This window comes from Mycolicibacterium xanthum, assembly GCF_019710635.1.
Taxonomy (GTDB): Bacteria; Actinomycetota; Actinomycetes; order Mycobacteriales; family Mycobacteriaceae; genus Mycobacterium; species Mycobacterium xanthum.
Genome location: NZ_JAIFZS010000035.1, coordinates 1 through 57,026, shown reverse-complemented (window position 1 = coordinate 57,026; position 57,026 = coordinate 1). Strand labels below are relative to the sequence as shown.

The window sequence follows — 57,026 nt, the reverse complement described above, 5'->3', positions numbered from 1 at the left end:
TTTGCGGTAGGCGGTGGTGGCCCGTAACGCCGCTGCGGGCAACCACACGGAGCGCAGGACGTCGCCCGGCTCGAGCACGTTGGTCGCCGCGCCGGTGACGAACTCGGTCACCGGGATGCGGTAGTCGCCACCGGCGGCCCGCCACACCGTGAGCTCGGCGTCCAGGCCGGCGGCCAGCGAGATCATCGCCCCCGCAGGGAAGGACAGGCAGATGTTGCCGCCGACGGTGGCCGTCGCCCAGATCTTGAACGACGCCAGCAGCGCGGTGCAGCACCGGTGCAGCAGCGGGGCGGCCGCCCAGTCCGGCCGCTCGTCACGCAGCCGTGCCGAAAGCCGGGACACGCCGGCCACCGTGCACGTCGCCGCCAGCTCGATCCCGTCGTCTGTCACCGTGACCGGTGGCCAGCCCAGCCCGGTGATGTCGACGAGCCTGCGGACGTGCGGCTGGGGCTCGGAGAACAGCCAGGTGCCGCCGGCCAGGATCGAGTCGCCCGGCCCCAACGGCCACAGGTCGTCGCGGCTGGTCGGGGTTCGCGCCGTCTCGACGGTGTTGAGATCCATGGGTACGTCAGCCGACCGGTGTCACCGGTCCGCCCATGATGTTGCCGACGATGCCGCGAATGATGTTGGTGCCGTCCTCGTTGCGCAGCTCGTCGTACCACTGCGCGGTCTTCTGCGGATCCTTGGCGTGGGTGACGTCGCAGCGTTTGCGCGCACGCAGCACCAGGTCGCCCGCCCGTTCGGCGCGGGCGTGCTGATAGGCCAGCAGCGCGCCGTGCACGTCGCCGGGATGGTCGCGGAACGCCCACTGCAGCGCGACGGCGTCCTCCATCGCCGAACAGCCGCCCTGCCCGATGTCGGGTGTGGTGTTGTGCGCGGCGTCGCCCAGCACGGCCACCCGGCCCTTGACCCACGTGTAGAACGGGTCCAGGTCGAGGATCTCCACCCGGTTGGTGGTCAGCGGATCCAGCTTGGCGATCAGCGCCTGCACGCCGGGCGCCCAGTCGCCGAAGTGCCCGCTGAGCACCTCGCGGGCGTCGGCGCGCTCGTAGTTCTTCTTCTCCTCGGAGTCCTCGGGCATCACGACGTCGAAGAAGAAGTAGAACCGCCCGTCCGACACCGGCATCACCGAGACCCGCTTGCCGTCACCGACATAGGTGGTCCACTCGGTGGCCGGTCCGATCCCCTCGTCGGTCTCGACGAGGCCGTTGAAGTTGACGTAACCGGCATAGCGCCGGGTGACCGGACCGCCGAGCACATATTCGCGGGTGATCGAGCTGGCCCCGTCGGCGCCGATGATCACGTCCGCCGACACCGTCGTTCCGTCGGCGAACGTCGCGGTCGCCGCGTCGGGACCGTCGGCCACGCTGACCATCTTGCGGCCGAAGTTGATCTGGTCGATGCCGTAGGCCTCCATCAGCATCAGCTGGAGTTCGGCCCGCGCGATCGGGTAGGGGCGCTGCCCGACCTCGTCGATCAGCGGCTGCATCGAGAATCGGCACATCGTCTCGCCGGTGTGGGCGTCGACGTAGCTCATCGAGTCGACGATTCCGCCGAGCCGGGCGGTCTGCTCCTCCAGCCCGAGGTAGTTGAGGCACTTGACCCCGTTGGACCACACCGAGATCGCAGCGCCCACCGGCTTGTTCTCGGTGACCCGTTCGTACACCTCGGTCTCGATCCCGATCTGACGCAGCGCGATCGCCGCACTCATGCCACCCATTCCGGCACCGATGATGATGGCCTTCACCTGTGAGCTCCCATCTCCTGTCAACTTCCGCGGTAGGTGGAATATGCGTACGGCGACAACAACAATGGAACGTGGTAGTGGGCCGAGGTGTCGGTGACGGTGAACGCGATCACCACCTCGGGGTAGAACGCCGTGACCCCGGCGGCGGTGAAATAGCTTGCGGTGTCGAAGCTCAACCGGTAGACGCCGGGTTCGAGGTCGGCGGCGACGGCTTTGACCCGGCCGTCGTCGTCGGTGGCGGCGGTGGCCAGCACGGTGGCGTCGGCGTCGGTCAGGGTGACCGTCACGCCGGCCGCCGGGGTGCCGGTCACGGCGTCGAGGACGTGGGTGGACAAGCTCATGCGCTCTGCGCCTTGGCCAGCAGGCGCTCCAGCCGCAGCCGGTTGATCTTGGCCAGCTCCGAGCGCATCACCCGGCGCTCGGTCTCGGCATCGTTGTCCAGCCGCTCGGTCAGGATGGCCAGCAGTTCCTCGGCGGTGCGGCCGCTGGCGCACACCAGGTACACGTAGCCGAACTTCTCGTCGTAGATCCGGTTCTTCTCGGCCAGTTCGGCTTTGACGGCATCAGCGGCGTCGGCCACCCGCGCCTGCTCCTGCGCCGAGCTCGGATTGTCGGCTTTGGCGCCGATCCGGGGATGGCCGTCCAGCGCCGCGTCGATCTCGGCGTCGGGCAACTCGGCCAGCACCCGGTCGGCGCGGTCGAACAGCGCGTCGGCGTCGCGGAACGGGCCGCCGGCGAGCACCCGGCGGGCCCAGATGGTCGACGAGCACACCTCGAACAGCAGGTGCATCCGTTGCCGTTCGGACATGGCGTTGAAACCCTCGATGCCCAGGGGTTCATATGTGACCATCTAGAGCATTTCGTCGAGGCGGCTGAACCGGGCCGCCGCAATGGGATTCGCGTCGGCGACCAGGTCGGTGAAACGGTAGTTGGCGATCTTGGCGACCTCGATCAACGCGAAGGCCTTCTCCGCGCCCGGCGAGTTGTCGATGCGCGACCAGCCGTTCTTGAGCACCCGGTCGAAGTGTTCGGTCTCGCGTGCGCAGATCACCAGCGGGAAGCCGAAATGTTCCCGATAGGCGGTGGCCAACTCGACGACGTCGTTGTGGTCGGATTCGTCGAGGTTGGACAGCGCGGTGTGGTCGACGGCCAGCGCATGGCCGGTTTCGTCCTCGGCGCCCAGGTCGTGGAATGCGTTGAGCAACTCCAGCTGCTGGTCCGAGGAGCCGGTCAGAACCGCGTCCTGGAAGGCCTCGCGCAGCGCCCTGGTGTCGGTGAACGGGCGCTGCTCGTAGGCCCGTTCGACCGCCCACGGCACGTCCTGCACGACGTGGCCGAAGACCTCGGTGAACCGCTCCTTGGTCATCGAGTTCACCTCGTCGAGGGTGATGGATCCGCCGCCGGCGACCCGCGGTCCGCGCGAGCCGGTGTGGAAGAACACGATGTTGAGCAGGATCGCGCTGACCGCGCCGATGCTGATGCCGCTGCCGAAGATCAGGTCCAGGCCGGTCGGCATGCCCTGGGCGATGTCCGGGTAGGCGGTCACCCACAGCGCCAGCGCCAGGCTGGTGGTCACGATGATCAGGTTGCGGTGGTCGGTGAAGTCGACCTTGCCCAGCGTCTGAATGCCGACGACGGCCACGGTGGCGAACAGCGTCAAGGCCGCACCGCCGAGCACCGGGTTGGGGATGGAGGCCACCACCGCGGCCACCTTCGGCAGGAAGCCCAGCAGGATCATGAACACGCCGGCCGCGGCGACCACCCACCGGCTCTTGACGCCGGTCAACCGGACCAGGCCGACGTTCTCGGAGAACGCGGTGTACGGGAACGAGTTGAAGATGCCGCCGATCGTGGTGGCCACGCCGTCGGCCCGCAGCACGTTGCCGATGTCGTCGGCCTTGATCCGCTTGCCGACGATCTCGCCGGTCGCGATCGTCGACCCGGTCGACTCGACCGCGATGATCAGCATCACGATGATCATCGTCAGGCACGCGACGAAGTCGAACTTGGGCATGCCGAACAGGAACGGCGGGGTGAAGCCCAGCGCCGATGCCTCACCGACCTTGTCGAAGTTCATGTCACCGAGCAGGTAGGCCACCGCGCAGCCGATCACCAGGCCGAGCAGCACGGCGATGGTGGCCAGGAACCCGCGGAACAGCCGCTGGATCGCGACGATGATCGCGATGGTGCCCAGCGCGTAGAGGAACCAGCGCATATTCGTCGGGTCGAGCTCGTGGGTGTGCGGATTGGTGACGGCGTCCATCGCGCCGACGGGCACCAGGGCCAGACCGATGACGGTGATCAGCGTCCCGGTCACCACCGGCGGGAAGAACTTCAGCAGCTTGATGAAGATCGGCGCGATCGCGAACGTGAAGATGCCGGCGACGATCACCGCGCCGTAGACGTAGAGCATGCTGGCCGAGCCGCCGCCGTTGGCCAGCCCGATCGCGATGATCGGCGCCACCCCGGCGAACGTGACGCCCTGCAGCAGCGGCAGCCGGACACCGATCTTCCAGAATCCGACGGCCTGGATGATCGAGGCGATGCCGCAGGTAAACAGGTCGGCGGTGATGAGCTTGACGAGCTCCTCGCCGGTCAGCCCGACGGCGCCGGCGATGATGATCGGCACCAGCACCGCGCCCGCATAGAACGCGACGACGTGCTGGAAACCGTAGGTCGCGAGCTTCGGGATGGGCAGCACCTCATCGACCGGGTGCACACGCTTGGATTGGTTCGCCGTCGTGGGAGCCGCCATCGTCCAAGAATCGGCCAGATCCGGCCTCTTCGCATGTCGAGGCATTTCCGGGCATGTCGAGCGGGTTCGCACAACCCTGCGCACGCGTGCCAGAATCGAGGCGTGCGGGCGGTGCTGTGGGACATGGACGGCACCCTCGTCGATTCCGAAAAGCTGTGGGATCTTTCGCTGACCGCGCTCTACGAGTCGTTCGGCGGCGAGATGAGCCGGCAGACCAGGGCGGCCCTGGTCGGCGCATCGGCCGAGGAAACCATGGTGACCGTCTACACCGAGCTCGGCCTGGTGCACGATCCCGCGGCGATGGCCGACTCGATCCGCTGGCTGCACGACACCACGGCCGAGCTGTTCGACGGGGGCCTGCCGTGGTGCGACGGGGCCCGCGAGATGCTGGAAGCGCTTGCGGCCGAACGCACCACCATGGCCCTGGTGACCAACACCCAGCGCGAGCTCGCCGAGCGCGCCCTGAACAGCATTGGGCGGCATTATTTCTCCGTCACGGTGTGCGGGGACGAGGTGGCGACCGGAAAGCCGGCACCCGATCCGTACCTGCGCGCCGCGCAGTTGCTCGGGGTGCCGCCTTCCGAATGCCTGGCGGTGGAGGACTCGGTCACCGGGGCTGCGGCGGCCGAGAGTGCCGGCTGCGCGGTATTGGTGGTGCCCAACGACGTGCCGGTGCCGGGTGGGCACCGGCGTCGGCATGTCGACTCGCTGGCCGGTCTCGACACCGCCGCGCTGCGCCGGATCTACGCGGAGATCGAGCGCACGGCGCGCCAACGCACCGCCTGACCTCCGGCGACGGCCTCCCGCAATATTGCTTCTGTCGAGGGCGTTCTGTGCGATCGTAGATGTGATCTACGTCATATTTCACAGCCCGGAAGGGGGTCGGCGTCATGGCCGCAGGGGTCGGCGGGGTTTCAGCCGAGAACGAATTCAGCTCCGGGCGCAGCGCCGTGCGGGTGGCGTCGGTGGCCGCGCTGGGCGGTCTGCTGTTCGGCTATGACAGCGCCGTGATCAACGGAACCGTCAGCGCACTGGAGCGGGAATTCGCCATCAGCGGCCTGACCCTCGGCTTCGTGGTGGCCTCGGCGCTGCTCGGGGCCGCTGTCGGCGCGGTGACCGCCGGGCGCCTGGCCGACCGTGTGGGTCGGCTGTGGGTGATGAAGCTGGCCGCGGTGCTGTTCCTGATCAGCGCGATCGTGACCGGCATAGGCACCGACATATGGGTCATCATGGCGTTCCGCGTGATCGGCGGTATCGCCGTCGGCGTCGCCTCCGTCATCGCCCCCGCCTACATCGCCGAGACCTCGCCTCCCCGAATCCGGGGCCGACTGGGCTCGCTGCAGCAGCTGGCCATCGTCAGCGGCATCTTCGTGTCGCTGGCCGTCGACTGGATCCTGGCCGAGATTGCCGGCGGATCCTCCAACGAGCTGTGGCTGGGCCTGGAAGCCTGGCGGTGGATGTTCCTGGCCGAGGTCGTGCCGGCACTGGCCTACGGCCTGCTGGCCTTCACCATCCCCGAATCACCGCGCTACCTGGTGGCCACCCACCGGATTCCCGAGGCCCGTCGGGTGCTGACGATGCTGCTCGGGGAGAAGAACCTCGAGATCACCATCAACCGCATCCAGGACAGCCTGCGCCGCGAGAAGCCGCCGTCCTGGATGGACCTGTGCAAGCCACGCGCAGCCACGGCCGCCTCGGGGCTGGGCAACGTGGTCCGGCAGTACATGTGGTGGCTGCTGCTGATCTTCGGTGTGCTGGCCGTCGCGGCGTTCGGTATCGGGTGGTGGCCGGTGGCGATTGTTTTCGTCGCGCTCGCAGTCTGGGTGGGGATGGCCGGCGGACTCTACGGCATCGTCTGGGTCGGTCTGGGGTTGTCGGTCTTTCAGCAGTTCGTCGGCATCAACGTGATCTTCTACTACTCCAACGTGCTGTGGGAGGCCGTGGGCTTCGAGGAACGGCACGCGTTCATCATCACGGTGATCACCTCGGTGACCAACATCGCGACCACGCTGATCGCCATCGCGCTGATCGACAAGGTCGGCCGCAAGCCGCTGCTGCTGATCGGTTCGACGGGCATGGCGGTGACGCTTGGCACGATGGCGATCATCTTCGGCACCGCGCCGGCTGTCGACGGACAGCCGCAGCTCAGCGGCGCCGCGGGACCGATCGCGCTGGTCGCGGCCAACCTGTTCGTCGTCGCGTTCGGCATGTCCTGGGGACCCGTCGTGTGGGTGCTGCTCGGTGAGATGTTCCCTAACCGGATCCGGGCAGCGGCGCTCGGCCTGGCCGCCGCCGCTCAGTGGATCGCGAACTTCGTCATCTCCTGGACCTTCCCGAGCCTGCGTGACGTCCTCGGTATGGCCTACGGGTTCTATGCCATCTGCGCGGTGCTGTCCTTCGTGTTCGTCTGGCAGTTCGTCGAGGAGACGAAGGGCAAGACGCTGGAGGACATGCACGACGAAGCATGGCACCACGAGCGCGCGCCGCACTGAGCCCCTGCCGCCGACCCGCGCCGGCTGTTCGCGGCCGGTCGCGGCGACATGGAACAATCCCACCTCGTGAAGACCTTCGATGCGCTGTTCGCCGAGCTGAGTGAACGGGCCCGCACCCGCCCCGCGGGCAGCGGCACCGTCGCGGCGCTGGACGCCGGTGTGCACGGCATCGGCAAGAAGATCCTCGAAGAGGCCGGCGAGGTCTGGCTGGCGGCCGAGCACGAGGGCGACGAGGCCCTCGCCGAGGAGATCAGCCAGTTGCTCTACTGGACGCAGGTGCTGATGGTCGCGCGCGGGCTGACCCTCGACGACGTGTACGGGAAGTTGTGAGGGTGCTCAGGGTTGCCGTGCCCAACAAGGGCACCCTCAGCGAACCGGCCGCCGAGATCCTGTCCGAGGCCGGATATCGGCGCCGCACCGACGGCAAGGATCTGACCGTCGTCGACCCGGCCAACCAGGTCGAGTTCTTCTTCCTGCGACCCAAGGACATCGCCATCTACGTCGGTTCGGGTCAGCTCGACTTCGGCATCACCGGCCGCGATCTGGCCCGCGAATCGGATGCGCCGGTGCGTGAGCGGCTCGCGCTGGGCTTCGGATCGTCGACGTTCCGCTACGCGGCTCCGGCCGGCCGGACCTGGCGGGTCGAGGACCTGGCGGGCAAGCGGATCGCCACCGCATTTCCGAACCTGGTGCGAAAAGATCTGTCCGCCAGGGGAATCGAGGCCACCGTCATCAGGCTCGACGGCGCGGTGGAGATCTCGGTGCAGCTCGGTGTGGCCGACGCGATCGCCGACGTGGTCGGATCCGGGCGCACATTGGGGCTGCACGACCTGGTGGCCTTCGGCGAGCCGCTGTGCGACTCCGAGGCGGTGCTGATCGAGCGTGACGGTGACGAGAGGTCCGCTGCCCGTGACCAGCTGGCGGCCCGGGTGCAGGGCGTGGTGTTCGGTCAGCAGTATCTGATGCTCGACTACGACTGCCCGCGCAGCTTGCTCGACCGGGCCACCGAGGTGACCCCGGGGCTGGAGTCGCCGACCATCGCGCCACTGGCCGACCCGGCCTGGGTGGCGGTGCGCGCCCTGGTGCCGCGCCGGGACGTCAACGCCATCATGGACGAGCTCGCCGGGATCGGGGCCAAGGCGATTCTGGCGTCCGACATCCGGTTCTGCCGCTTCTGATCGAGGCCACTCACCGCACCGTTGGGCGTGTTAGCGTCCGGATGACCGCACACCGCACGGAGGTCCGATGACCCACGCTCTGGTACTGCTGCTGGCCCTGCTGATCGGTGTGATCGCCGGTCTGCGCGCGATGACCGCACCGGCCGTGGTGGCCTGGGGCGCGATGTTCGGCTGGATCGACCTGGACGGCAAGTGGTCGGAGTGGGTGGCGCACCCGATCACCGTCACCGTGCTGACCATCTTCCTGCTGGGGGAGCTGGTCACCGACCAGCTGCCCAAGACTCCCAGCCGTAAGGTCCCCCAGCAGTTCATCACCCGCCTCGTCACCGGCGCGTTCGCGGGCGCGGTGATCGGCAGCGCGTTCTTCCACACCTTCAGCGCCCTCGGCGCCGGGATGATCGGCGCCGTGATCGGCACCCTCGGTGGTGCGGCGGTGCGCGGCCGGCTCTACACCGCCAACAACGGCAACGACAAGCCGGGGGCGTTCGGTGAGGACATCGTCGCCGTCGGCGGGGGCTTCCTGGTCGCCTTCCTGGTCAGCCTGGTCTGAGCCGGCCCGTGACCGATTCCGAGCCAACACACTTCGACGCGATCATCGTCGGCGCCGGTCAGGCCGGGCCACCGCTGGCGGGTCGGTTGACCGCCGACGGACAGACCGTCGCGGTCATCGAGCGCAAGCTGGTCGGCGGCACCTGCGTGAACTACGGGTGCATCCCGACCAAGACGCTGGTGGCCAGTGCGCACGCCGCGCACCTGGCCCGCCGCGGCGGCGATTTCGGCGTCGGCGCCGGCGACATCACCGTCGACATGACGAAGGTGAAGGCGCGCAAGGACCGGATCAGCGGCGGCGACCGGGAGGGCGTCGAGTCCTGGATCGAGGGCATGAGGGGCGCGACGCTGATCCGCGGGCACGCCCGCTTGGAGGATCCGCACACGATCCGGGTCGGTGACCGGCTGCTGCACGCCGACCGCATCTTCCTCAATGTCGGTGGCCGCGCGGTGGTCCCGGACATGCCCGGCCTGGCCGAGGTCGACTACCTCACCAACGTCGGCATCCTCGACCTCGACGTGGTTCCCGAGCATCTGGTGATCATCGGTGGCAGCTACATCGCGCTGGAGTTCGCCCAGATGTACCGCCGCTTCGGCGCCCGCGTCACGGTGGTGGAGCGGGGTCCCCGGCTGACGTCGCGGGAGGACGAGGACGTCTCGGCGGCCATCAAAGAGATCCTCGAGGCCGAGGGCATCGACGTGGTGGTCGGTGCCGATGCGATCAGTTTCGCCAAGCGGGACAACGACTCCGGCGGTTGCACCGTCACGCCGCGCGTCGGTGCAGAGCCGATCACCGGCAGTCATCTGCTCGTCGCGGTGGGCCGGCGACCCAACACCGACGACCTCGGGCTGGCGGCCGCCGGGGTCGAGACCGACAAGCGCGGCTACATCGTCGTCGACGATCAGCTGCGCACCAACGTGCCGCACATCTGGGCGATGGGCGACTGCAACGGGCGCGGGGCGTTCACCCACACCTCCTACAACGACTTCGAGATCGTCGCGGCCAACCTGCTGCACGGCGACCCCCGCCGGGTCAGCGACCGGGTGACGACCTACGCCCTCTACATCGACCCGCCGTTGGGACGGGCCGGCATGACCGTCGACGAGGTCCGCCGTTCCGGCCGCAGAGCGCTGGTGGGCAAGCGGCCGATGACCCGGGTGGGCCGCGCGGTCGAGAAGGGCGAGACGCAGGGCTTCATGAAGATCGTCGTCGACGCCGGGACCGAGGAGATCCTGGGCGTGGCGATCCTCGGCGTCGGTGGCGACGAGGTGGTGCACTGCGTCCTCGACGTGATGACCGCGAAGCTGCCCTACACCGCGATATCCCGCACCATGCACATCCACCCCACGGTCAGCGAACTGGTGCCGACGATGCTGCAGGACCTCGAGCCGCTGACGTAGCCGCTGTGGTCACGCAGCGGGCTCGGAGTGCAGAACCGCGTCCGGGTCACCGTCGTCGAGGGTTTCGGGCCACCCCGGATACGGCGGCGGTGTGCCGCCGAACACCGGGCAGTGCACGCGATGGGCGCACCAGTCGCAGAGCCGGGACGGTTGCGGGCGGAAATCGCCCGTCGCGCCGGCGGATTGGATCGCGCGCCAGATCGCCATCAGCGTCTTCTCGAAGCGTTCCAGCTCGTCGAGCGCGGGCGTGTAGTCCAGTACCTGGCTGTCGGCGAGGTAGAGCAGCCGCAGCCGGGCGGGCAGCACCCCGCGCGACCGCAGCAGCGCGACGGCGTAGAACTTCATCTGGAACATCGCCTTGAACTCGGCCAGTGCCCGCGCCGCCGCCGGCGCCTTGCCGGTCTTGTAGTCCACCACCCGAAGCTCGCCGGTGGGTGCGACGTCGATGCGGTCGACGAACCCGCGCAGCAGCGTCCCGTCGGCCAACTCCACCTCGACGCGCTGTTCGCAGCCCTGGGGGTCGAACCGGGTCGGGTCCTCCAGCCGGTAGTAGCCCGACAGCAGTGTTCTGGCCTGGTCGAGCATCTCGGTCTGTAGGGCCGGCGGGACGTCGTCGGCCAGCGACGGTTGTTCGGTGACCATCCGTTCCCAGGCGGGAGCCACCAGCGACATCGCGGTCTGCGGGAGCCGCTGCGCGGCGGGCAGCGCGTAGAGCCGCTCGAGCGCGGCATGTACGACCGAGCCGCGCACCTGGGCCGGCGACGACGGCTCCGGCAACCGGTCGATCGCCCGGAACCGGTACAGCAGCGGGCACTGCTTGAAGTCACTGGCGCGAGACGGCGACAACGCGGGACGGCTGACCGGTCGATCGGGCCCCGTCGGCCCGGTCTGCTCGCTCATGAGCCCACCCTAGAACCGGGGTGCGACATTCAGCGGGCAACCCGGCGGTGTCCGTCGGCGCGTCGGCTGGCAGGCTGGTCAGCTGTGCGCAGAACCGGTCCGTTCGAAGTGGGTGACCGCGTGCAGCTCACCGACGCCAAGGGCAGGCGGTACACGATGCTGCTCAAGCCCGGCGGTGAGTTCCACACCCACCGCGGCATCATCGCGCTGGACGAGGTGATCGGGCTGCCCGAGGGCAGCGTCGTGCGGTCCACCAACGGAGACCAGTTCCTGGTGCTTCGGCCACTGCTGGTCGACTACGTGATGTCGATGCCGCGCGGCGCCCAGGTGGTCTACCCCAAGGACGCCGCGCAGATCGTGCACGAGGGCGACATCTTCCCCGGCGCGCGGGTCCTGGAGGCGGGCGCCGGTTCGGGCGCGCTCACCTGTTCACTGCTGCGGGCGGTCGGCCCCGGTGGCAGCGTGACGTCCTACGAGGTGCGGGAGGATCACGCCGAGCACGCGGTGCGCAACGTCACGACGTTCTTCGGTGAGCACCCCCCGAACTGGGAGCTGGTGACCGCCGATCTCGCCGACTATGCCGGGCCCGAGGTCGACCGCGTCGTGCTGGACATGCTCGCGCCCTGGGAGGTGCTGCCCACCGTCGCCGACGCGCTGGTCGCCGGTGGGGTGCTGATGATCTACGTCGCCACCGTGACCCAGCTGTCCCGGACCGTCGAGGCGCTGCGCGAACAGCAGTGCTGGACCGAGCCGCGGGCCTGGGAGAGCATGCAGCGCGGCTGGCACGTCGTGGGCCTGGCGGTGCGCCCGGAACACTCGATGCGCGGACACACCGCGTTTCTGATCAGCGCGCGCAAACTCGCTCCGGGTGCGGTGGCGCCGATCCCGCTGCGCAGGAAGCGCCCCGGGGTCTGAGCCCGGCCCCGCCGAACTCGCATTCCAGCAGGGCGTCACCCGCACTCTGGCTGCCGGAATGCCATTTCGGCGGGGAGCGGTCGGGGCTACTCGTCGGTGCTGCGGCGCAGCCCCCGGCGCGCCGACAACAACTCGATCTCCGGCCGGGCCGCGACGAGACGCTCGGCGGCGTCGAGCACGTTCACCACGTGTTGGCGGTCACCGGCGACCACGGCGACGCCGACGCCCGCGCGCCGGTGCAGGTTCTGCTCGCCGGTCTCGGCCGCGGACACCGCCAGCTTGCGCGCCAGCTCGGCGACCAGCGGCCGCAGCACCGAGCGCTTCTGCTTCAACGAGTGCACGTCGCCGAGCAGGATGTCGAACTCCAGCCAGCCGATCCACATCGGCTCAGCGGGTCGGCGTCGTCGTCGGTGCCGGGGCAGGAGCCGGTGCGGGCGCCGGGGTGGCGGTCGCCGAGGCGCCGGGATCCAGCGCGAGTAGCAGATCGGCGGTCTGACGCGTCAGCTGCCAGGAACCCGAGGCAGGGGCGAACTCCATCGGGTAGGTGAACTCGTTGCCCTCCGGGTTGGCGGTCCTGACGACGACGGTCGCCACGACATTGCCCGGATCGGACTGCGACCAGGCCAGATCGCGGGCCTCGAAGGTCAACGGGAGGGCGCCGTTGTCGCGAAGCGCGGCGGCGAACCGGTCCAGGCCGGCGGCCTCGTCGGCGGAGCCGTCCTCGATCAGGACGACCTTCTGGTCGCCGGGAACCGCGGGATCGGCGAGCCTGCCCATCACATCGGTCAGCGCCGAGGCCGGGGGCAGCGGCGGGCCACCACGGGCGGGGGCGCTGGGTGCCGGCATCCCGACCGAGGGCGCCGGTGAGGTCTCCGGCGACGGTGACGCGGCCGGATGGCTCGGCTGGCTGCACCCGGCGAGCCCCAGCGCCGCCACCACGGCGGCGGCGCCCAGAGCCACTGCGATGCCGCGCACCCGCGTCATTCTCCGGTGAGCGACCGGGAAACCCGCGATACTCAGCCCACCGACGACATCAGGGCCAGCGCGGACTGCTTGGACAGCTGCCAGCCGGTCGGGCTCGGGCCGGTGATGAAGGTCAGCGGCTGTGTCGCGACGACGCCGGAGGGTGCCGCCGCGGTCACGTTGGCGGTTGCCACCGGGCCGTTGAGGTCGATGTCGGCGATCGTGAAGCTCAGCGGGAAATACCCCTTGGCGGCGGCGCTGCTGTACCCGCTGTCGGCCATCCTGGCCTCGATGCGGCCCAGCCCACCCTGCACGTAGGTGCCCTTGGCCCCGCTGAACGAACCCGGTCCGGCCAGGGCGGTCAGCGTCGAGATCAGCGGACCCTGCAGCTCGGGCGCCGGTGCGGCGGGCAGCGGTGCCGTGAAGACGGCCGGCTGCGCGGACGCGATTCCCGCGCCGGCTGAAATCGAGGTCACACCCGCGGCCGCAGCGCCGATCACCACGGCTGCTGCCGCCCCAGCGGTCAAGCTGGTGACGAGGGATTTCGGGGTCACGGCTGTCCTTTCGTTCGGCCGACTGATCTACAGAGGCTAACAGTGTCGCCAGGTGTGTCGAATTCCTAGACCACACACAATGGCTGAATCGCCGGTAGCGTTGAAGTTGTTACCGCACCAACTTCCGGTGTGGGAAGGGAGCGCAGCATGAGTGAGTCCGAGCGTTCTGAAGCCTCTGAAGTCTTTGGGACATCCCCCGATAACCACATTTCCGGCGAGGATGCCGCAGAACTGGAAGAGCTGCGGCGCGAAGCAGCCGTCCTGCGTGAGCAGCTCGAGGACGCGGTAGGCCCCCAGAGCGGGTTGCGCAGCGCGCGTGACGTGCACCAGCTGGAGGCTCGGATCGACTCGCTGGCCGCCCGCAACGCCAAACTGATGGACACGCTCAAGGAAGCCCGCCAGCAGTTGCTGGCGCTGCGTGAAGAGGTCGACCGCCTCGGTCAGCCGCCGAGCGGCTACGGCGTGCTGCTCGGTGTGCAGGAGGACGACACCGTCGACGTGTTCACCTCCGGGCGGAAGATGCGCCTGACCTGCTCGCCGAACATCGAGACCAAGGAGCTCAAGAAGGGTCAGACCGTGCGTCTCAACGAGGCGCTGACCGTGGTCGAGGCCGGGCACTTCGAGTCCGTGGGCGAGATCAGCACGCTGCGTGAGATCCTCGCCGACGGTCACCGTGCGCTGGTCGTCGGCCACGCCGACGAGGAGCGCATCGTCTGGCTGGCCGAGCCGCTGGTGGCCGCCGAGCACCTGCCCGAGGACTACGAGGACGAGCTGGGTGACGACCGGCCCCGCAAGCTGCGGCCCGGCGATTCCCTGCTGGTCGACACCAAGGCCGGCTATGCGTTCGAGCGTATCCCGAAGGCCGAGGTCGAGGACCTGGTGCTCGAGGAGGTGCCCGACGTCAGCTACCACGACATCGGCGGCCTGACCCGGCAGATCGAGCAGATCCGCGATGCCGTGGAGCTGCCGTTCCTGCACAAGGACCTCTACCGCGAGTACGCGCTGCGCCCACCGAAGGGTGTGCTGCTCTACGGCCCGCCCGGCTGCGGCAAGACGCTGATCGCCAAGGCGGTGGCCAATTCGCTGGCCAAGAAGATGGCCGAGCTGCGCGGTGAGGACTCCAGGGAGGCGAAGTCCTACTTCCTCAACATCAAGGGTCCCGAGCTGTTGAACAAGTTCGTCGGCGAGACCGAGCGGCACATCCGGCTGATCTTCCAGCGGGCCCGGGAGAAGGCCTCCGAGGGCACCCCGGTGATCGTGTTCTTCGACGAGATGGACTCCATCTTCCGCACCCGTGGCACCGGGGTCAGCTCCGATGTCGAGACGACGGTCGTGCCGCAGCTGCTGTCCGAGATCGACGGCGTGGAAGGCCTGGAGAACGTCATCGTCATCGGCGCCTCCAACCGCGAGGACATGATCGACCCGGCGATCCTGCGGCCCGGCCGCCTGGACGTCAAGATCAAGATCGAGCGGCCGGACGCGGAGTCGGCGCAGGACATCTTCAGCAAGTACCTGACCGAGGTTCTGCCGGTGCACGCCGACGATCTCGGCGAGTTCAGCGGGGACCGTGCGGCCTGCATCAAGGCGATGATCGAGAAGGTCGTGGACCGGATGTACGCCGAGATCGACGACAACCGGTTCCTGGAGGTCACCTACGCCAACGGTGACAAGGAAGTCATGTACTTCAAGGACTTCAACTCCGGGGCGATGATCCAGAACGTGGTCGACCGCGCGAAGAAGAACGCGATCAAGTCGGTGCTCGAGACCGGCCAGCCCGGCCTGCGCATCCAGCACCTGCTCGACTCGATCGTCGACGAGTTCGCCGAGAACGAGGACCTGCCCAACACCACCAATCCCGATGACTGGGCCCGGATCTCGGGCAAGAAGGGCGAGCGGATCGTCTACATCCGCACGCTCGTCACCGGCAAGAGTTCGTCGGCTAGCCGTGCTATTGATACCGAGTCGAACCTGGGGCAGTACCTCTAGGCGCCCCTCACCGCACGGCGTTCACCGCGTCGTCGATGGTGGTGAAGTACCGGCCTTCGGACTCCACCTGCTGCCACCACGGCCACCCGCGCACCATCGTGTGCACGTGCTCGGACAGGCAGGCGTAGACGATCCGGACACCGTCGGGGGCGAGTTCGGTTTCGAAGTCGCGCAATCCGTCCAGCACGGTCGACGACATCTTCGGTAGCCGGCGCAGATCGAGGATGACGGTGCCGGGAAACCCGGCGGCCTCGACGAAGGTGTGCACGGCCGCGGTGTTCGATCGCAGGTTGGCGGTGTAGAGCGCCGTTCCGAACCTCAGCACCAGCGGGTCCGTCGGCGCCGCAGCGGTTTCGGTGGCTCCCGCGGTTTCGATGGCCTCGTGCCAGCCCGCGCCGTCCTGCCGGACCAGGCGTATGACGTTCGGGGTGTTGATTTCGCGGAGCACCAGGTAGAGGGTCAGCACCACGCCGACGGCGATCGCCCGCAGCAGTCCGGCCGTCAGCGCGAACACCGCGACCGCGACGGCCATCCCGAACTCGACGCGGTCGTAGCGGTACAGCCGTGCCAGTGCCGTGATGTCGACGAGCCCGAGCGTCGCAACGAGCACCATGGCGCCCAGGGTCGCCTGCGGCAACATGCTCAGCACATGTGCCAGGAACAGCGACACCAGCACCGCGAGGGCCGCGGTGACCAGCCCCGCCACCTGGCTCTTGGCGCCCGCGCGGGCGTTGACGCTGCTCTGGGAGAACCCGGCGGACGGCGGCAGCGCGTGGAAGAACGAGCCGACGAGCGCGCTCATGCTGCTGGCGGCCAGTTCCCGGTCGGGTTCGACGGGCGGCTCGTCGGGCCGGCGGACGCCGCGCGCGACCGCGACCGTCTCGAGGAACGCCATCAGTGCGATCGCCAGCGCCCCCGGGAGCAGCCCGCCGACATGGTCGAGGCTGGGCAGGCCGGGAAGCGGAATCCCCTGCGGCACCTCCGGAATCAACGCGACGCCGTGGCCGGGCAGGTCGACGCCCGCCGCCAGGCCGATGCCGAGGACGACGACGAGCAGGGGGCCGGGCACCGCGGGCACGAACCGCGACATCGCGAGCAGGATCGCGATACTCGCCACGGCCAGCGCCACGGTGGCGAGGTGCACATCGCCGAGGTGGCGCACCATCGACAGCACGGTGCGCAGGAAGCCGTCCGCGTCGGGGTCGCCGGGCACACCGAGCAGCTTGGGCAGCTGGGTGGCCGCGACGGTCAGCCCGACACCGGCCTTGATGCCGATCAGGGTCGCCTCGTTGATGTTCTCGACCAGCGACGCGAGCCGCAGCACCCGGGCGACCAACAGGATCACCCCGACCAGCAGGGTCAGCGTCACCAGCTCGGACGGGGCGTCCGGTGACCCGGCGGCGATACCGGCACCGAGCATCGTGGACGCGGTGAGCGTCGCGATGGTGGAGGTGGTGCTGACGCTCGCGGTGCGGGAGCCGCCGACGAAGGCGTAGACCACCAGCGGCAGCATGCACGTATAGAGGCCGAACTGCGGCGGCAGGTTCGCCACCGTCGCGTAGGCCATGGCCTGCGGGATGACCACGGCGGCGGTGGCCAGCCCGGCGAGCAGATCGGCGCGCAGCCACCCACGCTGATACGGCAGGATCGCCGGCGCGAACGCCCGGATACGCATCAGCGGCACTCTAGCTGCCCGCCGTGCTAGGGCCGGCGCAGCGCGGCCACGGCCGCCCGGTTGGTGTCGAACTCCAATGCGCCCTCGAGCAGGTCGAGCCGTTCCAGGCTGTCGCGCAGTTCGGGTCGGACGCGGGAGTAGGCGAAGGTGACGGACCGGTCGCGCAGCCAGGCCTGGGTCTTCCTGACCGCATCACCGCCGGTGATGTCGATGCCGGACACCCCCTCCAGGTCGAGGACGAAGGCGTGCACCGGATGGGGGGCCGCGTCGACCGCGTCGCAGACGGTCTGATGCAGCACCGAGCCGTTGCCGAAGAAGATCGGAGCGGCGAACCGCAGCACGATGACACCCGGAACGGTCTCCAGGTTGTGCGGGGTCAGACCGGTCAGCGACACCGACGGATCGTCGGTGCCCTCCAGTATGTCGATCGCCGGTGCGGCGGCGCGGCGCAACAGGTTTACCACGGACAACCCGAACGCGATGATGATCCCGCCCAGTGGACCCACCAGCAGAACCCCGAGGAAGCACGAGGCCCCGACCGCGAACTCGAACCGCGACTGGTGCCACAGCTCGCGGAACTCCGCCACTCCGAGCAGCTTCAGCACCGCGACCGCGACGATCGCACCGATCGCCGGGGACGGGATGTCGGCCAGCAGGGCGGTGCCGAACAGCAGCAGGAGCAGCGCGCCGGTCGCCATCACCAGCGACGGCAGCTGGGTGCGGGAGCCGGCCTGATCGACGGCGGCGGTGCGCGACGTCGAGGAGCCGACGGTGAACGACGACGACAGGCCCGCGGCCACGTTCGCCGCGCCGAATGCGGCCAGGTCGCGGTTGGCGTCGACGCTGTAGCCGTTCTTGTCCGCGTAGGAACGCGCGACCAGCAACCCCTCGGCCACGGTGATCATGGTCAGCGCGATCGCGGCGGGTGTGATCGAAATCCACTCCGTCAGGCTCAGATCCGGCCAGCGCAGGACGGGCGCACCGGCGGGGACGTCGCCCAGCACCGACACCCCTTTGTCGCGCAGCGCGAGCGCCACCGAGGCGATCGTGGCGACGACCAGCACCACGAGCGCCCACGGGGCCGCGGGCAGCACCCGGCGGCCGAGAAGCAACACGGCCAGCGCGCCCAGGCTCACCCCGACCGACCACCAGCTCAATTCGCCGAGACGGGTGATGATCTCGACGATCTTCTCGAAGAACTCCACCCGGCTTCCGACCTTGATGCCGAGCATCTTCGCGAGCTGGCTGAGCAGGATCTCCAGGGCCAGGCCCCCGACGAAGCCGATCAGGATGGGTTTGGAGAGGAAGTCGGCGAGAAAGCCGAGCTTGAAGAACGCGAAGGCGAAGAACAGCAGACCGCCGACGACCGCCTGGGCGGCCGCCATTGCGGCGTACTGCTGGCTTCCGGCCGCGGCGAGCCCGGCCACCGACGAGCCGACCAACGCCGCTGCGGCGGCGTCGGGCGCGGCAACCACCTGGCGCGACGACGCCAGCACGGCGAACACCACCGCGGGGACGACGAGCGCGTACAGCCCGGCGGTGGGTGGCAGGCCGGCGATCTGGGCGTACCCGATGTTGAGCGGCACGGCGATTGCCAGCAGCGTGATGCCGGCCATCACCTCGCGCGCCAGATTGCCGCGGGTCAGGCCGGGCAGCAGATGTTTCACGGTGACTCCTGCCCCGGCGGGATGAACGACTTCAGCATGGCAGAGCGCCGCGGCTTCGTGCGGCCAGCTTGCTCAGGACCGGCGATGTTCGAGCTCCAGATAGGCGTCCCGGCCGGCCAGGCTGACCGCCACATCGGCGATGAGCGGGTCGAAGAACCGCTGCCGGTACAACGGGTCGACGCTGGTGCTGACCGTGAAATAGAGGCCGGAGAGCACGGCGACGAACAACGAGATGTGCACCACGGTCTGTGGAATGGGGATGTGGATGCCGAACCACGTTCCCGCACAGGGTGGCTCACCGACCGGGCAGGACTGTTCGCCCGACCACAGCACCGTCACGTCATCGGGAACCGCGATGATGCCCAGCGCCAGGAAGAACACGAACAGGCCCGCGGTGAACAGCACGACCTGGATGGCCTGCGCGACGACCATCACGGCGACCACGTTGGTCTGCTCGGCCAGCGACAACGGGCTGCGGGACACCGGTGCCGCACCCGCGGAGGCCAGCGGCGTGCCGGCCAGCAGCGCGGCCGGATCCGACTGCTCCGAACGGTCCTGGCGCAGTGCGCTGACCTCGTCGCGAATGGTGGCGATCATGAACACCACCGCCACCAGGGCGAGGAATCCTATTGTCTGCCAGAGCCGTTCCCGGGTCATCCGGGCGGCCAGCTGCCACAGCTCCCCGGTGAAGTAGACCACCACGGTGAGCATCAACAGCGGCAGCGCCCGGCTCATCAGCGTGCCCAGCGCGCCCAGCTGCGCCCAGGCGAACCGGAACGCCCACAGCGCGATGGACCCGAAGCCGAGGTAGGTCAACCAGATCGTGGCCAGCGAGACCAGCAGGAACACCGGCACCTCGGCCAGCGCCTCGGCCGACCACCCCTCCGAGATCACCGGGACCAGCAGCACGAAGATCCCCATCACGGCCAGCGCGGCGGTCCGCCGGCCGGCCTCGGAGGCCGCGGTGCCGCGCCGGTGCAGCGTGTGCAGCACGGATGGGGCGGCGGCCAGCGCCACCGCGACGATCGCCAGCCGCGCGATGTACGCGGCATCGGGGTCCTCGCCGGTCCAGTCGGCCAGCAGCAGCGTGACCACGGTGAGCACCCCGACACCGGCCACCGCCGGAGCCGACCGGGCGATCAGCGCGCGCGAGCGCACCCGACGGGTCAGCACCAGCGGCAGCCCGCGACGCAGGAACCACTCGTGGATCGCCCGCGCAGCCCCGGCCGAGTCGGTCATGTGGCGGCCGTGGCCGCGCGGTACCGGTCCCGGGCCACCAGGGTCAGCAGCAGGTCATCGATGAGCGGGTCCAGGTACTGCGCGCGGTACTCCTTGTCACCGCCCGCGCGCGCCGCCAGGTACATGAAGGTCAGCGCGGTCAGGAACATCGCGACCTGGATCAGGGCCTGCGGGATCGGCAGTGTCATGCCCAGGAAATGGCCGTCGCTGGCGCCGCCGGCGGTCAGCGCGGCCAGCAACTCCGGGCTGATCAGGATCAGCCCGAAGAACAGGAACAGCAGACCCGTGACCAGCGCGACGGTCAGCACCTGCACGATCTGCGACATCGCGAGCACGAACACCACGTTGATGCGCTCCGGGCCGGACAGCGGCTTGCGGCGCGGCCGGTCGGGCATCGCGCCGAACGGCGTCCCCGCCAACAGCGCGGCGTGCTCGGGGCGCTTGGCTGCCGGATCCAGGATCGGCCGCACCCGCGCCAACGTGCCGGAGATCAGGAACGTGACGGCGACCATCAGCAGGAACAACAGGGCCAGCCACAGCCGGCCGCGGGTCACCTTGGACGCCATCGTCCACACCGGGCCGTTGAAGAACACCAGCACCGTCAACAGCATCACCGGAAGTGCGCCCACCAGCAGCCCGCCCACCGAGGCCAGGTTCTCCCACATCATCCGCACCGCCCACGCCAGCACCGCCCCGACGCCGGTCACGGTGCACAGCAGGATCGCCCCGATGATCACGGCTTCGGCGAGCAGGTCGACGACGAAGCGGGGGCTGGGACCGCCGAAGAGCGCGCCCAGCACCGCCACCCCGATCGACACCGCCACGATGACGGTGCGGGCCCGGCTCCCGTGGACGCGCGAGACCAGCCAGCCGGCCACCGCGGCGGTCGGCAGCACCAGCACGACCACCGCGAGAACGAACCATTCGGTGCGGTTGGGCGTCCCTACGATGTCGATGGTGCGTTTACCGGTCACCGCCACGACGAGGATCGAGAACGCCATCATCACCGCGAACGCGGCCAGCGCGGGCGCCGACCGTTGCCAGACGTGCCGGAGCAGCGTGCCGGGACGCAAGACTGCAGGCAGGCCGCGCCGCAGGAACCAGCGTTCGGCCGACTGGCGCTGATCGTTGGCGTTCATCGTCGCCAATCTCATCACGAGGCCCGGTCCGCCGCGGGCCTTCGCGGCGGGCAGCGCGGACGTGGCACCGCCTGCCCCTTAGGCTGGTCGCCATGCAACGGATCATCGGAACAGAGGTCGAGTACGGCATCTCCTCGCCGTCCGACCCGACCGCGAATCCGATCCTGACGTCGACCCAGGCCGTGCTGGCCTATGCGGCGGCAGCGGGGATCCAGCGCGCCAAGCGCACCCGGTGGGACTACGAGGTCGAGTCACCGCTGCGCGACGCGCGGGGCTTCGACCTGAGCCGCTCGTCGGGCCCGCCGCCGGTGGTCGACGCCGACGAGGTCGGTGCGGCGAACATGATCCTCACCAACGGCGCCCGGCTCTATGTCGACCACGCACACCCCGAGTACTCGGCGCCGGAGTGCACCGATCCGATGGATGCGGTGATCTGGGACAAGGCGGGGGAGCGCGTGATGGAGGCGGCCGCGCGCCACGTCGCGAGCGTGCCGGGCGCGGCCAGGCTGCAGCTCTACAAGAACAACATCGACAACAAGGGCGCGTCGTACGGTTCGCACGAGAACTATCTGATGAGCCGCCAGACCCCGTTCTCGGCGGTCATCGCCGGGCTGACGCCGTTTCTGGTGTCCCGCCAGGTGGTTGTCGGCTCCGGCCGGGTCGGGATCGGCCCGTCCGGTGACGAGCCCGGCTTCCAGCTCTCGCAGCGCGCCGACTACATCGAGGTCGAGGTCGGTCTGGAGACCACGCTCAAGCGTGGCATCATCAACACCCGCGACGAACCGCACGCCGACGCCGACAAGTACCGGCGCCTGCACGTCATCATCGGCGACGCGAACCTGGCAGAGACCTCGACCTACCTGAAGCTCGGAACCACCTCGCTGGTGCTGGACCTGATCGAGGAGGGCCCGTCGATCGGCGCGGATCTGTCCGATCTGGCGCTGGCGCGGCCGGTGCACGCGGTGCACGTGCTGTCGCGTGATCCGTCGTTGCGCGCCACGGTGGCGCTCGCCGACGGACGCGAGCTCACCGGCCTGGCGCTGCAGCGCATCTACCTGGACCGGGTGGCGAAGCTGGTGGACAGCAAAGACCCCGACCCACGCGCGTCGCGCGTGCTGGAAACCTGGGCACATGTCCTGGACCTGCTCGAACGCGATCCGATGGAGTGTGCGGACCTGCTGGACTGGCCGGCCAAGCTGCGGTTGCTGGACGGCTTCCGGCACCGCGAGAACCTCGGCTGGTCGGCCCCGCGGCTGCACCTGGTCGACCTGCAGTACTCCGATGTTCGGCTGGACAAGGGGCTCTACAACCGGCTGGTGGCGCGCGGTTCGATGCAGCGGCTGGTCACCGAGCAGCAGGTGCTCGACGCGGTGGACAACCCACCGACCGACACCCGCGCCTATTTCCGCGGCGAGTGCCTGCGCCGGTTCGGCGCCGACATCGCGGCGGCCAGCTGGGACTCGGTGATCTTCGATCTGGGCGGCGACTCACTGGTGCGCATCCCCACGCTGGAGCCGCTGCGCGGCAGCAAGGCGCACGTCGGGGCGCTGTTGGACTCCGTCGACAGCGCGGTCGAACTCGTCGAGCAGTTGACGAACTGACCGCGCCATCCCCAGCAGGATGGCCCGAGACCGGTAGTGTGGGGAGACCGGCGGGCTGGCGGCCGGTCGCCCGCAACGGGTGGGCATACACACGCAGGAGGCAGCGATGGCCCAGGAGCAGACCAAGCGCGGCGGTGGGGGCGGCGAGGACGACGACCTCACCGGCAGCACGGCCGCCGGGCAGGAGCGCCGCGAGAAGCTGGCCGAGGACACCGACGACCTGCTGGACGAGATCGACGACGTCCTGGAAGAGAATGCCGAGGACTTCGTGCGTGCGTACGTCCAGAAGGGTGGACAGTGACCTGGCCGCATCGCGATCAGCCGGCCCTTCCGTCCCCCCAATCCGGAGCTTTTAGCGCCCTTCCGCAGGGCTTGTCCCATGGCGGCGTGAATCTCTCGTCATTCTCCGATTTCCTCCGGCAACAGGCACCGTATCTGCTCCCCGGCGGCGCCGCGGCGACCGGCGGCGTGCCGACCGACGCCGTGCCGCACGGCACCACGATCGTCGCGCTGAAGTATCCCGGCGGGGTCGTGATGGCCGGCGACCGGCGGGCCACCCAGGGCCACATGATCGCCAGCCGGGACGTCCAGAAGGTCTACATCACCGACGACTACACGGTCACCGGCATCGCGGGCACGGCGGCGATCGCCGTCGAGTTCGCCCGGCTGTACGCGGTGGAGCTCGAGCACTACGAGAAGCTCGAGGGGGTGGCACTGACGTTCCCCGGCAAGGTGAACCGGCTGTCCACGATGGTGCGTGGCAATCTCGGGGCGGCGCTGCAGGGCTTCGTCGCGCTGCCGCTGCTCGCCGGCTACGACCTCGACGACCCCAACCCGCAGGATGCCGGACGCATCGTCTCGTTCGACGCCGCCGGTGGGTGGAACGTCGAGGACGAGGGCTATCAGTCGGTCGGCTCGGGCTCGATCTTCGCGAAATCGTCGATGAAGAAGCTCTTCGCCCAGGTCACCGATGCCGACTCGGCGCTGCGGGTGGCCGTCGAGGCGCTCTACGATGCCGCCGACGACGACTCCGCGACCGGCGGCCCCGACCTGGTGCGGGGGATCTTTCCCACCGCGGTGGTGATCGGCGTCGACGGCGCCGTCGAGGTGGCCGAGCAGCAGATCGCGTCGGTATGCCGGGAGATCATCGAGAACCGTTCGCGCACAGACAAATTCGGGCACGAGGCGCCTGTTCGGGGTGACGAGCTGTGAGTTTTCCGTATTTCATCTCGCCTGAGCAGGCGATGCGTGAGCGTTCCGAGCTCGCGCGCAAGGGCATCGCCCGTGGCCGCAGCGTGATCGCGCTGGCCTACGCCGACGGTGTGCTGTTCGTCGCGGAGAACCCGTCGCGGTCCCTGCAGAAGGTCAGCGAGCTCTACGACCGGGTCGGTTTCGCGGCCGTGGGCCGGTTCAACGAGTTCAACAACCTGCGCAGCGGCGGCATCCGGTTCGCCGACACCCAGGGATACGCGTACTCGCGGCGCGACGTCACCGGCCGGCAGCTGGCCAACGTCTACGCCCAGACACTGGGCACGATCTTCACCGAGCAGGCCAAGCCGTACGAGGTGGAGTTGTGCGTGGCGGAGGTCGCCCACTACGGCGAGACCAAGGCGCCCGAGCTCTACCGCATCACCTACGACGGGTCGATCGCCGACGAGCCGCACTTCGTCGTGATGGGTGGGACGACCGAGCCGATCATCGCGGCGCTCAACGAGTCCTACACCGAGAACGCGTCGCTGGCCGACGCGGTGTCCATCGCGGTGGCGGCGCTGACCGCGGGCGGCAACGGTACCGAGCCCCGCACGCTCGGGCCGTCCACCCTCGAGGTCGCCATCCTCGACGCCAACCGTCCGCGGCGGGCGTTCCGTCGGATCACCGGTCCCGCACTGGAAGCGCTGCTGCCGGAGGAGAACCCGGAGAAGCCGGATGGCCCGGAGAACACCGACAACCCGGAGAAACCGGCCGAATAGCCGGCATCCTCACGCCGGGCCGGATCGCACCCGGCTGAGCACCAGACCCGCGAACTGCTCCGGGGACTCCAACGGGACGAAGTGTCCCGCCCGTTCGGCCATGTGCAACCGGACGTCGGTGAAGTAGTCGTCCAGCCGGTCGGCCCACTGCGGGGGGAACAGCGGATCGTGGCCGGGCCACAGCACCTCGGTGGGGGTGTGGATCTTGATCGCCCGCTCGGGCGGCAACTCGGTCAGCGACTGGGTGATCGTCCCGGCGCCCGCGCGGAACCACGCGATCGAGGCGCAGAACGCACCGGGCAGCGCGTAGTCGGACACCAGTGCGTCGAGGGCGTCGCTGCTCAGCTCGAATCCGGGCCCCGACCAGTGGCTCCAGAAGTGCCGCAGGTATTCGCGGACCGCGTCGGCGTTGCCGTCGAGCAGCTCGGCCGACAGCGGCAGCTGGTGGAAGGCCTGATACCAGAACTCGCCCTGGGCCTGTGGTGCGAGCACCCGGTCGCCGGCACCCGGTAGCGGCGGCGACAGCACCAGCGCCCGCGCCAGGTCGGGGTGCATCCTGGCCACGCTCTGCGCCACCCGGCTGCCCACGTCGTAGCCGGCCAGCACGACCTCGGTCAGGCCCAACTCCCGGATCAGCGCCACCACGCTGGCGGCCTGCGCCGAGGCGCTGTAGAAGTGGTTCACCGACACCGCGTGCTTGTCCGAACCGCCGAAACCCCTCAGGTCGGGCACGACGACGTCGAGATCGTCGTCGGCCGCCGTCAGTATCGGCACCAGGTCCCGGTAGTCGTGTCGGGTGCCCGGCCAGCCGTGCAGCAGCACCACGGCGCCGCCCCCGGGGGTGCCGAAGCGGTCGAAGGTCAGCCGGAAACCGTCGACGGGCGCGCTGCGGAAGGCCCGTGAAGCCATGGCCTCATTGTGGCGCGCGGGCCCGCCCGCGATGTGGGGTTTGTCGATCGTGGCCGTCCCGGGCGTGGTCCGGCCACCGTCACGGCCGGGCAGCAAGTAGGCTCGGTGAGGTGCAGCGACGAATCATGGGCATCGAGACCGAGTTCGGTGTCACCTGCACGTTCCACGGCCATCGCCGGTTGAGTCCCGACGAGGTCGCCCGCTATCTGTTCCGGCGGGTGGTGTCGTGGGGCCGTAGCAGCAACGTGTTCCTCCGTAACGGCGCGCGCCTGTACCTGGACGTGGGCAGCCACCCCGAGTACGCCACCGCCGAATGCGACAGCCTGACCCAGTTGGTCACCCACGACCGGGCCGGCGAGCGGGTCCTCGAGGACCTGCTCATAGACGCCGAGCAGCGGCTGGCCGACGAGGGCATCGGCGGGGACATCTATTTGTTCAAGAACAACACCGACTCGGCGGGCAATTCCTACGGCTGCCACGAGAACTACCTGATCGTGCGCGCCGGCGAGTTCTCCCGCATCTCCGACGTGTTGCTGCCGTTCCTGGTGACCCGTCAGCTGATCTGCGGGGCGGGCAAGGTGTTGCAGACCCCGAAGGCCGCCACGTTCTGCCTGTCGCAGCGCGCCGAGCACATCTGGGAGGGCGTCTCCTCGGCGACGACCCGGTCACGCCCCATCATCAACACCCGCGACGAACCGCACGCCGACGCCGAGAAGTACCGCCGACTGCACGTCATCGTCGGCGACTCCAACATGAGCGAGTCCACCACGATGCTCAAGGTGGGATCGGCCTCGCTGGTCCTGGAGATGATCGAGGCCGGTGTCGCGTTCCGGGACTTCTCGCTGGACAACCCGATTCGGGCGATCCGCGAGGTCAGCCACGATCTGACCGGTAAGCGGCCGGTCCGGCTGGCCGGCGGCCGGCAGGCCAGTGCGCTGGACATCCAGCGCGAGTACTACGCCCGCGCGGTCGAGTACCTGCAGACCCGCGAACCGAACCCGCAGATCACCCAGGTGGTCGACCTGTGGGGGCGCCAGCTCGACGCGGTCGAGAGCCAGGACTTCGCCAAGGTCGACACCGAGATCGACTGGGTGATCAAGCGCAAGCTCTTCCAGCGTTACCAGGACCGCTACAACATGGAGCTGTCGGACCCCAAGATCAGCCAGCTCGACCTGGCCTATCACGACATCAAACGCGGCCGGGGCGTGTTCGACCTGCTGCAGCGCAAGGGTCTGGCCGCCCGGATCACCACCGACGAGGAGATCGAAGCCGCGGTCGACACCCCGCCGCAGACCACCAGGGCCAAGTTGCGCGGCGAGTTCATCAGCGCGGCCCAGGAGGCCGGCCGCGACTTCACCGTGGACTGGGTGCATCTCAAGCTCAACGACCAGGCGCAGCGCACCGTGTTGTGCAAGGACCCGTTCCGCTCGGTGGACGAGCGCGTGAAGCGGCTCATCGCCAGCATGTGACCGGGCCGGCGCCCTCACCGACGGGCGTGCACCGACACCGCGTAGTCGCCGCCGTGGAACGGCTCACGGTCCCACGTCGCCCACCGGTCCACCAGCGTCAGGCCGGCCGCTTCGGCGAGCTCGTCGTAGCGCTCCAGCGACAGTCGCCCGGGCCTGAGCTGAAAGCCCGCCACCATCGACCCGCCGGGTCGTAGCCGGTCGGCGAGTTGGGCGACCACGTTGGCCTCGGTGCCCGGGTCGAGGAAGATCATCACGTTGCCCGCCAGAGCCACCAGGTCGAAGGCCCCGTCGATGCGCGCGTCGGTGTCCACCAGGTCTGCCTCGATCCACCGCAGGTGCGGCGCCTTGGCCCGGGCTGCGTCGAGCATCGCGCGGTCGTTGTCCAGGCCGACCACCGAGAACCCGCGCGCGGCCAGCTCGATCGCGACCCGGCCGGTGCCGCAGCCGGCGTCGAGCACGTCGGTGCCGCCCGCGGACCGGAGCAGCGACTCGATCAGGTCGGCCTCGCCGTGCACGCCGGCGCCGGTGGCCGCCAGCTGCTCCCATCGCGCGTCGTAGTCCTGCCCACGCGGTGCGTCGGACTGCTGCCAGCGGGTGCCCATGGCCTGAGATCCTGTCAGACGCGCCGCCTCGGCGTCCGGCCACACCCGCGAAGCGCCTTAAGCTCTAACCGTGGGGATCTCCAAAGTCGAACGGCTGATGAACCTCGTCATCGCGTTGTTGTCCACCCGGACGTTCATCACCGCCGACCGGATCCGCGAAACCGTCTACGGGTACCCCGCCGGCGGCAGCGACGAGGCGTTCTCGCGGATGTTCGAACGGGACAAGAACGAGCTGCGCGATCTGGGCATCCCGCTGGAGACCGGCCGGGTGTCCTCGACCGACCCGGCCGAGGGCTACCGGATCAACCGGGACGCCTATGCGCTGCCCGCCGTCGACCTGACCCCCGACGAGGCGGCCGCGGTCGCGGTGGCCACCCAGTTGTGGGAGTCGCCCGAACTGATCACCGTGACACAGGGCGCGCTGCTGAAGCTGCGCGCCGCGGGCATCGACATCGAAGCCGTCGACGGTGACGTCGCGATCACCTCCACCGCCGCGCTGCCCGGATTGCGCGGCTCCGAGGAGGTGCTGGGAATCCTGTTGTCCGCCATCGATTCCGGGGTGCCGGTGCAGTTCCCGCACCGCCCGTCGCGCAGCGAGCCCTATGTCACCCGGACCGTCGAGCCGTGGGGGGTGGTGACCGACCGGGGCCGTTGGTACCTGGTCGGCCACGACCGCGACCGCGATGCGGTGCGCACCTTCCGGCTGTCCCGCATCGGCGCCGACGTCACCGTGATCGGCGAACCGGGCACGGTGCGCCGACCGGACGGGGTGGACCTGCGCGAGATCGTCGACCGGGTGGTCGGTGACCGGCCGGCCACCGGCGAGGCCAGGGTATGGGTCGCCGACGGTAGGGCGACCGCGCTGCGGCGCCGGGCCACCGTGCTGGGCCCGCGCACACTGGGCGGGCGGGCCGGCGCGGAGATCAGCGTGGAGATCGGCATGTTCGACCGGCTCGCGCGCGAGATCGCCGGCTACGGGGCCGACGCGGTCGCGCTGGAACCGGCGAGCCTGGTCGACGACGTGGTCGCCCGGCTGACCGCGCAGGCCTCGACCGGCTCGGAGGTGACCGCGTGACCGCGACGTCGGCGCGGCTGGTCCGGCTGCTGAACATGGTGCCGTATTTCCAGGCCAACCCGCGGATCACCTACACCGAGGCCGCGACCGACCTCGGGGTGAGCGTCAAGCAGTTGCGCGACGACCTGAACCAGCTCTGGATGTGCGGTCTGCCCGGCTACGGGCCGGGCGACCTGATCGACTTCGAGTTCTCCGGCGACACCATCGAGGTGACGTTCAGCGCGGGAATCGACCACCCGCTGCGGCTGACCTCCCCGGAGGCCACCGGTGTGCTGATCGCGCTGCGCGCGCTGGCCGACGTGCCGGGAATGGTGGATCCGGAGGCGGCGCGCAGCGCGATCGCCAAGATCGAGTCGGCCGCGGGCCGGGCGGGGTACGGCCCCGACAGCCAGGTCGACTGTGCCGTCGACGAGCCCGCCCCGATGGAGAGCGAGGCGGCCGCGGCGGTGCGTACCGCGGTGCGCGGCGACCGCGCGCTGGCGATCGAGTACTACTCGGCCTCGCACGACATGTTGTCCAGCCGGGTGGTCGACCCCATCCGGGTGGTGCTGGTCGCCGACCACAGCTACCTGGAGGCGTGGTGCCGGTCGGCCGAGGGGGTGCGGCTGTTCCGGTTCGACCGCATCGTCGACGCCCGCGTGCTCGACGAACCGTCGGCACCGCCGCCACCGGCCGTGCAGGCCGGACCGGACACCTCGCTGTTCGACCCCGACACCGCCGACCCGTCGCTGCCCACCGCGACACTGCTGGTCGCGCGTTCGGCGTCGTGGATGTTCGACTACTACCCACTGCGGGTTCTGCGGGAGTTCGAGAACGGTTCGTGTGAGGCTGCGATGACGTATGCGTCCGAGGTGTGGATGGCGCGGTTCGTGTTGGGCTTCGGATCCGCCGTGCGGGTGCTCGCGCCGCCGCAACTGGCCGATCGGGTGCGCGGGGCGGCATCGGCTGCGCTGGACGCCTATCGGGTCGGTATGGAACCGTCGGACGAGTAGACTCGGCGCAGACGTCTGGAGGTAACCAAATTGGGTGGTCTACAACCCTGGCACTGGATCATCGTCATCGCCGTGTTCGTGTTGCTGTTCGGCGCCAAGAAACTCCCCGATGCGGCGCGCTCACTCGGCAAGTCGATGCGGATCTTCAAGTCCGAGATCAAGGAGATGCAGTCGGAGTCCGGCTCGGCCAAGCCGGAACAGCCGACGCAGATCACCTCGGAGCGGGTGCCAGACCCGATCAACGGCGCCGACGGCACCGGCACGCAGGCCTCGACCGAGCCCTCGTCGGACAAGCGCCCGGCCTGAGCGGCCGTTTCTCGCCGCGCGGCACCGTGCCGCGCGGCGGGTGCACGCGTTCCGCGCATCATCTAGGCATCAGCTAGGCAGCCCGTCGTGCAGATCCCCGGATTCCTGAAGAAGCTGGACCCGCGCCGGCGCCGGTCGCGCGTCAACCCCGACGGCACGATGTCGCTCGTCGAGCACCTCACCGAACTCCGCGGCCGGTTGCTCATCTCGGTGCTCGCCGTCCTGGTGACGACGGTCCTCGGGTTCATCTGGTACAGCCACGGGGTGTTCGGGCTGCCCAGCCTCGGCGACTGGCTGCGGGGCCCCTACTGCTCGCTGCCGGACTCGTCACGGGCGTCGATCGCCCCCGACGGGCAGTGCAGGCTGCTGGCCACCGCGCCGTTCGACCAGTTCATGCTGCGGCTCAAGGTGGCGCTCACCGCAGGTCTGGTGCTGGCCTGCCCGGTGTGGCTCCACCAGCTGTGGGCGTTCATCACCCCGGGCCTGTATTCCCGGGAACGCCGGTTCGCGGTGGCGTTCGTCTCGCTGGGCGCGATCCTGTTCATCTCCGGTGCGGTGCTGGCCTACGTGGTGCTGTCCAAGGCGTTGGGTTTCCTGCTCACCGTGGGCAGCGACGTCCAGGTGACCGCGCTGTCGGGCGACCAGTACTTCGGCTTCCTGATCAACCTGCTGCTGGTGTTCGGGATCAGCTTCGAGTTCCCGCTGCTGATCATCATGCTCAACCTGGTCGGCGTGCTGACCTACGAGCGGCTCAAGGCGTGGCGCCGCGGGCTGATCATGGGCCTGTTCATCTTCGCCGCCTTCGCGACCCCCGGCTCCGACCCATTCTCGATGCTGGCGCTGGCCCTGGCGCTGACCATGCTGCTGGAGGTGGCGATCCAGATCGCCCGGCTCAACGACCGGCGCAGGGCGCGCCGGGCCGCGCTCGAGGAGGTCCCCGACGACGAGGCCGCGCCGATCGGCGCGGCCGAAGCGATCGGCGCGGCCGAGGCGATCGAGACGCCGTCGGCCGTGTCGTCGCGGCTTGTGGTCGATGACTTCGATGATCAAGCCACCTGAGGTTCCCGCACCCACGCTCGAGGATTTCACCTCGCAGCTGTCGTTCGCGCTGGACCCGTTCCAGCGCCGGGCCTGTGACGCGCTGGCCCAGGGCCACGGCGTGCTGGTCTGCGCCCCGACCGGCGCGGGCAAGACCGTCGTCGGCGAGTTCGCGGTACACCTGGCGCTGGCGGCCGGGCGAAAGTGCTTCTACACCACGCCGATCAAGGCGCTGAGCAACCAGAAGCACAACGACCTGGTGCGCCGGTACGGCCCGGAGCGCATCGGGCTGCTCACCGGTGATCAGGCGATCAACGGGGACGCCGACGTCGTGGTGATGACCACCGAGGTGCTGCGCAACATGCTGTACGCGGATTCTCATGCGCTGCACGGTCTTTCCTATGTCGTGATGGACGAGGTGCACTTTCTGGCCGACCGGATGCGCGGCGCGGTGTGGGAGGAGGTGATCCTGCACCTGCCCGACGACGTCCGGCTGGTCAGCCTGTCGGCGACGGTCAGCAACGCCGAGGAGTTCGGTGGCTGGATCAAGGCGGTGCGCGGCGACACCACCGTCGTCGTCGACGAGCACCGCCCGGTGCCGCTGTGGCAGCACGTGCTGGTCGGCAAGCGGCTGCTCGACCTGTTCGACTACCGCACCGCCGGGCCGGCCGCGAGCCCCGTCGGTGCGGGCCATGACCTGGTCGTCGATCCGGAACTGCTGCGCCACATCGCCCACCGGCGCGAGGCCGACCGGCTCGCCGACTGGCAGCCGCGGGGCCGGGGCCGGTCGGGCCGTCCCGGGCTGTACCGCAGCCCCGGCCGGCCCGACGTGATCGGCGTGCTGGCGGAACGCGGGCTGCTGCCCGCTATCACGTTCATCTTCTCCCGGGCCGGGTGTGACGCGGCCGTCAAGCAGTGCCTGCGTTCCCCGCTGCGGCTGACCACCGAGCAGGAGCGGGCGCGCATCGCCGAGATCGTCGATCGCCGCACGGCCGACCTGAACGACTCCGACCTGGTCGTGCTGGACTTCCACGAGTGGCGCGACGGGTTGTTGCGGGGTCTGGCCGCCCACCACGCGGGCATGTTGCCGACGTTCCGCCACACCGTCGAGGAGCTGTTCACCGCCGGGCTGGTCAAGGCGGTGTTCGCCACCGAGACGCTGGCGCTGGGCATCAACATGCCCGCCCGCACCGTGGTGCTGGAGCGGCTGGTCAAGTTCAACGGCGAGCAGCACATGCCGCTGACGCCGGGGGAGTACACCCAGCTCACCGGCCGGGCCGGGCGTCGCGGGATCGACGTCGAGGGCCATGCGGTGGTGCTGTGGAACCCCAACGACAGCACCGCCGAGCCGGCCGAGATCGCCGGGCTGGCGTCCACCCGGACCTTCCCGCTGCGCAGCTCGTTCGCCCCGACCTACAACATGACCATCAACCTGGTGCACCAGATGGGCCCGCAGCAGGCGCACCAGCTGTTGGAGCGCTCGTTCGCCCAGTACCAGGCGGACCGGTCGGTGTCGGGGCTGGTGCGCGGTGTGCAGCGGGGCGAGCGGATGCTCGCCGAACTGGCCGGCGAGCTCGGTGGCCGCGACGCCGCGATCCTCGACTATGCCCGGCTGCGCGCCCAGATCTCGGCGCGGGAGCGGGCCCAGTCCCGGGCCTCGCGGCTGCAGCGGCGGCAGGCCGCCAATGACGCGCTGGCCGCGTTGCGCCGCGGTGACATCATCACCATCACCCACGGCCGGCACAGCGGGCTGGCGGTGGTGCTCGAACCGGCCCGCGACGAGGACGATCCGCGGCCGCTGGTGCTCTCCGAGCACCGCTGGGCGGGCCGCATCTCATCGGCCGACTACTCCGGCGCCGGCGGGCGGATGGGCACGATGTCGCTGCCCAAGCGCGTCGAGCACCGCAATCCGCGCGCCCGCCGCGACCTGGCCTCGGCGCTGCGGTCGGCGGCCGCCGGCCTGGATGCGCCCTCGGCGCGCCGCCGGCGCAGCGGCGAGGCCACCGACCCCGACATCGACCCGGAGTTGGTGGCGCTGCGCGACCGGATGCGGGCCCACCGGGCCCATCAGCTGCCCGACCGGGAGGACCGGGTCCGCGTCGCGGAGCGCTACCTGAAGATCGAACACGACAACGCACAGTTGCGTGCCGAGATCGCGACGGCGACGAACTCGCTGGCCAACACCTTCGACCGGATCGTCGTGCTGCTCACCGAGCGCGGCTTCATCATCCAGGGCGCCTCGACCTCCGATGGCTCCTCGACCTCCGATGGTGATCGGGCGTCCGACGGCGAGCCGTCGCATCCCGTGGTGACCGACGACGGCAGGCTGCTGGCCCGGATCTACAGCGAGAGCGACCTGCTGGTCGCCGAGTGCCTGCGCTCGGGCGTGTGGGAGGGCCTCGACGCCGCGGAGTTGGCCGCCGCACTGTCCTCGGTGCTCTACGAGTCCCGCCGCGACGGCGGCGTGCCGGATGGCGCGGACATCCCGACCGGACGGCTGCGCCGGGCGCTCAACCAGACCCGTCGGCTGTGGACCGAGCTGCGCTCCGACGAGCAGCGGCACCGGCTGACCCAGAGCCGGGAACCCGACGACGGTTTCGTGGCCCCGATCCACCGGTGGGCGACCACCGGGGACCTGGCCTCCGCGCTGGCGGCGTCCGACACGGCGGGAACCGGGGTTTCCATGTCAGCGGGCGATTTCGTGCGATGGTGTCGTCAGGTGCTGGACCTGGCTGATCAGGTCCGCAACGCCGCTCCGTCACCGGCACTGCGGGCGACCGCGAAACGCGCGATCAACGACGTTCGGCGCGGCGTCGTAGCTGTTGATGCCGGGTAGTGTGTGTGGCCAGCACGCCCGAACAGATTGGCACCGCGCCACCAGACGGCACACCAGCCGCGGACCACGAGGAGAGAAATGAGCGGACCGCAGGGATCTGATCCGACCCAGCAATGGCCGGGTCAGCAGCCTGAGTCGGGCACGGATCAGCCGTCGGGCGAGGCTCAGGGCAACCAGGGTTGGCAACCGCCGACCCCGGGATCCGAGCAGCCGTCCGGGTCGCCCGACCAGCAGTCCTGGCAGCCTCCGGCGTACCCGCCGCAGCAGTACCAGCAGTACCAGCAGCCGGGCCAGCCGCCGACGTACCCGCCCCAGCAGTATCCGGGCGCCGACCAGTACAGCCAGCAGCCCACCCAGTACAACCCGGCCGGCTACCCGCCACCCGGTCAGTACGGTCAATCCGGCGCCTACGGTCAGCAGTACGGTCAGCAGGAGGCCTACGGCCAGCAGCCGGGGTATGGCCAGCAGCCCGGCCAGTACGGCCAGTACGGCCAATACCCGGCCACCGGATATCCGACCCCGGGCAGCGAGGAGAGCTCCAAGCGCTCGCTGGCGGTCATCGGCGGCGTCGTCGGCCTGCTCGCCGCCGTCATCGTCGCCGTGGTGCTGGTCCTCGGATTCTGGAAGCCGGGCTTCTTCGTCACCACCAAGCTGGACATCGACGCCGCCCAGGCCGGCGTGCAGCAGATCCTCACCGACGAGACCAACGGCTACGGCGCCAAGAACGTCAAAGACGTCAAGTGCAACAACGGCGTCAGCCCGACGGTCAAGAAGGGCGACACCTTCAACTGCGAGGTGAGCATCGACGGCACCAAGCGCCAGGTGACGGTCACGTTCCAGGACGACAGCGGCACCTACGAGGTGGGCCGCCCGAAGTAGCGGCTCAGCCGGGCAGCTTGTCCAGCGCCGCCTGCAGGCGCCCGATCGACGAGGTCACGCCGTAGCGCTCGGCCAGTTCGGCGACCCGGCCCGGGTCGCGTGCGGCCAGCGGCAGCGCGTCCGAGGACGTCGAGAACGTCACGTCGGCGTCGGTGGCGACCCGGACCACCGGCTCGGCCCTGCCGAGATAGTCGCCGGCTGCCAGCAGCTTGGCCCGGTGGGCCTTCGACAGCGACGAGGACGGGTCCCCGGCGGCGGCCAGGACCCGTTCCAGCGACCCGTGCCGGGCCAGCAGCGTGGCCGCGGTCTTCTCACCGATGCCGGCGACGCCGGGCAGGCCGTCGGACGGGTCGCCGCGCAGCAGTGCCAGCTCCGCGTAGGCGGGCCCGGCGCGATCGACCGGCACCCGGTAAGCCTCGGCGACCTCGAGGGGGCCGAAGACGGTGGCCTTGGCCAGGCCGCGGCCCAGGTAGAGCACCCGCACCGGTACCGGTTCGTCGCGGACCAGCTGCAACAGGTCGCGGTCGCCGCTGACCACCAGCACCGGGTCGCGGCGTTCCCGGTCGGCCAGCGTTCCCAGCACGTCGTCGGCCTCGAACTGTGCCGCGCCTGCGGTGGCGATGCCGAACGCGTCGAGAATCTCCATGATCATGTCGACCTGCGGGGTGAGATCGTCGGGGACCTCTTCGACGTCGGGTTCCCCCGGCGCGGCGCCCGGGCCGGCCGGCTCGGCCACCCGGTGCGCCTTGTACGACGGGACCAGGTCGACCCGCCACTGCGGGCGCCAGTCGTCGTCGCGGCACACCACCAGCCGGTGCGGGCGCTCCCGGTTGACCAGCGTCGCGACCGCGTCGAGAAAGCCGCGGACCGCGTTGACCGGCCGGCCGTCGGGTGCGGTGATCGACGACGGCACGCCGAAATACGAACGGAACCACATGCTCGCGCCGTCGAGCAGCAGCAGCGGTGAGCTCATGCGTGCCATCCTGCCCGGGACTAGCCTGAACGGATGAGCCAGGGCCGTTTCAGCACCGAGGTATACGCGCACCGGCTGGCCGCGGCGGCCGAGGCGGCGGCCGAGGCGGGCCTGACCGGCCTGGTCATCACGCCGGGCTACGACCTGCGCTACCTGGTGGGTTCGCGCGCGCAGACCTTCGAGCGGCTGACCGCGCTGGTGCTGCCCGTCGGGGGCGCCCCGACCATCGTGGTGCCGCGCCTGGAGCTGGCCTCGCTGCACGAGTCCGCGGTCACCGAACTCGGTGTCGCAGTGCATGACTGGGTGGACGGGCAGGATCCGTACCGGCTGGTTGCCGATGCCTTGGGCGCACGCGAGGAGCAAGAAGGCAGGGGCGCACGCGAGGAGCCGGCCGTGGCGGTCACCGACTCGATGCCGGCCCTGCACCTGCTGCCGCTCGCCGACCTGCTCGGGGTGGTCCCGGTGCTGGCGACCGACGTGCTGCGCCGGTTGCGGATGATCAAGGACCCGGCCGAGATCGACGCGCTGCGCAAGGCCGGGGCGGCGATCGACCGGGTGCACGCCCGGGTCCCGGAGTTCCTGGCGCCCGGCCGCACCGAGGCCGACGTCGCCGCCGACATCGCCGAAGCGATTGTCGCCGAGGGGCATTCGGAAGTGGCCTTCATCATCGTCGGGTCGGGCCCGCACGGCGCCGACCCGCACCACGAGTGCTCGGACCGGGAGCTGCAGGCGGGCGACATCGTGGTGGTGGACATCGGCGGTCCCTACGAACCGGGCTACAACTCCGACTGCACCCGCACCTACAGCCTCGGTGAGCCCGACGCGGAGGTGGCGCGGCGGTACGCGGTGCTGCAGCGCGCGCAGCGGGCGGCCGTCGACGCGGTGCGCCCCGGGGTGACGGCCGAGCAGGTCGACGCGGTCGCCCGCGACGTGCTGGCCGACGAGGGCATGGCCGAGGCGTTCGTGCACCGCACCGGCCACGGCATCGGGCTGTCGGTGCACGAGGAGCCCTACATCGTGGCGGGCAACCGGTTACCGCTGCGGCAGGGGATGGCGTTCTCGGTGGAGCCGGGCATCTACTTCCCGGGCCAGTGGGGGGCCCGCATCGAGGACATCGTGATCGTCACCGCGGACGGCGCGCTGTCGGTGAACAACCGGCCCCACGAGTTGGTCGTGGTGCCGGTGTCCTGAGGGTCAGTCCTCGCGGTGGTCGAGCAGATCCGAGGAGCCCAGCACCCGCTCGACCCGCACCTCGATGACGACCCGCTTCGGGTTGGGCCGCGGGGTGCGGTAGCGCTGGGCGTAGCGCAACTCGGCGTCGCGGACGGCGTCGATGTCGGTGTGCACGCTGGACTTGCCCTCCAAAGACAGCCAGCGGGCACCGTCGACCTGGCTGAGCACGGCCACCCCGCGCTGGTCGGCGTTGACCGCCTTCTGGGAGCCGCCGGTGGTGATGACCCGCGCGATGTGGGTGGTGGGGTCGAAGGTGAACCCGACCGCCACCACGTGCGGGGACTGGTCGGAGCGCAGCGTGGTCAGCATCGCCAGGTGACGTTCGGTGAGGAACGCCAGAGCATCTGTGGTGAGCCGCGTGGTTGTCTTCGCCATCGGGTCCACGCTAGCGCAGGACATAATCGCTGCCATGAACGACACGGCGGACGGCCACCTGGTTGTGGTCTTCGGCGGCCGAAGCGAGATCGGTGTCGCGGTGGCCCGGCGGTTGGCGCCCGGTGCCACGGTGGTGCTCGCCGCGCGGCGTCCCGACGATCTGGCCGCCGAGGTGGAAACCCTCCGGCGCGCCGGCGCCGCAGCGGTGCACGCGGTGGCCTTCGACGCCGACGACCTGGCCGGACACCCGGGCATCGTCGAGGCCGTCGTCGCCGCGCACGGGCCCATCGGCACCGCGGTGCTCGCCTTCGGCGTGCTGGGCGACCAGGCCCGTGCCGAGTCCGACCCGGCGCATGCGGCGGCGGTCGTGCACACCGACTATGTCGCGCAGGTCAGCCTGCTGACGGTGCTGGCCGAGACGATGCGCACCGCCGGCCGCGGCGACATCGTCGCGTTCTCGTCGGTGGCCGGGGTGCGGGCGCGGCGCGCGAACTACCTGTACGGCTCGGCCAAGGCCGGGCTGGACGCCTTCTGCAGCGGTCTCACCGACGCCTTGCACGGCTCGGGCGTGCGACTGCTGCTGGTGCGGCCCGGTTTCGTGATCGGCCGGATGACCGACGGGATGAGCCCAGCGCCGCTGTCGAGCACGCCCGAGCAGGTGGCCGAGGCGACCGTGCGGGCGTTGCGCAAGGGTAAAAGGGTGGTGTGGGTGCCGCCCGCGCTGGCGGTGCTGGCCTTCGGGTTCCGGGTGATGCCGCGGGCGATCTGGCGGAGGTTGCCGAGGTGATAGTGGTGGTGGGCATCGGTGCCGACGGCATGGCGGGGCTGGCGCCGCCGTCGCGCGCCGAACTGGGCCGGGCGACCGTGGTGTACGGGTCGCAGCGCCAGCTCGACCTGCTCGACGACACCGTGACGGCGGTCCGGCGGTGCTGGCCCAGCCCGATGCTGCCGGCGCTGCACACGTTCGCCGACGACGTCGACGGCGACGTCCACGTGGTGGCCAGCGGGGACCCACTGTTGCACGGGGTCGGCAGCACGCTGATCCGGATCCACGGCGCCGATCGGGTCGCGGTGCTACCGCACGTGTCGTCGGTGACGCTGGCGTGTTCGAGGGTGGGCTGGCCGGTGCAGGACACCGAGGTGATCAGCCTGGTGTGGCAGCAGCCGACCACCGCGGTGCGGCGCGGCGGGCAGGCGGTGGTGCTGTCCCGCGACGCCACCACACCGGCCGAGCTGGCCCGGCTGCTCACCGAGACCGGTCGCGGCGATTCGGAGATCACCCTGCTCGAGCAGCTCGGTGGGCCCAGGGAGCTGCGTCGGTCGTCGACCGCGGCGGAGTGGGCCCGCCGCCCGCCGGGCGACGTCGACGATCTCAACGTGATGGCGATCCGGTACCTGCCCGACGAGCGGGTCTTCGCGACGCTGCCCGACGAGGTGTTCGCCCACGACGGGCAGATCACAAAGCAGGACATGCGGGCGGTGACCCTGGCCGCGCTCTCGCCCAGGGCCGGTGAGCACCTGTGGGACGTCGGGGCGGGGGCGGGCAGTGTCGCCGTCGAGTGGTGCCGCAGCGCGCCGGGGTGCCGGGCCACCGCGTTCGAGCGTGACCCCGATCGCCGGGCCCGGATCGCGGCCAATGCGATGGCCTTCGGTGTGCCCGTCGAGGTGTCCTTCGGCGCCCCGGAGTCCTTCGAACACGTCGCGCCCCCGGCGGTGATCTTCGTCGGCGGCGGGGTGAGCGGCCCCGGGCTGATGCAGGCGTGCTGGGACAAGCTGCCGCCGGGCGGCCGCCTGGTCGCCAACGCCGTGACCGCAGAGTCCGAAGCCGTTCTGGCCCAGTGGTATGGCCGCTGCGGCGGACAGCTGCGCAGGTTCCAGCACTACCGCGGAGAGCCGGTCGGTTCGTTCACCGGCTGGCGGCCGGCGATGCCGGTCACCCAGTGGACGGTGTCGAAGCCTGATACGACCTGACGAGCTCGATCGCGTCCAGCTCGCGGATCGCCCGGCAGCCCCGGTGCAGCATGGTCAGGATCATCTCGTCGCCGCGCTCGGTGGACGCGGCGAACGCGTACCCGAGCGTGGTCAGCAGCGGAGCCTGAAGTACGCCCAGACGGTAATCGTGCCAACACGTTTCGGCGTCGTAGTCGGTGACGCCATAACCGACCAGCGCCGTGTGGTAGCGCTCGACGAGCTCGCGCTCGACGCCGGCCCGGTCGTCGGGCAGCAGGCTGGTGGCGGTGAAGTAGGCGAGGTCGCGAGCGGGCAGGCCCACCCCGATGGTCTGCCAGTCGACGACGGTGACGTGGGTCCGGTCCGGATCGAACAGCAGATTGTCCAGCCGGTAGTCGCCGTGCATCAGCGAGAACCGTTGCGGCACCGCCATCAGCCACGGGCCGACCAGGCTCATCGAGGTGGTCAGCGTGTCGCGATCCTCGTCGCCGACCGAGCCGCCGAGTTTGTCCAGCGTGATACCGGCGGCCATCGCCGCGATGTCGCCCAGCCCCTTGGCGGCCTCCGCGTCGCCGGGCTTGGGCATCACGATCGACGGCAGGTCGCACCAGCGCTGATCGCACCAGCTGGGTCCGTGCAGACCCGCGAGCGCCTCGACCGCCAGTGCGGCCTCGGCGGGGGAGCAGCCCGCGATCTGGTCACCCTGTTCCGCAGGTGCCATATCGGCCAGCAGCAGCACGAAATCGCTTCCATCGGAGGAGATCTCGCTGTGGAAGCAGCTCGGCACCGGGATCGCCACGTGCTCGCACACCTCGGAGTAGAACCCCACCTCGGAGAGGTATCCGAACGCGACGCGTTCACGAACGGCGTCGTCCTGGGCGGGGAGTTTCACCGCGAACGTCGGCGGCGCGCCGGCCCCGGCCGGGTATTCGGCGGCCACCCGGTAGGTGGCGCCGGTCTGTCCGGTGCCGATGGCCGTCACCTGCACGGCCGTGACCTCGGTGCCCAGCACCGAGCCCAGCCAGGCCGGGGTGATGTCCTCGGGTCTGCGGGGAATCGTCACGATGTGACCCTCCGTCCCTCGCCGGCGCCCAGCGCGCCGACATCGCCGTAGACGGTGCGCAACCACACCGTCTCCGCACCGTCGCGAAGCTGGTCGCGGGTCAGTGGTCCGCCGAGCGTGTAGCGCTCCAGCAGTCGGTCGTTGAACTCCAGCAGCATGCCGGCGATCACCTCCGTCGGTGGGCCGTCCGGTGCGCGCCCGGCGCGACGTTCGGCGGCGATCATCGCCGCGACGGTCGGCACGAAGGATTCCCGGGCGTCGTCCCAGACCGCGCGGATCGCCGGGCTGGTCGCCTTGGCGTCGAGCATCGCCTCCAGTAGGTAGCGGTGCTGGTCGGCGGTGTCGAGCAGGGCCTCGACCATGGCGCGGATCCGGTATCGCGGCGTCCGGGCGGTGTCGGTCAGGATGTCCCCGGCGATGAACCCGTCGTCGTACATAGGTTCCAGCAGCGCGGCGACGGCGGCGGCCTTGTTCTCGAAATAGAAGTAGAACGCCGACCGGGTCACGCCGGCGCGGCGGGTGACGTCGGCGATGTTGATGCCGTCGAAGCCCGATTCGCGCAGGTGGTGGTCGAGTGACTCCAGGATCGCGCTGCGGCGCAGGTCGCTCTTCTGCGGTTGGCGCCGGTCGGTCGGCGACCGCACCGGTAGTCCTCGCTGCACCGCAGCGCCCTCCGTTCCTGGGCCTGTGACGCGCGACATTAGCCCGCGGTTCTGACGACTGTCAACGATGAACGACGGCTGTCAACAGCCGGGGTAGCGACGCGGCGTGAAGACCCGATCGGGGCTGCCGTCGCCGGCCGAGTACCACTGGGTCTGCGACGACCCGATGATCAGCAGGCACCGCATGTCGACGGCGGCGGGATCCAGATCGGCCAGCCGGACCACCGTCACCGTCTCCGCCGGACCCGAGACGTCGCGGCCGATGATCACCGGTGTGCCGGGGTCGCGGTGCTCGAGCAGCAGGTCGCGCATCGCGCCGACCTGCCAGGTGCGCGTCTTCGACGCCGGGTTGTAGATGGCCAGCACCATGTCGGCGCGGGCCGCGGCGGTGAGCCGTTCGGCGATGACGTCCCACGGCTTGAGCCGGTCGGACAGCGAGATCACCGCGTAGTCGTGGCCCAGCGGCGCGCCCACCCGGCTGGCCACCGCCTGGGCGGCCGTCATCGCGGGGATCACCCGGACCGCGATGCCGGGCCACTGCTTGGCCTCTTCGAGCACCGCGGTGGCCATCGCGAACACCCCCGGATCGCCGGACGACACCACCGCCACGGTGCGGCCCTGCTCGGCGAGCGTGCAGGCCAGCCGGGCGCGGGCGGGCTCGTCGGTGTTGTCGCTGGGGTGCCGGTGCTGACCGTCGCGGAGCGGCACCCGGTCCAGATAGGGGCCGTAGCCGATCAGGTCGGTGGCCGCGGTCAGCTCGCGGCGGCTCTGCGGTGTCATCCAGTCCGGGTCGCCGGGCCCCAGCCCGACCACCGCGACGGTCCCGGTGCCCGCTGGTGCCCGCCGGGCGCCGGCGACCATCGCCAACGCGAAGTACGGCACCGATGCGTCGTCGACGTCGGCCGCCGCCAGCACCCGCTGCCGGTCGGTGCTGGCCCGTTCCACGTAGAACGCCTCATCGAGCCGTCCGGAATCCGAAAGCGCCTGGCGCACAACGGGATACGAGCGTCCCAGCTTGAGGATCACCGCGGCGTCGGTGTCGGCCAGCCGGCGCTCGAGTTCGTCGGCGGGCAGCGTTCCCGGCAGGATCGTCAGCACCTGGTCACCCTGGACCAGGGGAGTCGACACCGCTGCCGAGGCGGCGCTGACCGAGGTCACCCCGGGCACGATCACCGCGTCGAAGCGCTCGGTCAACCGGGTGTGCATGTGCATGTAGGAGCTGTAGAACAGCGGGTCGCCCTCGGCGAGCAGCGCGACGTCGCGACCGGCGTCCAGGTGCGCCGCGATGCGCTCGGCGGATTCCCGGTAGAAGTCCTCCATCGCACCGGCGTAGCCGCCCGGATGGTCGGCGGTCTCGGTGGTGACCGGATAGACCAGGTGCTCCTCGATCTGCCCGGCGCGTAGATACGGCTTTGCGATCGAGCGCGCGATGCTGTGTCCGTGCCGCGCGCTGTGGTAGGCCACCACCTCGGCCGCCCCGATCACCCGGGCCGCCTTGACGGTGACGAGCTCGGGGTCCCCGGGGCCGAGCCCGACGCCCCACAGCGTTCCCCGCCGGGGTGCTTCCCGGTTCCCGCTCATTCTTTCTCGGCCGCCATCGCATTGACAGCCGCCGCGGCCATCGCGCTGCCGCCGCGGCGGCCGGTCACCACCAGATAGGACATGCCGCGCGGGGAGTCGATCAACTCCTGCTTGGACTGCGCCGATCCGACGAACCCGACGGGTCCGCCCAGTACCGCCGCCGGCGCGGCCATCCCGTCGTCGACGAGCTCGAGCAGCCGGAAGAGCGCGGTCGGGGCGTTGCCGATCGCCACGACGGCGCCCGCCATCCGGTCGGCCCAGAGGTCGATCGCGGCCGCCGACCGGGTGGTCTGCAGGCTGGCGGCCAGCGCGGGTGCGCGCGGGTCGGCGACCAGCGAGACCACCTCGTTGGCCGCGGGCAGTCGGGAGCGGGTGATGCCGGCGGCGACCATCGAGGAGTCGCACAGCACCGGGGCGCCGGCGGCCAGGGCGGCGTGGGTTCGGGCGACGACGTCGGCGGTGAACGCGATGTGATCGGCGACGTCGATCTGCCCGCAGGTGTGGATCAGCCGCACGACCACCCGTGCGACATCCTCGGGGAAGCGCGTGAGGTCCGCCTCGTCGCGGATCGTCGCGAACGACTGCCGGTAGATCTCGGCGGCGTCGCGGATGTAGTCGAGCATCCGCTCACCCTACGGGTGGGCGTCTCGGGCCCGGTAGCCCTCTCCCGTCGCGACCAGCACCTCGCCGTCGGCCGGGCTGCCGCAGGCGCGATCGCAGCCCACGAAGTGCCGGTGTGTGCCCCCGGGGACGGGATCGTCGAGGGCCGCGGCGGCATCGGCGCGCACATCGGCCAGCGAGTTGGCGCAGCCCGGGCTGCCGGTACACGCCGACAGCGACAGCCATCGCGAGTTCTCGTCGAAGACCAGTCCCAGCGGTGCGAGCACCCGCAGCGCGACGTCGGCGACGTCATCGTCGAGGTCGAACAGCAGCACCGACCGCCACGGTGTGACCGCCAGCGGCGCGCCGACCGCGGCCAGATACCGCGCCACGCCGGCGTCCAGCACGCCCAGCGGCACGGCGGCGCCCAGGCAGATCCGGCCGTCGTCCTGCTCGATCCAGCCGACCGGCGGCCGGGTGTACCCGGACGGGATCACCACCGGCGGCCCGCTCGGCGACAACCCGGCGATCAGGCCGGATGTGTCGTCGAGTTCGCTTACCCGCCAGGCCTTTCCGCGGGTCTCGGTGAACCGGTGGGCGATGTCGAGCAGGGCGGCGACGGTGTCGGAGGTCGGGATGCGCACCCCGGTGTCGCGACCGGCCAACAGAAGCGCCGCGGTGGCGCCGTCCACGGCGTGCACGCCGGCGTCGGCGCCCAGCCCGGATACGTCGCCGCGGCCGTCGTCGATGCCGAACAGGAACCGCCCCGGCAGGGTGGTCAGCCGGGGGTCGCGTTGCAGCGCGGTGTCCAGGTCGCCGACCAGTCCGCGGACGTCGCAGAGCCCGTCGCGGCGCCCGGACAGCGGGGAGGCGACGATGTTTCGGACCCGCTCGTGGTCGGTCGACGGCAGCAACCCGACCGCCTCGATGGCGGCGGCCACGGCGGCGGGGTCGTGCAGGGCGCGGATCTGGATGTTGCCACGGGAGGTCAGCTCAAGCGCCGGGGAACCGTGATCGATGGCGGCCAGGGCGAGCGCGTCCAGCTGTGCGGCGGTGATCATCCCACCCGGCAACCGGATACGTGCGAGCTCGCCATCGGCGGCGCGGTGGGTGCGCAGCGCGCCGGGGCAGGCGTCGTCGTCCCGTGCCCTGGCCATCCATCCACGGTACTGGAGCGTTGCTGGCCGGCGCAGGGCCGGCCTTCGGGCCGCCGGACGCGCCTGGACCGTGTGGGCTGGGCGATATCGCCGCAGGTCAGGACGATTGCGGCGGTGTATGAGTAGTCGCGGCCGGCGTGCAGGTACTGCACGGGCCGGTAACTGGGGATCCGGGTAGCGCACTACTGACGATCGGCGGTCCGCCGGGCCATAGCTTTGGCGTCATCAGAGAGCACAGCCTGGCCGGGCACCCGGCCAGCAGACCCGGAGAGTGATGGAAATGACCGAATTGGCAACGAATTCCGAAATCGAGACCCGCCGCGACGTCGACGCCGACGTGGGCGAGCGCCTGGTGACGCCGGCCGAGTTGCCGGTGCTGATCAGCGAGCAGCAGGTGCTCATCGGATCGGCCGCGGCCCTGGCCGGTCCGGCGGTGCGCCGGGCCGGGGTGTGGGCCCGGGTGCGCGTACTGTTCGCCGCCTCGGAGTCCTCGCAGACCTCGGACGACCGCAAGACGCCGCGGTATTACCCGCGCCGCTACGACTTCATGGAGCACGCGGCGATGTCACGGGAGATGCACCGGCTGTAGGGGTGGGCCGAAATGGCTTCCGGCGGAGTTGCGTCGGCGTACCGTTCGGGGCGGTAAGCAGTCCGCTTCGAAGGGGGCGCCGATGGCAACATCCGGTAACCCGGTGCGAGTGGCGATCATCGGGGCGGGCATGTCGGGCCTTTGCATGGGGATCAAGCTGCAGGACGCCGGCATCGAGGATTTCACCATCTTCGAGAAGGCCGGCGAGGTCGGCGGCACCTGGCGCGACAACACCTATCCGGGGCTGACCTGCGACATCCCGTCGCGGTACTACTCGTACTCGTTTCGGCCCAACCCGGACTGGTCGCACATGCTGCCGCCGGGCCCCGAGATCCAGCGGTACTTCTGCCGGGTTGCCGACGAGCGCGGGCTGCGCAGTCACATCAGGTTCGGCACCGACGTCACCGCCGCGGACTACCGCGACGGCCGGTGGTGGCTGACCACGGACACCGGGGTGGAGGCCTTCGACGTGCTGGTCACCGCCACCGGGGTGCTGCGGGTTCCGCGCTACCCGGTCATCGCCGGCCTGGACACCTTCGCCGGGCCGATGTTCCATTCGGCACGCTGGGATCATTCGGTGTCGTTGCCGGACAAGAGGATCGGGATCATCGGCACCGGTTCGACCGGTGTGCAGATCACCTCGGAACTCGGTGGAAACGTCAAGCAGCTGAAGGTGTTCCAGCGCTCGGCGCAATGGATCTGCCCGTGGCCGAATCCCACGGTGTCGGAGCGGACCAAGGCGGCGCTGCGGCGCTGGCCGTGGCTCAACACCGTCGGTTACCGGTTCTGGGGCGGGTTCGTGCGGTCGCTGTTCGGTGTCGCCCCGGTGCGGCCCGGCTGGCAGCGCAGCCTGTATCAGGCGCAGTGCCGGTGGAACCTGCGGCTGTCGGTGCGCGACAAGGCCCTCAAGGCCAAGCTGACGCCGCGGGATCAGCCGATGTGCAAGCGGATGATCTTCGCCGGCCACTACTACCGGGCGGTGCAGCAGCCCGGTGTGGAGATCGTCACCGATGCGATCGACCATGTCGAACCGCGCGGCGTCGTCACCGCCGACGGTGTCCTGCACGAACTGGACCTGCTGGTGCTCGCGACCGGATTCGACGCCCGCGCCTACGTGCGGCCCCTGGCCGTCACCGGGGACGGCGGACGCCGCCTCGACGAGGTGTGGGCCGACGGGCCGCTGGCCTACCGCTCCGTGGCGGTGCCCGGATTCCCGAATATGTTCATGTTGATGGGTCCGCACTCTCCGATCGGCAACAACTCGCTGGTCCCGATCGCCGAGGACCAGGCCGGCTACGTGATGTGGTGGATCGATCAGCTCCGCGCGGGCCGGATCAGGTCCGCCGCACCGACCGAAGCGGCCACCAAGGCCTACAACGAGGACATGAAGGCGGCGATGCCGCAGACGGTGTGGACCACCGGTTGCCGCAGTTGGTATCTGGGCGGGGACGGCCTGCCCGAGCTGTTCCCGTGGGCGCCCGATCACTACACCGAGCTGCTGCGCGCACCCCGGGTCACCGACTTCGACGTGCAGACCGTGTGACCGTCGTCACACACCGGGGCGGGCCGTCTCGTCACACACAGATCGATCCACCCTGGCGATACCCGCGATACCGTCGGCCTTACTGAACCCGTGTCCAACAACGGGCATTCGGAAAGGAACAACGATGTTCGCAATCATCGCTTTCGCCGCGCTCATCCTCTTGCCCGTCGCCCTGGTCGGGCGGCCCTACCAGCAGACCTGGTACGGCCGCTGGAACCCGCGGCACTGATCGCGACAACCCGCCCGGGAACGCGACATCGCACCCTGCGATGGGCGAAAATGGGCGGGTGAACTGCGACGTGGCACGGGAGGCGCTGTCCGCCCGTATCGACGGCGAGCGGGAGCCGGTGCCGTCGGCGCGCGTCGACGAACACATCGCGTCCTGTGCGCGCTGCGCCGCCTGGTACGAGCGTGCCCGGGAGCAGACCGCGCTGCTGCACGGACTGGCCGGGGCGCCGCGCCCCGCCGGGAACCGGACCGCGGTGGTGCGCCCGCCCCGGCGGCCGCTGGCGGTGGGGCTGAAGTCCGCGTTGGTGGCCGTGGGCGCGGTGATGATCGGGGTGGCGGTAGCGCAGCTGTTGGGCGCCGACTTCGGTCTGGTCGCGGGTCACCACGGCGTCGCCGGTGGGACGCATCTGCTCAACGAATCCACGGCATGGTCGGCCGCGGTGGGCGTCGCGCTGATCGCGGCCGCGTGGCGACCGGTACTGGCCTCCGGCGTCGCGTGTGTCAGCGGTGTCTACGCGCTGCTGCTGGCGTACTTCGTGACGGCCGACGCGCTGGCCGGTCAGGTCACCGCGGGGCGGGTGGTCAGCCACTTGCCCGTCGTGCTGGGTGCAGTCCTCGTGCTGGTGCTGTGGCGAATCGGCGGACCCGGGCGTGCCGGTGGTGACGTCCGGGAGGCGCTCGGGACGGACTCGCTGAGCGACCGGCGGCTGCGGGCCAGCGAGGACCCGGCGGCCTGACGGCTGCTACGACGACGAGTCGTAGACTGGCCGGGATGAGCACGGCACCGACGCGAACCGCCCGCCCGGGCAGGTGGGTGGTGCCCGCCTACGTCGCCTGTGCGATCGCCACGGCGGTCGCCGTCGCCGGCTATGGGGTGGCCTCCGGCGCGATGCGGTTCGCCGCGGCCGGCGTGCCCTACCCGGGCCCGGTGACCAGTGCCGCGGAGTTCGTCGGATACTTCGCGGCGACGCTGCTCGGGGCGCTGTGCGTGGGCGTGCTGGTCTTCATCCTGACCACCGCACGCCCGGACGACGACGGGCGACTGGACCCGGCGGCGTACCGGTTCCATCTGTGGGTGGAGCGGCTGGCGCCCGGCTGGGCGCTGCTGGCGACGGCCATGGTGGTCATCGACGGCGCCAACGCCACCGGCGTCACGGTGCCGCGGCTGATCTCCGGCGGCGCGGTCGGCGACGCGTTGGGAGCCTCGGAGTCCGCCAGGGGCTGGCTGGCCGCGGCGATCGCGGCCACTGTGCTGGCCGTCGGCATCCGGTTCACGCTGCGCTGGGTGGGGCACGTCGTGTTGCTGGTGCCTGCGCTGACCGCGTTGATCGCGGTGCCGGTCACCGGCAACCCCGGTGAGGGCCCCGACCACGACCTGGCGACCAGCCTGGCCATCGTGTGGGTGGTCGCCGTCGCGGTGCTGGCCGGGGTCAGGGTGGCGGCGGCGGCCGGCCCGCCGACGGAGCCGCGGGTGCAGCGCCGGGTGCAATGGCTGTCGGTGGCGGCAGGCGCGGTCGCGGTCGTATACGGCGCGATCCTGGTGGGCCTGATGGTGCAGGGCACCGGCCTGCTGGACACCGGGTACGGGCGGCTTGCGGTGGCGGCCGGGGTGGTTCTGGTGGCCGGGTGGACGGTCGACGTCGTCCTGCTGGCCACCTCACGCAGGATGCCCGCGGTGCTGACCGCTGCCGCAGCGTTGGGAATGGTGCTGGTCCTCGGCGCCGTCGCGGCGATGGCGGTGCAGCCCGCGCCCCGATTCCTGGTGGACGACGTCACCGTCTGGGACGTGTTCCTCGGCTACCAGCTGCCCGGCCCCCCGACCGTGTTCAACCTGGTCACCTACTGGCGGTTCGACCCACTGTTCGGCACCGCCGCCGTGGTCCTCGCCGTGGCCTATGCCGCCGGGGTACTGCGGTTGCGTCGCCGCGGCGACGCCTGGCCGGCCGGCCGCACGGTCGGCTGGATGACCGGCTGCCTGGCGCTGTGCGTCGTGACCGGCTCGGGGGTGCGGGCCTACGGTTCGGCGATGTTCAGCGTCCACATGGGCGAGCACATGGCACTCAACATGTTCGTGCCAGTACTGCTGGTGCTCGGCGCGCCGGTGACGCTGGCGCTGCGCGCACTGCCGGCCGCCCGGTCCGGTGCGGCGCCCGGCCCCCGCGAGTGGCTGCTGTGGTTCGTGCACTCCCCGGTGACGCGGTTCCTGTCCCACCCGGTCGTCGCGTTCGTGCTGTTCGTGGGGTCGCTGTACCTGGTCTACTTCACCCCGCTGTTCGACACCCTGGTCCGCTACCACTGGGGCCACGAGCTGATGAGCCTGCACTTCCTGCTCGTCGGCTACCTGTACTACTGGGGGATCATCGGCATCGACCCCGGACCGCGCCGGCTGCCGTTCCTCGGCCGGCTCGGGCTGCTGTTCGCGGTGATGCCGTTCCACGCATTCTTCGGGATCGCCACGATGACGATGACCTCGGTGCTGGGTGGTCCGTTCTACGGCTACCTGTCATTGCCGTGGGTCGCCTCGCTGACCGACGACCAGCACCTCGGCGGGGCGATCGCGTGGGGCTCCAGCGAACTGCCGGTGATCATCGTGGTGATCGCCCTGGTGGCGCAGTGGGCGCGCCAGGACCGCCGCGCCGGGGCCCGCCAGGACCGGCACAGCGACAGCGGCTACGACGACGATCTGGACGCCTACAACGCAATGCTGCGCGAACTTGCCCGTACCCGGCGCTGATCGGCACCGGTCGCACGCGGGCAGGGCTTCGCCGGCCAGGCCGTTGCCGACGTCGCCCTCTTCGGTGTGGCCTACCTGCTGGTCATCGTCGTGGAACCGCTGGCCGACCTGGCCGTCCTGGCGGGCGCCAAGGGGATGCACCGGCTCAAGGGCGGCGCGATCTGGGACCGGCGGCTCTACCACCCGGCCTGACCCCGCGAACCCGCCGGGAACCGGGGCCGGTGCGCGGACGACCAATTCCTGAGATGCTCGGGAACGTCCACAGATTTCAGGGGTGAGTGATGCGCCGGCACGACCCGATCGAGGCCACGATGCGGGCTGTCGAGAAGCGGGTGCTCGAGGACCTGTGGGTGGGTCCGGTGCGTCGGCGCGCCGGCCGGGTTCTGGCGACCGTGCTGGGCGTGACGGCCGCGCTCTGCCTGACCGCCGCATACCGGCACGGGCACACCGTCGCCGTGGTCGCGCACACGCTGCTGCTGTTGTCCTCGGTGACTTCGCTTGTCGGCCTGTGGGTTCGGCGGTTCAGGTGGTGCTGCGCGGCCGGCTATGTCAGCGCCGTCGCGACCGTCGCAGGCCTGGGCGCGTTCTGGTGGTACCGGACCGGACACGTGGACGCGTTCCCGCTGCCGACGGCGCTGGCCGGGGTCCTCGCCGCCGTGCTGACCGCCCTGTGGATCTCGGTGCTGCTCACCCCGGTGGAACGATCGCACCCGGATCTGCGCGCCCGTCACGGCGCGCGCCGGTGAAGCCCCCGCTCAGTGTCGGCTGTTTCAGTGGCCCGCGTGCTGCCCGAACTTGCGCAGCCGCAAGCTGTTGGAGACCACCAGGAACGATGAGAACGCCATCGCCGCACCCGCGATCAGCGGGTTGAGCAGCCCGGCCATCGCGATCGGGATCGCGGCGATGTTGTAGCCGAACGCCCAGATCATGTTGATCCGGATGGTGCGGATGGTCTCCTTGGCCAGCCCCAGCGCCAACGGCACGGCGTCGAGGCTGTCGCGGACCAGGATGATGTCGGCGGCGCCGATGGCCACGTCGGTGCCGCGCCCGATCGCCAGTCCGAGATCCGCGCGGGCCAGCGCGGGCCCGTCGTTGATGCCGTCGCCCACCATCGCCACCACGTGGCCCTGGGCGCGCAGCGCGTCGATGACCTCGACCTTGCCCTCCGGCAGCACCTCGGCCACCACGTCGTCGATGCCGACCTGAGCGGCGATGTGCTCGGCGGTGGCGGTGTTGTCACCGGTCACCAGCAGCGTGTGCAGGCCGGCTTCGCGCAACGCGGCGACCGCACCCGCCGCGGACTCCTTCACCCCGTCGGCGACGGTGATCGCGGCGCACACCGCGTCGCCGGCGGCGACGAACACGACGGTCTGTCCGCGCGCCTCGCTGTCCTTGCGGGCGGCGGCCAGGTCCGCGGGCACCACCCGTCCGCGCGCCACCCAGGCCGGACGGCCCACGGCGACCAGCACACCGTCCACGACGCCGGTCACGCCGTTGCCGGCGCTGGCGCGGAATTCGATGGCGGTCAACGGCGCCCGCTGATCCGATGCGGCCACCACGGCACGGGCGACGGCATGTTCGGACCCCGATTCCACCGCGGCCGCAGCGGCCAGCACGTCCTCGCGCCGATGGCCCCGGGCCGTGAAGACACCGGTCACGGTGGCGGCGCCGGTGGTCAACGTCCCGGTCTTGTCGAAGATCACCGTGTCGACGCTGCGGATCGCCTCCAGCGCGCGGTGTCCCTTCAGGAAGATGCCCAGCTGGGCGCCGCGCCCGGAGGCCACCATCATCGCCGTCGGGGTGGCCAGCCCCAGCGCGCACGGGCAGGCGATGACCAGCACCGCCAGCGCCGCGGTCACCGCACGGTCGACGTCGCCGCTCGCCGCCAGCCAGCCCAGGCCGGTCAGCACCGCCAGGATCAGCACGCACGGCACGAAGACCGCCGAGATCCGGTCCGCCAGCCGCTGGGCGTCGGCCTTCTGCGCCTGCGCCTCCTCGACCAGGCGGACCATCCCGGCGAACCGGGTGTCGGCGCCGACCGCGGCCGCCTCCACGATCAACCGGCCGTCGAGCACCACGGTGCCGCCGATGACGCTGCCACCCTCGGCCACGTCGATCGGTTTGGACTCCCCGGTCATCGCGCTCATGTCGACGGCCGCGGCGCCGTCGGCCACCAGGCCGTCGGCCGCGATCGACTGGCCGGGCCGCACCACGAAGCGCTGGCCCTCCTTGAGTTCGGCGGCCGGGATCTCCAGCTCGGAACCGTCGGCCAGCAGCACCGACACCGATTTGGCGCTCAGCGCGGCCAGGGCGCGCAGCGCGCTGCCGGCCTTCGACCTGGCCCGCGCCTCGAAGTACCGGCCGGCCAGCACGAACACCGTCACCCCGGCGGCCACCTCGAGGTAGATCGAGTCGCTGCCCAGCAGCGCGTCCACGATGCCGTCGCTGCGCCGCTGCCCGGCACCGAAGAAGATGGTGTACACCGACCAGGCCGAGGCGGCGGTCACCCCGATAGAGATCAGCGTCTCCATCGTCGCGGTCCCGTGCCGGGCGTTGCGCCAGGCGGCGGCGTGGAACGGCCAGGCGGCCCAGGTCACGATCGGGGCTGCCAGCGCGGTCAGCACCCATTGCCAGCCGGTGAAGCGGGTGTCGGGCACCACGGCGAACATCACCGAGAGGTCGGCGAGCGGGATGAACAGCACCGCCGCCACCGCGAGCCGGCGCAGCAGGCTGCGCGCATACCGCGCGTCGGGGTCGTCATCGCTCGGCGCGTCCTCGGCGCGGCGGTGCGCCGGGTAGCCGGCCGAGCCCAGCGCGGCGCACAGGTCCTCGACGCTGACGTCGTCGGCGGCCTCCACGGTGGCCACGTGTGTGGCGAAGTTCACCGAGGCGCGGACGCCGTCGATCTTGTTCAGGGTGCTCTCCGCGCGGGTCGCGCACGATCCGCACGACATCCCCTCGACGTCGAGCTGGATGCGGGTGACCCCGGCGGTGTCCGTGACGTTCTTGTCGTCCTGGTCAGCGGCGACCGATGTGGTCAACGTCGTTCCTCACACTCTCGTGGGCACCGGCCGGAGCGGCCGGGCCGTCAGAACCTAGGTCGGCTCCGGCCGCCCATGAGTTCCCGTCAGCCATCGAATAAAGTTCTGGATGTGACCTCCGGCGACGACGACCAAGTTACCCGGCTGGCGCTGGCCGCCGGACGCGGTGACGCCGCCGCCCTGGAGCAGTTCATCAGGTCGACCCAGCGGGACGTCTGGCGCTCGGTGGCCTACCTCGGCGACCCCGGCACCGCCGACGACCTCACCCAGGAGACCTTCCTGCGGGCCATCTCCGCGCTACCGCGGTTCAGCGGGCGCTCCTCGGCGCGCACCTGGCTGCTGTCGATCGCCCGCCGCGTCGTCGTCGACCAGATCCGGCACAACCGGGCCAGGCCCCGCGCGCAGTACGCCGTCGACGTCGACAAACTCCTGGAGAGCTGCCGTCCGGTCGGCGGATTCGAGAACGTCGTGGAGGTCCGGCTGCTGCTCGACGGTCTGGACGAGGACCGCCGCCACGCACTGCTGCTGACCCAGGTGCTCGGCCTGTCCTACGCCGAGGCGGCCGAGGTGTGCGGATGCCCGGTCGGGACGATCCGCTCGCGGGTGGCGCGGGCCCGCGAGGATCTGATGGCTGCGGTCGGCCGGGACCAGCGGGCCGGCTGACCCGACGCCACCCGGTGGGCGGCGAATCACCGGCCCGCCGACTGCGGTACGAATGTGGGGTGACTGCGCCCGAGCCGGCCGATGACGTTGCGCCGACCGTACTGCTCCTGTCGACCTCCGACACCGATCTCATCACGGCCAGGGCCAGTGGTGCGCCATATCGGTGGGCCAACCCGTCGCGGCTGGTGGACGGCGAACTCGACGCACTGCTCGCCGGCGCCGCGATCGTCGTGGTGCGCATCCTGGGCGGCTACCGCGCCTGGGAGGACGGCATCGACGCGGTGGTGGCCAGCGGCCTCCCGACGGTCGTGGTCAGCGGCGAGCAGGCCGCCGACGCCGACCTGATGAACCACTCCACCACACCGGTCGGGGTGGCGCTGCAGGCGCACATCTATCTGGCGCAGGGCGGCGTGGCGAACCTGGCGAACCTGCACGCGTTCCTGTCCGACACCCTGCTGATGACCGGGTTCGGGTTCGCCGAACCGGGCAGCACCCCGAACTGGGGCGTGCTGGAGCGCCCGGGGGCCGGCGGTGGAGGGCCCACCGTCGCGGTGCTCTACTACCGGGCCCAGCACCTGGCCGGCAACACCGGCTACGTCGAGGCGCTGTGTGCGGCGATCGAGCGGGCCGGGGGAGTGCCGCTGCCGGTGTTCTGCGCGTCGCTGCGCACCGCCGATGCCGCGCTGATCGACCTGCTCGGCACCGCCGACGCGATGATCACCACGGTGCTGGCCGCCGGCGGTGCCACCCCGGCCGCGGTGTCGGCGGGCGGGGCCGACGACACTTGGAACGTCGCCCACCTGGCCGAGCTGGACATCCCGATCCTGCAGGGCCTGTGCCTGACCAGTTCGCGGGCACAGTGGGCCGACAACGACGACGGCCTCTCGCCGCTGGACGTGGCCACCCAGGTGGCGGTGCCCGAGTTCGACGGCCGCATCGTCACGGTCCCGTTCTCGTTCAAGGAGATCGACGACGAGGGCCTGATCTCCTACGTCGCCGACCCCGAACGCTGCGCGCGGGTGGCCGGCCTGGCCGTGCGCCACGCCCGGCTGCGGTCGGTGGCGCCCGCCGCCAAGCAGGTGGCGCTGGTGTTCTCGGCGTATCCCACCAAGCACGCCCGGATCGGAAACGCCGTCGGGCTGGACACCCCGGCCAGCGCCATCGCGCTGCTGTCCGCGCTGCGCGACGCCGGTTACGACGTCGGCGAGATCCCCGGTCTCGCTGCCGCGGATGGTGACGCCCTGATCCACGCCCTGATCGAGCGCGGCGGCCAGGATCCGGACTGGCTGACCGAGGGTCAGCTGGCCGGCAACCCGATCCGGGTGTCGGCGAAGGACTACCGGGCCTGGTTCGCCACGCTGCCCGCCGATCTCGCCGACGCCGTCGTCGAGCACTGGGGCCCGCCGCCGGGCGATCTGTTCGTCGACCGCAGCCGCGACCCCGATGGTGAGATCGTCATCGCCGCGATGCGGTCGGGCAACGTGGTGCTGATGGTGCAGCCGCCGCGCGGGTTCGGCGAGAACCCGGTGGCGATCTATCACGACCCCGACCTGCCGCCCAGCCATCACTACCTGGCGGCCTACCGCTGGCTGGACGGGGAGTTCGGCGGCGCCTTTCGGGCCGATGCGATCGTGCACCTCGGCAAGCACGGCAACCTGGAGTGGCTGCCCGGGAAGACCCTCGGGATGTCGGCGGCGTGCGGCACCGACGCGGCGATCGGCGACGTTCCGCTGATCTACCCGTTCCTGGTCAACGACCCCGGTGAGGGCACCCAGGCCAAGCGCCGGGCACACGCCACCCTGGTGGACCATCTGATCCCGCCGATGGCCCGGGCCGAGACCTACGGCGACATCGCGCGCCTGGAGCAGTTGCTCGACGAGCACGCCACCATCTCCGCGCTGGACCCGGGCAAGCTGCCCGCGATCCGCCAGCAGATCTGGACGCTGATGCGGGCCGCGAAGATGGACCACGATCTGGGCCTGGAGGACCGGCCCGACGAGGAGTCCTTCGACGACATGCTGCTGCACGTCGACGGCTGGCTGTGCGAGATCAAGGACGTGCAGATCCGCGACGGCCTGCACGTGCTCGGCCAGGCGCCGGCCGGGGCGGCCGAACTGGACCTGGTGCTGGCCATCCTGCGGGCCCGCCAGCTGTTCGGCGGCGAACAGAGCGTGCCCGGGCTGCGCCAGGCCCTCGGCCTGGCCGAGGACGGCCACGACGACCGGGCCGAGGTGGACGCCGCCGAGGCCCGGGCCCGCGAGCTGGTCGCGGCACTGCAGGGCAGCGGCTGGGACCCCGGAGCCGTCGACGGCCTCACCGACGACGCCGACGTGGCGGCGATCCTGCGGTTCGCCGCCACCGAGGTGGTCCCGCGGCTGGCCGGCACCGCGGGCGAGGTCGAGCAGGTGCTGCGGGCGCTGGACGGGCGGTTCATCCCGGCGGGTCCGTCCGGATCGCCGCTGCGCGGCCTGGTCAACGTGCTGCCGACCGGGCGCAACTTCTACTCGGTCGACCCCAAGGCGGTGCCTTCGCGGCTGGCGTGGGAGACCGGTGTGGCGATGGCCGACTCGCTGCTGGAGCGCTACCGCACCGACCACGGGCGCTGGCCGGAGTCGGTGGGGCTGTCGGTGTGGGGCACCTCGGCGATGCGCACCGCCGGCGACGACATCGCGGAGGTGCTCGCCCTGCTCGGGGTGCGCCCGATCTGGGACGACGCGTCCCGGCGGGTGGTGGACCTGGAGCCGATCCCGACCGCCGAGCTGGGCCGGCCGCGCATCGACGTCACGGTGCGCATCTCGGGGTTCTTCCGGGACGCCTTCCCGCACGTCGTCACGATGCTCGACGACGCGGTGCGGTTGGTCGCCGACCTCGACGAACCCGCCGAGGTGAACTTCGTGCGCGCCCATGCGCAGGCCGATTTGGCCGACCACGGCGACCCGCGGCGTGCCACCACCCGCATCTTCGGCTCCAAACCGGGCACCTACGGCGCCGGGCTGCTGCAGCTCATCGACAGCCGCAACTGGCGCGACGACGCGGACCTGGCCGCGGTGTACACCGCCTGGGGCGGCTTCGCCTACGGCCGCGGCCTGGAGGGGGCCGCGGCCACCGATGACATGAACCGGGCCTACCGACGGATCGCGGTGGCCGCCAAGAACACCGACACCCGCGAACACGACATCGCCGACTCCGACGACTACTTCCAGTACCACGGCGGCATGGTGGCCACCGTGCGCGCGCTGACCGGAGAGGCGCCGGCCGCCTACATCGGCGACAACACCCGGCCCGACGCGGTGCGCACCCGCACGCTCTCGGAGGAGACCACCCGGGTGTTCCGGGCCCGGGTGGTCAACCCGCGCTGGATGACCGCGATGCGGCGGCACGGGTACAAGGGCGCGTTCGAGATGGCCGCCACCGTGGACTATCTGTTCGGCTACGACGCGACGGCCGGGGTGATGGCCGACTGGATGTACGAGCAGCTGTCGCAGAGCTACGTGCTCGACGACGAGAACCGCAAGTTCATGGCCGAGTCGAACCCGTGGGCGCTGCACGGGATGGCCGAGCGACTGCTGGAGGCCGCCGGGCGGGGGATGTGGGCCAGTCCCGAGCAGGCCACGCTGGACGGACTGCGGCAGGTGCTGCTGGAGACCGAGGGCGATCTGGAAGGCTGACCGGTTTGTCGGGGGTCGGGTGTAGCGTCGGGTTCATGTTCGAAAGTGTGTTCGATATCGATCCGGGGGCTGGTGAAGCCGACCTGCGTGACCTCGTCGAACGCTGCGAACGGCTCAAGTCGGCCGCGG

General features: G+C 70.6%; 53 protein-coding genes (1 of these 53 running past the window's edge). 30 read left to right on the top strand and 23 right to left on the bottom strand.

Annotation, left to right across the window (positions count from 1 at the left end; all coding sequences use genetic code 11):
• The 5 genes in view from JDV09_RS14115 to JDV09_RS14095 are tightly spaced (at most 60 nt apart) and all read right to left on the bottom strand, a layout consistent with a single transcriptional unit that may run on beyond the window.
• Window positions 1-561, bottom strand: the 5' portion of a protein-coding gene (locus JDV09_RS14115) for an FAD binding domain-containing protein (protein WP_221369766.1). Its footprint begins 273 nt before the window's first position; only the first 561 of its 834 coding nucleotides appear in the window; its start codon is at window positions 559-561; its stop codon lies beyond the left edge, outside the window.
• 7 nt (window positions 562-568) lie between these two features.
• Window positions 569-1,747, bottom strand: coding sequence for an FAD-dependent urate hydroxylase HpxO (gene hpxO / locus JDV09_RS14110; protein WP_221369765.1), 1,179 nt, complete (start codon window positions 1,745-1,747; stop codon window positions 569-571).
• Between the two features lie 20 nt (window positions 1,748-1,767).
• A complete protein-coding gene (uraH, locus tag JDV09_RS14105) occupies window positions 1,768-2,088 on the bottom strand; it encodes a hydroxyisourate hydrolase (RefSeq protein ID WP_221369764.1) in 321 nt (106 codons plus the stop codon).
• On the bottom strand, window positions 2,085-2,537 hold the full coding sequence (gene uraD, locus JDV09_RS14100; RefSeq protein ID WP_372452919.1) for a 2-oxo-4-hydroxy-4-carboxy-5-ureidoimidazoline decarboxylase: 453 nt from the start codon (window positions 2,535-2,537) through the stop codon (window positions 2,085-2,087). The genes uraH and uraD overlap by 4 nt, the downstream gene beginning before the upstream one ends.
• 60 nt (window positions 2,538-2,597) lie before the next feature.
• Window positions 2,598-4,502, bottom strand: a complete 1,905-nt coding sequence (locus JDV09_RS14095) for a PbuX/PucJ/PucK family nucleobase permease (RefSeq protein WP_221369762.1) — start codon at window positions 4,500-4,502, stop codon at window positions 2,598-2,600.
• Window positions 4,503-4,604: 102 nt separating this feature from the next.
• On the opposite strand from JDV09_RS14095, the gene JDV09_RS14090 reads away from it, so the two are divergent.
• From JDV09_RS14090 to JDV09_RS14065, 6 genes are all read left to right on the top strand, one after another.
• Entirely contained in the window at window positions 4,605-5,288 is a 684-nt protein-coding gene (locus JDV09_RS14090; RefSeq protein WP_221369761.1) for an HAD family hydrolase, read from the top strand.
• A 104-nt stretch (window positions 5,289-5,392) separates the two neighbouring features.
• Window positions 5,393-6,994, top strand: a complete 1,602-nt coding sequence (locus tag JDV09_RS14085; RefSeq protein ID WP_221369760.1) for a sugar porter family MFS transporter — start codon at window positions 5,393-5,395, stop codon at window positions 6,992-6,994.
• 48 nt (window positions 6,995-7,042) lie between these two features.
• Window positions 7,043-7,324: a phosphoribosyl-ATP diphosphatase gene (locus JDV09_RS14080; protein WP_221369759.1), complete on the top strand. Its 282-nt coding sequence runs from the start codon at window positions 7,043-7,045 to the stop codon at window positions 7,322-7,324.
• A gap of 2 nt (window positions 7,325-7,326) precedes the next feature.
• Window positions 7,327-8,172, top strand: a complete 846-nt coding sequence (gene hisG / locus JDV09_RS14075; RefSeq protein WP_221369758.1) for an ATP phosphoribosyltransferase — start codon at window positions 7,327-7,329, stop codon at window positions 8,170-8,172.
• Between the two features lie 67 nt (window positions 8,173-8,239).
• Window positions 8,240-8,722, top strand: a complete 483-nt coding sequence (locus JDV09_RS14070) for a DUF4126 family protein (RefSeq protein WP_221369757.1) — start codon at window positions 8,240-8,242, stop codon at window positions 8,720-8,722.
• Window positions 8,723-8,730: 8 nt separating this feature from the next.
• Window positions 8,731-10,122, top strand: coding sequence for an FAD-containing oxidoreductase (locus tag JDV09_RS14065; protein WP_221369756.1), 1,392 nt, complete (start codon window positions 8,731-8,733; stop codon window positions 10,120-10,122).
• Between the two features lie 9 nt (window positions 10,123-10,131).
• On the opposite strand, the gene JDV09_RS14060 is transcribed toward JDV09_RS14065, so the two are convergent.
• Window positions 10,132-11,022, bottom strand: coding sequence for a RecB family exonuclease (locus tag JDV09_RS14060; RefSeq protein ID WP_221369755.1), 891 nt, complete (start codon window positions 11,020-11,022; stop codon window positions 10,132-10,134).
• Between the two features lie 84 nt (window positions 11,023-11,106).
• Here JDV09_RS14060 and JDV09_RS14055 point away from each other — a divergent pair, with 84 nt between their 5' ends.
• A complete protein-coding gene (locus JDV09_RS14055) occupies window positions 11,107-11,937 on the top strand; it encodes a tRNA (adenine-N1)-methyltransferase (protein ID WP_221369754.1) in 831 nt (276 codons plus the stop codon).
• A gap of 86 nt (window positions 11,938-12,023) precedes the next feature.
• On the opposite strand, the gene JDV09_RS14050 is transcribed toward JDV09_RS14055, so the two are convergent.
• Genes JDV09_RS14050 through JDV09_RS14040 form a run of 3 tightly spaced genes read right to left on the bottom strand, consistent with a single transcriptional unit; the run spans window position 12,024 to window position 13,454 of the window.
• Complete coding sequence (locus tag JDV09_RS14050) at window positions 12,024-12,320, bottom strand: DUF503 domain-containing protein (protein ID WP_221369753.1); 297 nt, start codon at window positions 12,318-12,320, stop codon at window positions 12,024-12,026.
• Between the two features lie 4 nt (window positions 12,321-12,324).
• The gene (gene lppK, locus JDV09_RS14045) at window positions 12,325-12,912 is read right to left on the bottom strand and encodes a lipoprotein LppK (RefSeq protein WP_308124128.1); all 588 of its coding nucleotides are present in this window, start codon (window positions 12,910-12,912) and stop codon (window positions 12,325-12,327) included.
• A 41-nt stretch (window positions 12,913-12,953) separates the two neighbouring features.
• Window positions 12,954-13,454: an MTB12 family secreted protein gene (locus JDV09_RS14040; RefSeq protein WP_221369751.1), complete on the bottom strand. Its 501-nt coding sequence runs from the start codon at window positions 13,452-13,454 to the stop codon at window positions 12,954-12,956.
• 147 nt (window positions 13,455-13,601) lie between these two features.
• Between JDV09_RS14040 and arc the strand changes: the two genes are divergently transcribed.
• Window positions 13,602-15,440: a proteasome ATPase gene (gene arc, locus JDV09_RS14035; protein ID WP_221369750.1), complete on the top strand. Its 1,839-nt coding sequence runs from the start codon at window positions 13,602-13,604 to the stop codon at window positions 15,438-15,440.
• A 7-nt stretch (window positions 15,441-15,447) separates the two neighbouring features.
• On the opposite strand, the gene JDV09_RS14030 is transcribed toward arc, so the two are convergent.
• From JDV09_RS14030 to JDV09_RS14015, 4 genes are all read right to left on the bottom strand, one after another.
• Entirely contained in the window at window positions 15,448-17,115 is a 1,668-nt protein-coding gene (locus JDV09_RS14030; RefSeq protein ID WP_221369749.1) for a SulP family inorganic anion transporter, read from the bottom strand.
• Between the two features lie 26 nt (window positions 17,116-17,141).
• Complete coding sequence (locus JDV09_RS14025; protein ID WP_221369748.1) at window positions 17,142-18,782, bottom strand: SulP family inorganic anion transporter; 1,641 nt, start codon at window positions 18,780-18,782, stop codon at window positions 17,142-17,144.
• Window positions 18,783-18,854: 72 nt separating this feature from the next.
• Entirely contained in the window at window positions 18,855-20,021 is a 1,167-nt protein-coding gene (locus JDV09_RS14020; protein WP_221369747.1) for a hypothetical protein, read from the bottom strand.
• A complete protein-coding gene (locus JDV09_RS14015; RefSeq protein ID WP_221369746.1) occupies window positions 20,018-21,160 on the bottom strand; it encodes a hypothetical protein in 1,143 nt (380 codons plus the stop codon). The genes JDV09_RS14020 and JDV09_RS14015 overlap by 4 nt, the downstream gene beginning before the upstream one ends.
• Before the next feature lie 92 nt (window positions 21,161-21,252).
• Between JDV09_RS14015 and dop the strand changes: the two genes are divergently transcribed.
• The 4 genes from dop to prcA all read left to right on the top strand — a co-directional run bounded on the left by dop (window position 21,253) and on the right by prcA (window position 24,731).
• On the top strand, window positions 21,253-22,761 hold the full coding sequence (dop, locus tag JDV09_RS14010) for a depupylase/deamidase Dop (protein WP_221369745.1): 1,509 nt from the start codon (window positions 21,253-21,255) through the stop codon (window positions 22,759-22,761).
• Window positions 22,762-22,867: 106 nt separating this feature from the next.
• Window positions 22,868-23,062 carry a ubiquitin-like protein Pup gene (locus JDV09_RS14005; protein WP_064393943.1) on the top strand — a complete coding sequence of 65 codons (195 nt, stop codon included), beginning with the start codon at window positions 22,868-22,870 and terminating at the stop codon, window positions 23,060-23,062.
• On the top strand, window positions 23,059-23,973 hold the full coding sequence (gene prcB / locus JDV09_RS14000; protein WP_221369744.1) for a proteasome subunit beta: 915 nt from the start codon (window positions 23,059-23,061) through the stop codon (window positions 23,971-23,973). Before JDV09_RS14005 ends, prcB begins: the two co-directional genes overlap by 4 nt.
• A complete protein-coding gene (gene prcA, locus JDV09_RS13995; protein ID WP_221369743.1) occupies window positions 23,970-24,731 on the top strand; it encodes a proteasome subunit alpha in 762 nt (253 codons plus the stop codon). The genes prcB and prcA overlap by 4 nt, the downstream gene beginning before the upstream one ends.
• A 9-nt stretch (window positions 24,732-24,740) precedes the next feature.
• On the opposite strand, the gene JDV09_RS13990 is transcribed toward prcA, so the two are convergent.
• Complete coding sequence (locus tag JDV09_RS13990) at window positions 24,741-25,640, bottom strand: alpha/beta fold hydrolase (protein ID WP_221369742.1); 900 nt, start codon at window positions 25,638-25,640, stop codon at window positions 24,741-24,743.
• 110 nt (window positions 25,641-25,750) lie between these two features.
• Between JDV09_RS13990 and pafA the strand changes: the two genes are divergently transcribed.
• Entirely contained in the window at window positions 25,751-27,109 is a 1,359-nt protein-coding gene (pafA, locus tag JDV09_RS13985; RefSeq protein ID WP_221369741.1) for a Pup--protein ligase, read from the top strand.
• Between the two features lie 14 nt (window positions 27,110-27,123).
• Here the strand turns inward: pafA and JDV09_RS13980 are convergent, their stop codons facing one another.
• Entirely contained in the window at window positions 27,124-27,711 is a 588-nt protein-coding gene (locus JDV09_RS13980) for a class I SAM-dependent DNA methyltransferase (RefSeq protein ID WP_221369740.1), read from the bottom strand.
• Window positions 27,712-27,781: 70 nt separating this feature from the next.
• On the opposite strand from JDV09_RS13980, the gene JDV09_RS13975 reads away from it, so the two are divergent.
• The 6 genes from JDV09_RS13975 (at window position 27,782) to JDV09_RS13950 (ending at window position 34,837) form a co-directional block, all read left to right on the top strand.
• Window positions 27,782-28,786, top strand: a complete 1,005-nt coding sequence (locus JDV09_RS13975) for a helix-turn-helix transcriptional regulator (protein WP_221369739.1) — start codon at window positions 27,782-27,784, stop codon at window positions 28,784-28,786.
• The gene (locus JDV09_RS13970) at window positions 28,783-29,778 is read left to right on the top strand and encodes a helix-turn-helix transcriptional regulator (protein ID WP_221369738.1); all 996 of its coding nucleotides are present in this window, start codon (window positions 28,783-28,785) and stop codon (window positions 29,776-29,778) included. Before JDV09_RS13975 ends, JDV09_RS13970 begins: the two co-directional genes overlap by 4 nt.
• 30 nt (window positions 29,779-29,808) lie before the next feature.
• Entirely contained in the window at window positions 29,809-30,084 is a 276-nt protein-coding gene (gene tatA / locus JDV09_RS13965; RefSeq protein WP_221369737.1) for a Sec-independent protein translocase subunit TatA, read from the top strand.
• 87 nt (window positions 30,085-30,171) lie between these two features.
• Window positions 30,172-31,143, top strand: a complete 972-nt coding sequence (gene tatC / locus JDV09_RS13960) for a twin-arginine translocase subunit TatC (protein ID WP_221369736.1) — start codon at window positions 30,172-30,174, stop codon at window positions 31,141-31,143.
• Window positions 31,127-33,958 (top strand): DEAD/DEAH box helicase, encoded by a 2,832-nt coding sequence (locus JDV09_RS13955; RefSeq protein WP_221369735.1) that lies wholly within the window; start codon window positions 31,127-31,129, stop codon window positions 33,956-33,958. The genes tatC and JDV09_RS13955 overlap by 17 nt, the downstream gene beginning before the upstream one ends.
• 78 nt (window positions 33,959-34,036) lie before the next feature.
• Window positions 34,037-34,837 carry a DUF4333 domain-containing protein gene (locus JDV09_RS13950; protein ID WP_221369734.1) on the top strand — a complete coding sequence of 267 codons (801 nt, stop codon included), beginning with the start codon at window positions 34,037-34,039 and terminating at the stop codon, window positions 34,835-34,837.
• A gap of 4 nt (window positions 34,838-34,841) precedes the next feature.
• On the opposite strand, the gene JDV09_RS13945 is transcribed toward JDV09_RS13950, so the two are convergent.
• Window positions 34,842-35,810, bottom strand: a complete 969-nt coding sequence (locus JDV09_RS13945) for a 5'-3' exonuclease (protein WP_221369733.1) — start codon at window positions 35,808-35,810, stop codon at window positions 34,842-34,844.
• A gap of 33 nt (window positions 35,811-35,843) precedes the next feature.
• On the opposite strand from JDV09_RS13945, the gene JDV09_RS13940 reads away from it, so the two are divergent.
• On the top strand, window positions 35,844-37,001 hold the full coding sequence (locus tag JDV09_RS13940; RefSeq protein WP_221369732.1) for a M24 family metallopeptidase: 1,158 nt from the start codon (window positions 35,844-35,846) through the stop codon (window positions 36,999-37,001).
• Between the two features lie 3 nt (window positions 37,002-37,004).
• Here the strand turns inward: JDV09_RS13940 and JDV09_RS13935 are convergent, their stop codons facing one another.
• Entirely contained in the window at window positions 37,005-37,418 is a 414-nt protein-coding gene (locus JDV09_RS13935; protein ID WP_221369731.1) for a F420-dependent biliverdin reductase, read from the bottom strand.
• 34 nt (window positions 37,419-37,452) lie between these two features.
• Here JDV09_RS13935 and dprE2 point away from each other — a divergent pair, with 34 nt between their 5' ends.
• Window positions 37,453-38,205: a decaprenylphospho-beta-D-erythro-pentofuranosid-2-ulose 2-reductase gene (gene dprE2 / locus JDV09_RS13930; RefSeq protein WP_221369730.1), complete on the top strand. Its 753-nt coding sequence runs from the start codon at window positions 37,453-37,455 to the stop codon at window positions 38,203-38,205.
• Window positions 38,202-39,389, top strand: coding sequence for a precorrin-6y C5,15-methyltransferase (decarboxylating) subunit CbiE (gene cbiE / locus JDV09_RS13925; protein ID WP_221369729.1), 1,188 nt, complete (start codon window positions 38,202-38,204; stop codon window positions 39,387-39,389). The genes dprE2 and cbiE overlap by 4 nt, the downstream gene beginning before the upstream one ends.
• Here cbiE and JDV09_RS13920 read toward each other — a convergent pair.
• The 5 genes from JDV09_RS13920 to cobG form a co-directional block, all read right to left on the bottom strand.
• Complete coding sequence (locus tag JDV09_RS13920) at window positions 39,352-40,431, bottom strand: phosphotransferase family protein (protein WP_221369728.1); 1,080 nt, start codon at window positions 40,429-40,431, stop codon at window positions 39,352-39,354. The genes cbiE and JDV09_RS13920 overlap by 38 nt on opposite strands.
• On the bottom strand, window positions 40,428-41,075 hold the full coding sequence (locus JDV09_RS13915) for a TetR/AcrR family transcriptional regulator (RefSeq protein WP_221369727.1): 648 nt from the start codon (window positions 41,073-41,075) through the stop codon (window positions 40,428-40,430). The genes JDV09_RS13920 and JDV09_RS13915 overlap by 4 nt, the downstream gene beginning before the upstream one ends.
• Window positions 41,076-41,174: 99 nt before the next feature.
• Window positions 41,175-42,674, bottom strand: coding sequence for a precorrin-2 C(20)-methyltransferase (locus JDV09_RS13910; RefSeq protein ID WP_221369726.1), 1,500 nt, complete (start codon window positions 42,672-42,674; stop codon window positions 41,175-41,177).
• Window positions 42,671-43,297 carry a precorrin-8X methylmutase gene (locus tag JDV09_RS13905; protein ID WP_221369725.1) on the bottom strand — a complete coding sequence of 209 codons (627 nt, stop codon included), beginning with the start codon at window positions 43,295-43,297 and terminating at the stop codon, window positions 42,671-42,673. The genes JDV09_RS13910 and JDV09_RS13905 overlap by 4 nt, the downstream gene beginning before the upstream one ends.
• 9 nt (window positions 43,298-43,306) lie before the next feature.
• Window positions 43,307-44,431 carry a precorrin-3B synthase gene (gene cobG, locus JDV09_RS13900; RefSeq protein WP_221369724.1) on the bottom strand — a complete coding sequence of 375 codons (1,125 nt, stop codon included), beginning with the start codon at window positions 44,429-44,431 and terminating at the stop codon, window positions 43,307-43,309.
• 280 nt (window positions 44,432-44,711) lie between these two features.
• On the opposite strand from cobG, the gene JDV09_RS13895 reads away from it, so the two are divergent.
• From JDV09_RS13895 to JDV09_RS13875, 6 genes are all read left to right on the top strand, one after another.
• A complete protein-coding gene (locus JDV09_RS13895; protein ID WP_221369723.1) occupies window positions 44,712-45,020 on the top strand; it encodes a hypothetical protein in 309 nt (102 codons plus the stop codon).
• 82 nt (window positions 45,021-45,102) lie between these two features.
• On the top strand, window positions 45,103-46,563 hold the full coding sequence (locus JDV09_RS13890) for a flavin-containing monooxygenase (protein ID WP_221369722.1): 1,461 nt from the start codon (window positions 45,103-45,105) through the stop codon (window positions 46,561-46,563).
• 287 nt (window positions 46,564-46,850) lie between these two features.
• Window positions 46,851-47,528, top strand: a complete 678-nt coding sequence (locus tag JDV09_RS13885) for a zf-HC2 domain-containing protein (RefSeq protein WP_221369721.1) — start codon at window positions 46,851-46,853, stop codon at window positions 47,526-47,528.
• Between the two features lie 35 nt (window positions 47,529-47,563).
• Window positions 47,564-49,525, top strand: coding sequence for a cytochrome c oxidase assembly protein (locus tag JDV09_RS13880; protein WP_221369720.1), 1,962 nt, complete (start codon window positions 47,564-47,566; stop codon window positions 49,523-49,525).
• A 66-nt stretch (window positions 49,526-49,591) separates the two neighbouring features.
• On the top strand, window positions 49,592-49,717 hold the full coding sequence (locus tag JDV09_RS26820; protein ID WP_255605342.1) for a hypothetical protein: 126 nt from the start codon (window positions 49,592-49,594) through the stop codon (window positions 49,715-49,717).
• A gap of 89 nt (window positions 49,718-49,806) precedes the next feature.
• Window positions 49,807-50,271, top strand: coding sequence for a hypothetical protein (locus JDV09_RS13875; RefSeq protein ID WP_221369719.1), 465 nt, complete (start codon window positions 49,807-49,809; stop codon window positions 50,269-50,271).
• 24 nt (window positions 50,272-50,295) lie between these two features.
• On the opposite strand, the gene JDV09_RS13870 is transcribed toward JDV09_RS13875, so the two are convergent.
• The gene (locus JDV09_RS13870; RefSeq protein ID WP_372452916.1) at window positions 50,296-52,566 is read right to left on the bottom strand and encodes a heavy metal translocating P-type ATPase; all 2,271 of its coding nucleotides are present in this window, start codon (window positions 52,564-52,566) and stop codon (window positions 50,296-50,298) included.
• Between the two features lie 75 nt (window positions 52,567-52,641).
• Between JDV09_RS13870 and sigC the strand changes: the two genes are divergently transcribed.
• Window positions 52,642-53,229, top strand: a complete 588-nt coding sequence (gene sigC / locus JDV09_RS13865; protein ID WP_221369718.1) for an RNA polymerase sigma factor SigC — start codon at window positions 52,642-52,644, stop codon at window positions 53,227-53,229.
• Window positions 53,230-53,288: 59 nt separating this feature from the next.
• Window positions 53,289-56,897: a cobaltochelatase subunit CobN gene (gene cobN / locus JDV09_RS13860; RefSeq protein WP_221369717.1), complete on the top strand. Its 3,609-nt coding sequence runs from the start codon at window positions 53,289-53,291 to the stop codon at window positions 56,895-56,897.
• The last annotated feature ends 129 nt before the right edge of the window (window positions 56,898-57,026 follow it).

Excerpts from the sequence above, each read along its gene's own strand:
- uraH (WP_221369764.1), bottom strand. The coding sequence starts at position 2,088 with ATGAGCTTGTCCACCCACGTCCTCGACGCCGTGACCGGCACCCCGGCG.
- uraD (WP_372452919.1), bottom strand. The coding sequence starts at position 2,537 with ATGCACCTGCTGTTCGAGGTGTGCTCGTCGACCATCTGGGCCCGCCGG.
- JDV09_RS14095 (WP_221369762.1), bottom strand. The coding sequence starts at position 4,502 with ATGGCGGCTCCCACGACGGCGAACCAATCCAAGCGTGTGCACCCGGTC.
- JDV09_RS14085 (WP_221369760.1), top strand. The coding sequence starts at position 5,393 with ATGGCCGCAGGGGTCGGCGGGGTTTCAGCCGAGAACGAATTCAGCTCC.
- JDV09_RS14080 (WP_221369759.1), top strand. The coding sequence starts at position 7,043 with ATGGAACAATCCCACCTCGTGAAGACCTTCGATGCGCTGTTCGCCGAG.
- JDV09_RS14070 (WP_221369757.1), top strand. The coding sequence starts at position 8,240 with ATGACCCACGCTCTGGTACTGCTGCTGGCCCTGCTGATCGGTGTGATC.
- JDV09_RS14060 (WP_221369755.1), bottom strand. The coding sequence starts at position 11,022 with ATGAGCGAGCAGACCGGGCCGACGGGGCCCGATCGACCGGTCAGCCGT.
- JDV09_RS14050 (WP_221369753.1), bottom strand. The coding sequence starts at position 12,320 with ATGTGGATCGGCTGGCTGGAGTTCGACATCCTGCTCGGCGACGTGCAC.
- arc (WP_221369750.1), top strand. The coding sequence starts at position 13,602 with ATGAGTGAGTCCGAGCGTTCTGAAGCCTCTGAAGTCTTTGGGACATCC.
- JDV09_RS14030 (WP_221369749.1), bottom strand. The coding sequence starts at position 17,115 with ATGCGTATCCGGGCGTTCGCGCCGGCGATCCTGCCGTATCAGCGTGGG.
- JDV09_RS14020 (WP_221369747.1), bottom strand. The coding sequence starts at position 20,021 with ATGACCGACTCGGCCGGGGCTGCGCGGGCGATCCACGAGTGGTTCCTG.
- JDV09_RS14015 (WP_221369746.1), bottom strand. The coding sequence starts at position 21,160 with ATGAACGCCAACGATCAGCGCCAGTCGGCCGAACGCTGGTTCCTGCGG.
- dop (WP_221369745.1), top strand. The coding sequence starts at position 21,253 with ATGCAACGGATCATCGGAACAGAGGTCGAGTACGGCATCTCCTCGCCG.
- JDV09_RS14005 (WP_064393943.1), top strand. The coding sequence starts at position 22,868 with ATGGCCCAGGAGCAGACCAAGCGCGGCGGTGGGGGCGGCGAGGACGAC.
- JDV09_RS13990 (WP_221369742.1), bottom strand. The coding sequence starts at position 25,640 with ATGGCTTCACGGGCCTTCCGCAGCGCGCCCGTCGACGGTTTCCGGCTG.
- JDV09_RS13980 (WP_221369740.1), bottom strand. The coding sequence starts at position 27,711 with ATGGGCACCCGCTGGCAGCAGTCCGACGCACCGCGTGGGCAGGACTAC.
- JDV09_RS13955 (WP_221369735.1), top strand. The coding sequence starts at position 31,127 with ATGATCAAGCCACCTGAGGTTCCCGCACCCACGCTCGAGGATTTCACC.
- JDV09_RS13950 (WP_221369734.1), top strand. The coding sequence starts at position 34,037 with ATGAGCGGACCGCAGGGATCTGATCCGACCCAGCAATGGCCGGGTCAG.
- JDV09_RS13945 (WP_221369733.1), bottom strand. The coding sequence starts at position 35,810 with ATGAGCTCACCGCTGCTGCTGCTCGACGGCGCGAGCATGTGGTTCCGT.
- JDV09_RS13940 (WP_221369732.1), top strand. The coding sequence starts at position 35,844 with ATGAGCCAGGGCCGTTTCAGCACCGAGGTATACGCGCACCGGCTGGCC.
- JDV09_RS13935 (WP_221369731.1), bottom strand. The coding sequence starts at position 37,418 with ATGGCGAAGACAACCACGCGGCTCACCACAGATGCTCTGGCGTTCCTC.
- dprE2 (WP_221369730.1), top strand. The coding sequence starts at position 37,453 with ATGAACGACACGGCGGACGGCCACCTGGTTGTGGTCTTCGGCGGCCGA.
- JDV09_RS13910 (WP_221369726.1), bottom strand. The coding sequence starts at position 42,674 with ATGAGCGGGAACCGGGAAGCACCCCGGCGGGGAACGCTGTGGGGCGTC.
- JDV09_RS13905 (WP_221369725.1), bottom strand. The coding sequence starts at position 43,297 with ATGCTCGACTACATCCGCGACGCCGCCGAGATCTACCGGCAGTCGTTC.
- cobG (WP_221369724.1), bottom strand. The coding sequence starts at position 44,431 with ATGGCCAGGGCACGGGACGACGACGCCTGCCCCGGCGCGCTGCGCACC.
- JDV09_RS13895 (WP_221369723.1), top strand. The coding sequence starts at position 44,712 with ATGACCGAATTGGCAACGAATTCCGAAATCGAGACCCGCCGCGACGTC.
- JDV09_RS13890 (WP_221369722.1), top strand. The coding sequence starts at position 45,103 with ATGGCAACATCCGGTAACCCGGTGCGAGTGGCGATCATCGGGGCGGGC.
- JDV09_RS13880 (WP_221369720.1), top strand. The coding sequence starts at position 47,564 with ATGAGCACGGCACCGACGCGAACCGCCCGCCCGGGCAGGTGGGTGGTG.
- JDV09_RS13875 (WP_221369719.1), top strand. The coding sequence starts at position 49,807 with ATGCGCCGGCACGACCCGATCGAGGCCACGATGCGGGCTGTCGAGAAG.
- sigC (WP_221369718.1), top strand. The coding sequence starts at position 52,642 with ATGAGTTCCCGTCAGCCATCGAATAAAGTTCTGGATGTGACCTCCGGC.